Consider the following 57,671-nt stretch of genomic DNA (forward strand, 5'->3'; position numbering starts at 1 on the left):
CAAGACGAGCGCTGTACTGAATCGCATCCGTCAAAGGAACTAATTTTGGTAATACTGCTCTTGCTTGCTTGGTTTCCACCACCACATGAGGATGAATGAAAACAGACCATAAATCATTTGTCGGAAGCTTTATGACAGAAAGCGGTTCAATGGCATGAATACACACTAAACCACCTAGCAAACAAGGCACTACATTATCTGCATGGACACTACCGGTAGCCACTTTCTCACCGGCTAAAGCAAAAGGAATGAGATCCATCGCTGCCAGAGGCTTATTTAAAAATTGATTAAAGGCAACCACGGCTGCTACGCTACTGGCTGCAGAACCACCCAGACCGGAACCCAAAGGAATACCTTTTTTTATCGACACATCTAAACCCACCTGGCAATTGAGGGATCGTTGCATCGCCTCAATGGCTACGGTTGCCGTATTTTTTTCGATTTCCATTGGTAGGGGAAAATCACTGTCTATGTGTTGAATAACTAATTCAGTATCCTCTCGCCGTTGCAGGCTTACTTCATCCCCAATACTGTCCAAAGGGAAACCAAGAATATCAAACCCGACGGCTAAATTGGACGTAGTTGCTGGCGCAAAGGCGCAAGCCTGCTGTCTGTCATTTATCATAAATAGGATACCAACTTAAGAAAATCTGCAAATATTCCAGCCGCAGTCACATCTAACCCTGCGCCCGGTCCTTGAATAATCAGTGGTTGTTTATCATAGCGACGACTTTGGATTTGGAGGATATTATCGGTTCCATGGATATTGGCAAATGGGTGGTTCGCTGGATAAGCCTTTAAACTAACGCTCACTTGCTCATCTTCGATAATACCCACATAAGCAATGCTTGCCTGACCTTCCAATAAATTCTTTAAATATTGATTAATCTCGTCTTGATAATGGGGCAATTGTTGCAAAAATTCGTCCTTCGTCACTTCTCGAAGTGGTTTTGGTACTAAATTTAATAGCGAAACCTCATTTAACTCTGTCTCTAAGCCAATTTCACGCGCAAGACAAACAAATTTTCTCGCCACATCCAGCCCATTTAAGTCATCCCTGGGATCGGGTTCTGTATACCCTAAATCGTAAGCAGATAAGACGCTTTCAGCGAAACTTTTTCCTTGCGCGCATTGGTTAAATATATAAGACAATGTCCCTGAAACAACCCCTTCAATCCGTTTTATCTGATCCCCAGTGTCAAGTAAATCACGAATGGTTTTAATGACTGGCAAACCGGCACAAACGGTTGTTTCATACAAATGAAAGCGGCGACGTTCAGCAAGTTTCGATTTTAAGGTAATAAACTGAGCCATCGGTGCTGCGTTGGCTTGTTTATTAGGGGTAATAATGTGACAGCCCATGTCTATCATGTCGATATAAGCTTGGGCAACGATGGGCGAAGCACTGCAGTCGATAATAACCGCGTGAGGAATTTCTTCGCTGGCGATATGATGAATAAATGCTCTTAAATCAGCCTTACGTTTGGATTTGGCTTGTTCCCAGTCCTTCAGTGTGACTTGCTTATCCGATAGGACCATTTCTTGGCTGTTAATAATCCCTCTTAAGCGAAAGTCAATGCGAAACTGAGAGCGTAAATTCTCGATTTCGTCCTCTAACTGGCCTAGCAATACTTGTCCTACCCCGCCAGGGCCGATTAAGCCGACTGAGATAGCTCTATCGGATAAATAAAACCCACCGTGCAACGCACGAAGTGAGCGGGTTGTATCATTTTCATTGATAATCACGGAAATATTTCGCTCAGAAGCACTTTGAGCAATGGCTAAGATATTGACTTGGGCCTTGGCCAAATTTGAAAAAAATTGCGCTGCAACACCGGGATGGCCGCACATACCATCCCCCACAGCAGCAACAACACTGCAATCTTGTTTTAATATTATCCCAGCAATGATCCCTTCTTGACGTTCCACCACGAGTTCTTCTTCAATCAACGATTGAGCTAATTGGCCATGGACATCACTGACCACCAAGCTGATTGAGTATTCGGAGCTTGCTTGAGAGATAAAAATAACGGAAATCCCATGGTGAGATAAGAGCCCAAATATCCGGGCTGACATACCACAAACCCCTAGGATTCCAGTCCCCTCAATGGTAATGAGATTGACGTTTTCCATGCTTGTTAGCCCTTTTACGATGTACATCGAGGGGCGTTGCCTTTCATCAATCCGGGTCCCTGGCTCCGATAATTTGTGTATATTTTTAATAATAATTGGGATCTTGGCTGAAATCGCCGGTTGCACGGTTTGTGGGTGAAGGATTTCAGCGCCAAAATAGGCTAATTCAGCCACTTCTTGATAACTCACATAAGGCAATACAAATGCACTTTGTACCCGAGTTGGATCAGCGCTGTAGATCCCATCGACATGCGTAAGCTTTGTTAACGATTTTGCTTTTAACACTTTGGCATATATCGCTGCTGAAAAATCGCTGCCATTATCGCCTAATAACGTAAAAAGACCATCTTGTTCCTGAGCAATATAGCCGGGTGCAATGACTGTATCAAATGCTTCTTTTGGCATTTGCTTGGTCAGATTTGTTTCCGTTTGCGTCCAATTCACTTGGGTGACGCCATCGAGCCGATGAATGGTAATTATTTTCGCAGAATTTAGCCAGACCGACTTCTTGCCTAACATCTCAGCCACCAATCGGCTGGACCATAATTCCCCTTGCCCTAACACCCAATCTGCCTGAAGTTTCGCATACCGACCGAGTAACTCGATGCTAGTCAAAACTGCTTTCAAATCATTCATGGACTCATTAAATAGCGATGTATAGACACCCGTATTGATGCCTAAATCAGCTGCTAACTGTTTATGAAACATTTCCAGTTCTACCAAAATGGGCTCATACGCTTCACCGGATTTTGCCAACGCTAAGGCTTTTTTTAATGCGTTTGTCGTGCCGCCAGCTGCGGATACAACCAACAAAGATTGTTCTAAATTAATCTCTTTAATTCGGTCAAATCCCGCTTTATCCTGTAGGCAACGACCGCCAATTTTGTATACTTGATTTATCCGCATAAGAGTCACATTATGAAGTAGCTTGGATCTATCTTACCGTATACCTATAAAACTGCAAAACATACATAATCGAGCACAAAGCAAATTTACGGGTTTGAACTATACTTAAGAAAAGATAAAAAAATGAGCGACTTATGCATAAAACGCTTAAGCGAATGGCCTTATACCCTAAACGCTCAACTATCATCCTGTTTGGAACAAATAAATGAAAGGAAATAAGCAGCCAAAAGAGAAGTTGGACCAGTTACAACAGAAATTTGTTTCTACCATGAGTGAGAGCATTGGGGAGATGGAAAATCTTTGTCAGAAAATCAATCACAATGGCTCAGTTGACAGCGACAAAATGATCATCCGCCTCACAAAATTACTAAACAAATTCATTGGCTCCTCCGGATCGTATGGATTTTATAACCATAGTCGCCTCGCAAGCAAAGCCCAATCGTTTGCTGAACAATTCCGAGAATCCCCTAAAAATAAAGAACTCGTCAACCGCTTACAAAACTGTTTAACATCCCTAGCGTCACTACCCATTGATGTTGAGATGATGAATTTGGATTTTGCCATTGGACCAATCAAAAGTCCCGGCCTTGTTTTTATACTCGATAAACATGGTAAAGAGAGTTATGAATTGAAAGATCATCTGATGCTCACGATTGATGAAGTGACAATTTTTACTCATATCAAAAGCTTATTAGAGGCATTAAAAGAGCGAACCCCTGCTATCATTATTTTTAATATTGATACAGTCGAAGAAGCGGTGCAAATCTCTCGTTTTATTTCACGCAAAAGCAAAGCTTACTCGATTATTTTCCTCAGCCAAGACGGGTCGTTTGCCACGCGTTATGCAGCCATTCAATGTGGCGCTGATTTTTTTGAACTAAAACCGTTTGACCCCAAAATTATTGGCGAGAAAGTGTTTGCTATGATGGATGAGCAAAATGGCCATAAAACGAAAATCTTAGCGGTTATCGATAATGAAGAACAGCAAAAATACTTTGAATTATTGCTAACTGAGTTAAATTGTGACATACAAATATTAAATAATCCGCCAAACATATTCACTTCAATTCTGTCTTTTGAACCGGATGCCATTATATTAGACATGAAATTACCTCAAATAAGTGGACCCGATTTAACCCGACTCATCCGTCAATACAAAAACTACGCATCCATACCCATTATCTTTATTTCTTCCGATAATTCCGTTGACAGCATATCCGAAGCGTTCCAAGCAGGTGGTGATGAATATTTTGTCAAGCCTGTCGACATCGAAGTCTTATATAAAACGATTCGTTCGCGAGTAAGGCGTCATCGAGAAATCAATCGATTAATTCATGAAGATGGGTTAACTGGTTTATTAAATCATCGCAGTACCCATAATCAGTTGCACAGCGAAATTGTTGCGGCAAAGCGCTATGAGTTCCCATTAAGTATTGTTGAAATCGATGTCGATAAATTTAAGTTGGTCAACGATACCCATGGGCATCCTGCTGGCGATAAAGTTTTAAAAAATCTAGCCATGTTACTTAAATCCCACTTACGCGAATCGGATCATATTGGCCGAATAGGTGGCGAGGAATTTTTAGTGATTATGCCAAGTACCACCATGAAAGATGCCCATGACATCACTGAACGATTACGCGTTCTATTTTCTGAGATCGATCATGAAGACAAAGGATCACATATTTATTGTACATTTAGCGCAGGGATAGCTCAGCTTGATAAGGCTGACACGTTAAATACTTTTTTAAAAAGAGCAGACGAAGGATTATACGAAGCAAAAGCTTCTGGACGAAACCAATCTGTTGTCAAAAAGCCTTTGCGTCACGGATAGAAGAACGAATAAAAACAGCAAGGAATGACCGATGAAAAAGATTCTCATGCTGATATGGATTGTTTCAACAACGATCAATGCAGTGCCTTATCGTCAAGGTATTGATACGGATAGCTTTCTCTCGCGCGACTCAATTGCCCTGATTACCCCATCATTATCCTTTCTTAACCCTCAGTACTCTCGACTATTTGACATTAAGCAATTATTGCAAAGCCAATCCCCATCGCTAAGGCCCGCGGTAATCAATAAGGTACTTGCCTCACTGGCTTGTGCGCAAGCCCATCACCTCGATTTTAACCCCGTTCTTACCATTATTGACTATCACTTACCCGCCAATCACAAACGAATTTGGGTATTTGACTTGCTTAGTATGAAATTGTTGTACCATACTTATGTCTCTCATGGCATTAATTCAGGTACCTTAGATACAGTCTACTTTTCCAATCGATATAATTCGAAAGCCAGTAGTATTGGTATTTACTTAACGGGCGAAGCTTATTCGGGACGGGAAGGATTATCACTCAGGCTAACAGGGCTTGATAGAGGCTTTAATGATAATGCGATGAGGCGCTATATCGTTATGCATGGCGGTTGGTATATGGACGAGCAGTTTATTAAAAAATATGGACGTCCTGGTAGAAGCTGGGGTTGCCCATCCTTGCCGGCGCATGAAAACAGGGCCATTCTCAATACCATCAAAAATAATACCTTTTTAATAATTTATTATCCCACAGACGATTGGCTTATCCAATCCAAATTTCTCAATTGCCCTTTACCCTCAGGCTTACTTGAATCAGATGAGCGCGAAGTCGCCAAGCAAGCCCCCATTTTTCAAGGGGATGACCGCGCCCCCATCTTATTCGTGGATAGCAATAGTAATAATCAACGGGAAGAAAATGAACCCATCATTGTCATGCAAGCAGACACCTATATCGCCACATTCCAACAAAAAGCCCCCCTAAAAAGGATGCTAAGACGTCGCATTGACAATAAAGAATATATTGCGTTAAGTCCGGACGAAATCAATCAGTTTTTAGGCAAAGAATATGCAAAAGAGCCTGGATTATCGGATATTTACCTGATCATCCCTGAAGTCGTCAAGCGACGTGGGACGTGGCAAACCTTAATGAAAGTGGTTCACCATGGGAAAGTCATTGACATCAAACTCCTACCAGAATCACCTGACAACCGATATTTAATCCTATTTGATAAAAAGGAAGTGTTAACGTTTAAACCAACTTACCACTTTATCCGCTGGCTCGGATTATAAATGCCCAACTACCCCGTTGACTAAGCCAAAAAAATTGACAAGACATCACTTTGGAATTTATTAGCACTTTACAATCTTGTCACAAATTCCTCACTCATTTTGCCGGTAAAATTTTAATATGAGGTCTAATCTTTAAGATACCACCAATCAACATTGATAAGGACATCAACCATGAATAGCCCCATAGAACAATTGATTGACGGTATTGATTTAAACCCTCCCCACCCTGCCTCTTCTGCCGATAATAAATCGTTTACACAATTGCAATCTTCTAATAGCGCTTATTTTATTTTTGGAATAGCAGGTGTACTAAGCAACAAATCCCATTGCCAAGTTTTGCTGGAGAAAATCAATCATCAAGCCCAATATTACATCCAATCACTTAAAAAATTGCGCTCAGAAATAAATGCGACGATCCGTCACTTTGAAAATAATCTTACACAAGTTCAAGAACACCCGTTCTATCTTCTATTCCAACTGGAATCGACATCGCAGTTAACGCACGTATTAGCGGATAAAATTTTCATTGACTCGCTATCCGAGAAAATTAGTGAAGATCTCCCCGCCCAAGAGTTAGCTAAGTCAATAGCAATCGAAATTGAAAGCAAACCAATTCTTTCTGGCGAAGATATCAATGAAAAATTATCAAAAACCGCTTTACTAAAAGCCTTAGTTGGCATTATTAATCAAGGCGATACGCCAACCTATCGGGGCTTAGCAACCGCGGCCCAGATTGGCCAATTGAGTACTTTTATTAAAAAACTGTCTCGCAAAGAAAAACAACATATGCGGATACTAAAAACAGATGCTCAACGCTTGGAAAGTGATAATGCTGGACTTAAGCAGGCAAAAACCAACGTCAATCAACAGTTAAGACAACTTCGTAAACAATTCAAAACGATTCACCAACTTCATCCGAATGATACCCCCATCGATCTGATTCAAAAATCGAGTAAGCTATCGGAGGTCATACAACAGTCCCAACAAACGCTTTTTAACGCCTTGTCTGAGTTTCAGCTGCCGTTAAAGGGTAGTCTCAGTTTCCTAAAGCCCAAACGCACCACTGCTTAAGGACTCATCGATTGTTCATTCAACCTGTTAGTGCGACTCCTTGGGAGTCGCTCTTTATCCTCTTGCTGGAAAATATATTCTAAACTGTTTCACTAAGCTTCAGAAGTTTGACAAATCGATCACAGGTTCATCCAGTTCACTAAACTGTTCTTTTAGCGTGATAATATGTTCGGACCAATAATTTTCAGAGTTAAACCAAGGAAAGGCCATAGGGAAAGCGGGATCTTCCCAACGTTTGGCGAGCCAGCCAGCGTAGTGGATTATGCGCAACGTTCTTAATGGTTCGATTAAGTGCAACTCTCGCATATCAAAATCACAGAATTGCTTATACCCCTGCAAAATTCGATTGAGTTGCTTACGCTTTTGATCCAAGTCGCCAGAAATAAGCATCCATAAATCTTGTATCGCTGGGCCAGTGCGCGCATCGTCAAAATCGACAATGTATAAGGAATCGGGTCTCATTAATATATTGCCCCCATGGCAATCGCCATGTAGGCGAATACGCTTATAATCGATTGCTTGGAGTTGCTGTTTAACTTTTTCAATTAAGTTTTCGGTAATGCTTTCATAAGCTTTTTCAAGGGCCAAAGGCAGCATATTACTATTTAAAATAAAATTGCGGCTGTCAATGGCATAGCTCTTCAAACTAATTTCAGGGCGAAACTCAAATGGCTTTGTTTTGCCAATAGCATGGAGCCGTCCCAGGTGTTGGCCTAGATTATAAAGGCAATTTAAATCGTCAAGCTCTGGTGCATGCCCTCCTTGACGTCGGTAAAGGGAGAATCGATAGCCTTCATATTCAAACAAGCTCTTATTGTCAATCACAATGGGCGGAATCACCGGCACTTCCATCGCATGCAAGCTCAAAGAAAAATCATGTTCTTCATTGATTTGCTCATTGCTCCAACGGTTTGGCCGATAAAATTTTATAATAATCGGCTCAGCTTCCTCGATTCCCATTTGATAAACCCGATTTTCATAGCTGTTCAATGCAAGGACGCGCAAATCTGAGCGATAGCCTAGGCTTTCGAGTGCATCAATCATGGTATCCGTTTTGAGATTTGCGAAGTCATGTGTGTTCAAGGTTATCTCTGAAATTTTCTAGGATTGTTAATAGTTACAATGATATTAGGATTTTGACATTCTAACATCAATCAAATCAAAAGTATGTTTCTCATTGTGAGGCATCTTGGGTATACAATCAAAAATCAAAGCGACCGCCCCCTTTCAACAGGGGTCCTCCGCTTGCGCGGAGGAAGAAAGAAAAGATTAGCCCTTAGGTAAACTCATTATCACCCAATACAGACTTTTGAGTCATACTTTTGGCAATGATTGGTATAATACATATGCATATGGGAAGTGAAAATCGGTTTGCCCGAATTCATGACAAAAATTCGCTCTGGCATCAATTCCATTAAGTTCACTTTACTAAGCATAGAGGCATAGGTGCGTTCTAAACCATTGTAGAACCATTTCTGGATAAATGGCAAAATTCGATTTTGGTCTTGGCTATAAAACCGCTCCCGAACATCCACAATCAACTGCTTGTTCAGTTCATAGTTACTATCAAAGTACAAGCTATTGAAATCCCTACGGAAACGAATCACTTCCGGGCTCCCTTTTTTGTCCTCTCGGGAGGCATTGACTTCTAAGGAAACAACCACGCCTTTCGCTCGCTCAATATGCAGTGGGATACCATAAAGAAGGTACCCTTCATAATCTTGTTCCAGTTGTTCAAGAACCGCCTCATCATCATCGGTTAGCGGGTCAAAGTAGCTATCCATCATAAATCGGGTGGCAAATTCTGTCTCAGGGTCATATTGACACATTGACAAGGTATTATACATGAATCGACTTGGTTGAATTTTATTAAGAAAATCCTCACCTAGTTTGTTTTGAACTTCTTGACAAGATAATCCAGATTGGTTAATTTTTCCTTCCATGCGAATCACACGGGTGGGATGGTTTTCTCGGCTTTGATTGGGGTTTAGGTTTTTGAAAACGGTATCCTCATTACTGAAGCGTTGAACCAACGAATTGGGTGGCGCATCCTCTACCTTCACTGCAGCCTGAGAAGACATGACCATGGCGGCAAGAACAATTCCTGAAATAGCGTGATATTTTTTCATGACAGCTTCCTTTTCATCAATGAAACAATATACCCCGAAACTTCCTAATGCATAATTGGGTATAGCCCATCTTTGATTCTGTCAGAGTTAAGGTCAGATGACAATCATTATGACACCATTTCTGAAGTGCACTCTTTGCCTGTCACGGTGAGTCGAATCTTGCTATTAGTCGTCAATAGCAAAGAACCGCAACTGATATCTTCACCAAATAATGACCCACAACGCAGTCCGAAATGGTAAGTTGCATTTGCTGGACCTTTACCCCGCGTACGACTGCCTGCATCACCATGTTCTTTGTTATTAACGGTATAGCCAATTGCTGCAACATTTTTGCTATCTGAAAACACTTCAACCGTTATCTTCTCGGCTGCGAAGGAAAATTTTGTGAACGTCGCCAACAACACAAACACACTTGTTATAGAAATCCGTTTCATGTTCTCACCTTTGTTTCTTAGTTTATGCCAATATGCCCAAACACCGTATCCAACATTCCATTGCTGAAGCGTAACAGGCTTTTCCAATATAAACAGGGCTTACGAAAACTTTTTTAATGAAGAGATTGGGAGTTTTTCGTAATTCCTGATAAGTTTTATTATACGACGATTAGCCTAAGATTTCATTAATCGCATTAACTAGCAAATCAATATCCTCTTTCTCATTATAGAGATAAAAAGAAACGCGCATGGCATCTGTCGCATGATGGGTTAAATATAATGGCTGGCAACAATGTTGGCTATAATTGGTAATGATATTAAATCGCTCAGCTAATAGCATACTAAGTTGCGCTGTATTGATACTCGGATGAGTGACTGTGAGATTAAAAATAGGGGCATGCTCGGGCGTATATGCAAACGTTGGTTTAACACAATCAAGGGTTGAAAATTGCTGCGTTGCATAGGCTTCCAATTGGTTAAGGTGCTTAACTATCTGACCAATTCCTTGACGGTGTAAGTAATCCAACCCTGCTCCGAAACCAATAATACCTTCTAGGTTGGGTGTGCCTGCTTCAAATCGATAAGGAGGAACGCGTAATTGATAAGCTTCTTGGGTAACGGAAGACACTATTCCGCCACCCAATCGCATGGGTTGTAATTTTTCAATACAAGACACACGGGCGTAAAGAACACCCACCGCAGATGGACCTAATGCCTTATGAGCTGAAAATGCTAAAAAATCACAGCCCAAATCATCCACATCCACCGGCATGTGTCCAACGCTTTGAGCAGCATCCACCACGGTCATCACACCATATTCTTTAGCAATATCACACATTTGTTTGATTGGCAGTTGATTACCATTCGCATTACAAACCCAAGGAACAACCATCAATAAAGGGCTTTGTTGGCATAATTTTCGAAAATTGTCTAAATCGATTTGGCCTTGGTCATCTTTAACATAACGAACCGGCCCACTTTGCATAAAAGGCAGCAGTGCTGCGTGATGATTCATGGTTGAAACAATGCAGGGTTGCTGGTTAGTCATGATGCTCTTGGCTATCATATTCAAACTATCTGTGGCACTGAAAGTAAAAATGATCTCATGAGGATGGGCACCTATTAGCTGTGCAACCCCTTCCCTAGTCTGCTCAATGCGTTCCGTCACACGATATGTTAAAAGGTGTTCGCCTCTAGCCAAATTGGCCGTTTCTTCTTGATAAAAAGTCGACACCGTATCAATGACACATTGGGGCTTTAGGCTAGTTGCTGCACTATCCAGATAACAGTACGGGGTTAACTTGAAAAAGGGGAAATCCTCCCGCCATGCCCTATGTTTCATGTCTGCCTCCTTGAGAGTAGAAACTTACCGGATGGGGTTGGTGTAATACTGCGGGCAAATTGAATGAGGGCGGGCAGACCAAATAAGGCTTCAAACGTATTTTTGAGAGAGGCAATTTTCGCTTCTTCCATTGGTTTTTCGTCGGTTGTTGCATAGATAATTTCTATGTCATTTAGACGCTGGCTAATGCGGTACACATAAATAGCGGAAGAAAGCGCATACAACTTTGAATCTAATTCATCCACGCTGACAAATCGCCCCTTAGCCAGTAGGCATTGGTTTTTACGACCAGCCATGGCTTGGATTTGTACTAAGTTGGGATGGCTTTCTAAGGTATTAACGCTGTTTGCCTCAACGACAACCAGATCCCCAGTCCGGTAATGGATGAGGGGCATCAGTGCATTATTGGTGGCGGTAACAAATAGTTCATACAGTCGTTTATCCGCATCAACGGGCTCAAATTTAACGGCCACATTATTGGGAATTAACCGATGGGTTCCTGATGGCGTTTGCACATAGATAATACCCGTTTCACTCATCCCATAGGCTGAATAAATTGGTAATTGGAAGGCGCATTTTATTAAATCCAAGCAGGCTCTTGGCGCATATTCAAATGTATAAACGACTAATTTTAAACTCGGAAAACTCAATGATAGTCGATAGCGTTTTGCCAACAACACAAATACTGCCAAATAGATAGGATCGACGAGGAGATAATCGGGATGAAAGCGAAGAATTTCATCGCGCATCCGCTCAATGTCTTCTTTTTTCCAAAGATAAGGATTATTTAAGTGATTTAAAGACAACTTTCCAGGTCCTTGGACCCTTTTAGAATAAGATTCTAACGCATTGACACACCCCAATGCAGAACAAGTGGCTGTTGTTAACACAGCATGGCGCTTCCCCCCGGGATACCGTAACTGGGGAAAAGCATAGCACATGCGGTAAAATTCTTGGTAATGAAACGTATTTGAACCCAGCACATGAATTTTTTCGCCCGTCGTTCCTGAGGTAGAAAAATAGACAATTTGATTCTCGGATTCCGCTTTTAAAAATGCTGGTGTATACCATCCTTTTGGGTAAGCCTGAATGAGGTGTTTTTTTTCTAAAACAGGGTATTGAAATGACGATTGTAAGCAAAAGTGGTTAATCCTCTCGCCATATAACTGCTGATAGATGGGTAACGATTGGATATATTGTTCAATTGCTTTTGTCATAGGATGGGTTAGCCGCTGGTTTATTAGCTATCTCAGGATTTACTCTATACTTATAAGCGTAGGCTGACAAATATAAATTGTAAACAAGACTGACAGGTCAATCCATGCAGGAGGAACCATGCGATGATCATTATCACCGACTATTAGCCAGATTACCCTCGTTTGGTATTACTCGCCTGGCCAATATCACCGGCTTAGACCCATTGCCCCTGATGACTGTCATGGCAGTTCGTCCCAATGCTTGTTATCAAGCTATCACGCTGGGTACTAGCTCAAGCAAAAAACAAGCGATGACAGCTGCAATCTCCGAAGCAATTGAGCTATTTTCGTTAGAATACGATCTTTCTGCCGATCTCACAGGTTCTTATGATCAATTAGCCAGAAATTATCCCCTGCTATGGCCAAATACACCTTATCAACGCCAGCAGGATGAATTGAGAAAAAAACTAGTGCAACAATGGATCCAAGTTTCACCCTTGGGTGATGAGCATCCAGCCTACCTACCCAAACGTTATTTTATCCCCCATGCAACGATCAAAAATCGTCGCGACGAGATTGCAACATCGTCCATTGCCGGTATCGCGTGTCGAGAGAGCCAAGAAGAGGCGCTGTCGCATGGGTTGTTTGAGTTAATTGAGCAAGACTGCAAAATGCGTTTCGCTTATCAATTTAACCATGACGATTTTCGTATCCACTTAGACAGTGTGGCCTCAAAATCAAACCGCTTCTTGCTCCAAGAGTTCAAATCGGCCGGTATCAAGCTTACTATCACGGATTTGCAATCAGAATTATGTGTGCCTTGTTATCAAGTCCAAATGGAAGTACCTGTGTCCAAAACCAAATCAAATGTTAAAACATTTCGTGGCTATGGTTGTGATTTCGATCATGACCATGCCATTGAGAAAGCACTGAATGAAGCAATCCAAGGCAGCCGCAGTTATTTGAGCGGTTGCCGTGATGAAACAGACTTAAGTTGGTATCTCCTCGAAATAGCGCCTGTTATCAATGAAATAACGCTTACGCATAGGCCGGAATGGCGATATGTTGAAGACGATCCCAATCAATCGATTTTGCAGCGGTTAAAGAGTCGATTGCAACGATTTGGTTACCCCGCCATTTATTATCTTGATCGCGGCAAAATGGCTATTCCTTTCCACGTTACTCAAGTGATTGTGCCTGGATTGATTGGGTCGTCGTTATTATGCGTCTAGAAGCAATAGCTATACTAATACTGTAACGATAGGAATTAAGGATGCATGATGACTGACAGAGTATATAAAATCATTGAGCTAGTCGGCACTTCTGAAAAGAGTATTGAGAATGCCATTGACAACGGCGTGTCTGAAGCAAAAAATCACCATCTACACCTAGACTGGTTTGAGGTGATTGAGATTAGAGGGTTCATTGACAAACAACTTGTCAAATATTACCAAGTGCATATGAAGATTGGGTGTTATGAGCCGGTTTGAGAAAATGGTTGGGCAGGCCACCCAACCATTCAATCAATTATTCGATGTTAATTGTGTATGAGTGGGTTCGGAAACCATCATAGGTCATACCCTTGAAAACTAAGCCATGGCAGGCTGCGTGCATGGTTGGTTCCCACATATAGGGTCCATCTTTGATATCAAGCACACACCAATTAGTTTGATCTAAAACCAAGGTCACATGTGCAAACCCGTTCACACATTTTGGGGTGTCACGGATAATAAAGCTTCTTGGCCCTAATGATTGTAATAAAATATCACCATCCGCGGTTGCATTGGCAATATAGATGCCAGGATGCGACTGACTGCTGATATGGAAATAATCTTTATATCCACAGAAAAATTCCGATTTTGCCCAAGTATTAGCGGCAAACAAAAAAGAAAGGGTTAAAAAAAGCGAAATTTTTTTCATTATTATGATCCTTTTAAAACAGCGGGACTTGATTATAGCCATGTTGTTAGATAAATACAATTTAATGATCATGATTATTTCACAACCCTACCACCCGCTTTGTCAGACTATTCTTTTCCATGATTTATTCAACGAAAATTGGATAGCTAACACGCTTTTGATAAAACAGGTGGGCTCACGATCGTTTCTTTTCTATTTTTCTCCGAATCAAAAAATTCTTTGAGCACCGATTTTATTGTTTCTTGCGCTGGAATTTTTTGTCCGCTCGTTATACAGTTGTCAAAATCGACCGTCTGATAATCAATACCGAGGTTTAAATAAGCGATCGCAAGCATGGCTGCCATTGAAATGGCTGACGTATAACGAGCACAATAATCTTGTTTATTGGTTTCATCATCAACACCCGTATTAAAAATTGCCTTCAAGCCCATTAGTTCAAGTTCCTTCGTACTCAATAGGGCTGTATCTTCATCCTCACGTCGAGATAAGCCCCAGATACAATTAAACATATCCGGGATGTAGAGAGTTCGCTTTAATGCTAAACTATCTAAGTATCGTTTAGGTACTTTTTTAATATTTTTTTCATTTGGTAGCATAGGCGCCGTTCCACAAATGGCTTTGTTCGTATCATTGGGATTTGTTTCAGCATAGCCAAAATCAATTAAATGCGGGTCATTTTGTTCATCAATCACCACATTTTCGGGTTTAATATCCAAGTGGGCATAAGCTGTCTTGCTTTTTGAGGCAAGACCTTGATGAAGACTTGCTACGATGAGGCATAATTTTATCGAAATCCTTAATCGCTCCTGGAAATCCAATTCATTTTTTTTCAACAATTTATGGAGTGGCCGCCCTAAATAAGGCATAACAGTATAAATTCGACTATTAGCGATTGATATGAGCCGGCCATAGGCAAGATTTAAATCACCAAGAATCTCAAACTCTTTCGTGAGTGATAGTCGTGTAATATGCTCCACTTTAATCGCATATCGATTCCCCAGCTCATCGATACCAATTCGAACAATGCCATGGGATCCTTTGCCTATTCTTCCTTCTTTCTCAGGTGCCAAGGCAATTAATTTGCCATTTACCTTGAGAAAATCATGGTTGAGCACCGGCGCAGGATCAGAAAAAAGACTAAGATTGAATAATTGCGTACTAGGAAGAGATTTGAATTGAATTCCTTCATTCTGACTTGCCAATAATTCATGAGCAAGCTTCCACTCACTAGCATTAATATTGAACTGATAAAGCATTGTGTTTGACATCCTGTAAAACTCATCCCGTTTATTATGTGGTTTGGTTAATGTTATGTCAAAAGTTTTTACTCCCAACCCTTATGACGTGCAGTGTTGAGATAATATGTTTTGTCCGGCACATAGTATTTTTTCATGGGACAAAATTTGATTAATATTCTGTTAAGCTATTGATGATAAACTGATTAAATAACCCATGCATTTCCATCAAATTTAAGATATTAAAAAAGAGGAAATCAATTGAGTCCCTTTCACTACCTACAAGCTAAGATGGCTCGTTTTGTTTTAGAGTTTGCCATCATAAAAGATAAGCCTTATTACGAAATTCTGGCTGAGGATGCTGCGCATGTCAGCCCGGATATAAAAAGCAACAATGAGAGCTACTATTTATTTAATATCAGCAGTAAATTCAATCAAGAAGAAGAAAAAACACGCTGGTATATTAAAATATTTAGGTTACATAACTTTCTTGCAACCCGTGTTCGACATTGGATTGACCGAAAAAAAGGCATCCATATCCAAGACCCAGATCCAGTGCAAACCGCAGACGACATAGCACAATTTGTATACACAACTATTAAACAAGATAACATTGACCCCCAGAAAGTTATTTTAAAGCACCATAATCCCGAGCAATTTCAAATGATTTTGCAAACGATCAATGACAAACTCAGTCATGATGGTCTGGCACCTATTCAAATGAATCACCGGACATACCAATTTCAAACGATTGATGTCCAACAACTGGTAAATAAGCCAGAAAACAAGGATGTCGTGCTTGATAGTATTTATATCGCCCCCCCAAAACCATCCAGTAAGTACGTTATAAATTGTGCCGCCCGTGGGCGTTCCTATCTAGACTGGATTGGCGATATGGAACAAGACGCCATCGCCACTCAAGCCAACGTGGTTGGTTTTAATTATCGTGGCATTGGCCAAAGTTCGGGTCAATTGATTCGCCAGCAAGATATCATTGATGATATTGTTGCACAGGTGAAGTTTCTAATTAATGAGAAAAAAGTTGACCCAAACGATATTACTTTATATGGCCTTTGCTTGGGTGGGGCATTCGCTGCATTGGCTGCCGCTGAATTAAAAAAAGAAGGGATCGATGTTAAATTATATTTCAGCCGCTCGTTCAAACGCTTTGATCAAACCATCATCGACTTGGTGATGCCGAGGAAGTATGATAAGTGGCCCACCTATATAGGCAAAATTCTCTTCTTGCCCTTACTATTGCCACTGAGTTTCCTTTTTAAAGCCTATGTTTGGAGTTTAGGCTGGCAAGTCAATATCGAAAAGGCGCTTACGACGCTCTCCCCGAATCATGTAGACTATGACTTTGCTGAGCCCTCAAAAACGGATAACCAACATGGCTATTGCGGTGATAAAATCGTTCTCTCCGAGAATAATGCATATTCTGTCATTCAATATAAACTCAGCCAAAACGCATTCGAGCAAGCTCAGCGCGTAGTCGACCAAGAAAAAAATGAGCGCCTCAAAGAGTACATCAAACAAGGTGTGAAAATGGCATTCGGTGAAAGTGTCGCTCACTGGACGGGAGAAGAATCCCTCGCAACCCTTTTAGAAATAGAAAAAATCATCCAAACGATGGAAGAAAAAGTAGCTCATCCTGATACATCCTCCGACGAACTAGAGGGGTTGCAAGATGAGATTAACAACTATAAAGCGGTTCAAAAGGGGTTAAGCTTTGCAAGAATTTGTTGCCAATTAGCCCACCAAGTGGCCCGAAAAAATCCCGACGAGAAACGTTGGAATCCACATGCGACAATTGGCCATAAGCTAAAAGCCTATGGTTTCGAAGGCGATCAACGAAGCCGATTGTCCTGGTTTGTCAATGATTATTCTAATAAACCTGCTATCAATACCGATTCACAAATTCCGGTCGTAGTGTAATCAAACGACGATCTTTAATGGTGAAAAAATACTATTTAATGATTAAACGCGTTTCGTTTGTTTTTGGGGTATAAGGAAAGTGTGATTCTTCACACCTTTCCTTATACCCCTTAACCTGGATTATTTATTGTGAGATTAAGTTGCTATTGAATTGATTTGTTTCTTGCAAATCAACTTTAGAATGTGTCTTTGAACTTGTACTGAAAATGTTAAGCCCCCTCTGCAAACCTGAAAAGCCCATAGCAGATGCAATAGGATTAATGATTAGGCTCAGGGAGTATATGAAAAGGTCTAAGGCTACTTGAAGCCACTCCATCGTTAAATTTGCGAAACTCACAAACAAGCTCGCATCAGGATAATTTTGATTCGCCGCTTGTATATGCTCATGGATCTGTTTATCAAACGACGTCACATCATCTTCTTTCTTTAAAAATGAACCAAGTTTATCCAACACAGCCTTTTGATTGTAATTCCCCAAGCGCCGTAAGACCTCATGCTTTAATTGGCTACTGTTTGAATCAGCTATGAGTGCATACAGAATTAAGCCTTTTTCTTCTGCTGTTTGTGCCGCAATAAGTTTTGATTGATAGTATTTGGCACGTTCTTTACCTTTTGTGCCGCTAAAACCAGGATTAAATAGCCCATTATTAAATACTCGAACCTCAGCAATTTTAAACTGGGATAGATAATGTTTTATTGATTCGAGAACGTCTTCGAATAGATCACTCGATCTATCAGAATCAATTTTATCCAGTTTGTGCAAATGATACTTACTAAAAATTTGGTCAATTGTATTGCAAAGATTCTCTCCCTGACTGCCTTCTGGCATGGTAATTGGGTTATCTTCATAGCCAAAACAGTTAACTATTCGAGCTTTTTTCGAATTTCTCCCTTCAGCAAAAATTCTTTTGCGATGGGGAATAACCAGATCCTCTATCACCGCTTTTTTATGCGCTTCATCATCGATACAACCCATGATGGGTAAATAATTTGGATTAAAATCATCACGACAACGCATCACTTCTAAGGTATCAGCCATATTGATAAACTGTCTAATTAGATCAATGTCTTTATGATATTTGTTAAACGCATTCCTAAACTGTGCAGAATCGTCTTTATGCTCTATTGCTCCAGCCAGCACCGTGCTGATTGCCAAAGAAATTTGGTCTTGATCTTTCCTTGTTTGATTGATTTTATTAATCATATGATCAAAGTAATTTTTGGCTGCTATTGCACTGTCAGCATCCCATAAATCAACGCCATCCCCTTTGCGGCCTGTATCATGAAATAGCGCTGCAACTTGAATGAATTCTAATAACACTTCAGGAGATAAGTTGAATTTATTAGCAATTTCACCAAAATTACCATCAAAATTTGGAACGTATTTTTGATATTGCTCATTAATTGCTTCTATTAGTTCCATAGCAGCAATAGCATGGGGTAAACCATGAGAAATTCGTAATTGATAAACTTTCTCATCACCAATAGACAGAACCTTTGTCTTTCCTATTGGAATAATAGGCAATACCAATTTTTTAAGATTTAGCACACTCAATGGACGAGAATAATATCTATAATTGGCATAATCGACAGCATCTATGATTATTTTAGAAATTGGTTTCATGATAATTGGACCCTAAATATAAATAAAGCAAACTGGATATATTTTATCAAATAAATATTAACGAAAAATTAACTTCCTATCGTGTATAGTTAACTAACTTTGTACTGGACAATTCTTAAAAAAAGCCGTCTTTGCAAACATAGTGAAGCAATCTAGAACAGAATTCCGTTCAGAGATCGAACTGGATTGCTTCGCAAAGCTCGCAACGACAGGGCTTTTAAGAAATTGTCCGGTACAAAGGTTAACTAAAGCAGGCTATTGTTTTTCGCAGAAATAGCTTATTATCAGGTGCTTTTGCATTCACAAGGAATTAATATGAAGTGGCTAATCTGTGTACTGTTTAGTATTTTTTGTCAATTTTGCCAAGCGCTACCGTTAAATATTTATGTATCCTATGAAGACAATGTCCTCAAGGAATATATCCACCACTTCACTGATTATTTAAAATCAAACGGAATTTTTGAAAAATACCATATTGAGCCATTTATCGACCGTTTTCCTTTGCATACCACGTTATACCTTGCTGATTTTGAATCAAACCATATTGCCGATGTCACCAAAATCATGACACGGGTAACAGCAAATTGGCACCCTTTCACGATTGCGACGGCAAAGATTTATATCACCGAGGGTAACTACGTTATGCTGGATGTCGATTATCAAATCCAATCAAATGGGCTAAACCCAATCATTCAAAACTACAGTGATGAAATGGTTTTGGCAGTTCACGACTTACGAAACCAAAATGCACCTATTCCAGACTGGGCAAAGAACTATCCCTCCAAGCAACGCGCCTATCAACGCTATGGCAGCCCAAATGTGTTCTTTGAATTATCACCACACTTTACCTTAATGGCAAAAAAGTTTAAGGATAGCAAAACCGCCCAAGCGTTTCATGATGACGTCGCATTATTGATTCAACAATATGAACAAAACAACCTTGAAACGCCTATCCATTTAACAGCTGCCCACATTGGTTTAGGGTATGTCAATGAATACGGGCAGATAACCAAAGAAATTGAGCGTTTTGGTTTTGGAAAGTAAGGGTAGTTATTGCATCTCTTTGTTAGGGCTAAGCCTAACAAAGAGGGTTTTCAATTAGGATTTTAAGCGGCAAATGATATTACTCGGAATATGGGCGATTGCACGCCCTAAATCCAATGGCTTGATCAATAGCAAATCGCCTAATGCCCGAATCGGTCCATACACGATATTTCGATGATGGTTATCTCGATTCAGTGACTCAACATCCAATTCGGTGAATTTAGTGCTGCCTTTGTTAGCAAAGCTCAAGGCATGGCGAATCAGAAAGAGTTTACTTTGATATTCCTTTTTAGGCGTTAATAGATGCACCTTGAAGCGGGGATCAAAACTGCCTAACTCAGACGCAGGTTCCCCTGCATTACGTATGACATGGACCTCTGGTATTTGTTTATCACTGAGCTTTGCTAGATCTTGACCATAATAGCCGGGTGGATTATAGGCATGTACTTTTGTGACCTTTCCATTGGCAATGGCGGCAGTAATCGCCATAATAGCCCCTAAGCTAATCCCAACAAAATCCACTGGCCTATCGAGTTGATTGACCCAATTGTCAATCACCCTTTGTCCTGATTTAAGCAAATCATTCCCTGGTGTCTGAAAAGCTTTCATATCCGATTTTACCGCAATCCAAAACCCTTTTCCGGCAGGGTATGCGGACGCTTGAAATACTAATTTTGCCCGAACGGGCAAATCCTTATCGACCGGCTTTAATCCAAACGCATAAAATTGATCGCTTGGCTGAGTAAAAAAGCTGCCGCATTTGGGGGGAGAGGTTAATAACATTGGCTCAATGGTGTAAGTCACTGGTTGCCATTTGTTATCGATCCACTCCGGTAGAACGATGGTTTCATTGAGTTCAGGATTGGTATAGGGCAAAAAGCATAAACAGTTTTGGATATAAATTTGCGCTCTCAACAACAAGTCTGGCGTCATTTTCAAGCCTTGCAACTGGTTTAATAAATACATAAAACCATCTTTTAAGCCTTGGTTTAATAATGCGATAAATTTAGGGTCTTCTTTAATTAAGATAGCGCTGAGTGCGGGGATATCCAGAAAATCCAGCCATCCGCCATTCCAATCATCACACAATAAGCGAAGCATCGTATGAACAATTTTTTTCTTACTGTCTTTCGGCGGTTGTTCTGGTATAAAATGCAAATCTACCCCTCGGACCACTTTACTCTCATTCGACATAGTTCTTTCCTTATCCCTATTGTAAACGATTCATTTTGGTCGATTAGAATCACGTCCCTCTTGGGCATGACCTATTTAAGGATACGCCCTATTTATGATGCCGATTTTTTACCTAAAAATAAATGGTTTGATATTATCCAACATCGGAATAAACCTCTTTTTTCATTGTCCCCTAATTTTCTCTTTAAAAACAATGATTTTATTAAAATTACAGGTTACTATAAGGTAGGGTGTCGCTACATAAATGCGGTGAGTGGCCATCATGCCCTTTACATAAACGCTGTAAAAATGGATGAATCGACGAAAAAGGAGAATAGCGTGAATAAACAATTAGCCGGAATTATATCTGGTTTCTTAGCCACCGTTGTTATCAGTTTGTTAATGGTCCTGAAGGAAAAGTATGGCCTTATCCCTGATTTAAATATTATCGAAGACTTTAGCCAATATTTTAGCGACGAATCTCGAACAATTGGTTGGGTAATCCACTTTGTATTGGGTTCAATCATTTGGGGTGGCGTTTTTGCGATTGTAATGGGCATATTGCCCGGTGCTTACTGGTTTCGTGGTATCCTTTTTGCAATCGGTGTATGGGCTTTAATGATGGTTGGTTATATGCCCGTGATGGAGCATGGATTTTTCGCTAAAGAATTAGGTATCGAGGTGATCATAGCGACCTTTGTCATCCATATCATTTTTGGCTTAGTGCTTGGTCTTACCTTTGGTTTTTTATATAAAGAAAAATAAGCCGAAATCACCTGTTTCCAGCAAACGAGCCCGGCTAATAAATGTCACCTAAGTCGGGCTTGCTATTGAAAATTTAGCCATAAACGACTAGAGTACCCCGTTTACATTCTGATACGACCTGTTTTTGATACCAAATTAGAAGAGGCAATCATGGCAACTATATCTCCTTTGGTCAGTGTTATCATGGGATCACGAAGCGATTGGCAAACCATGGAGTCTGCTGCCAACATTCTAGAACAGCTTGCAATTCCGTTCGACGTGGCGGTCGTTTCCGCTCACCGAACACCGGATAAATTATTTACGTTTGCTGAGCAAGCCAAAAATCGAGGCATTGAAGTCATCATTGCCGGCGCCGGCGGTGCTGCCCATTTGCCAGGAATGATCGCTGCAAAAACGACACTCCCTGTTCTGGGCGTCCCTGTGAAATCGGACTCGCTGAATGGACTTGATTCTTTATTATCCATTGTACAGATGCCAAAAGGAGTACCCGTCGCCACCTTAGCAATCGGCCAGTCTGGTGCAGCAAATGCTGGGCTATTAGCCGCCTCCATATTAGCCAACAAATACGATGACATCGCCAAAGCGCTCGTCAATTATCGACAGCAACAAACACAGGCCGTTTTAGATGATAGTGATCCGAGAGAGGCACTCAAATGAAAGTCGGTATCCTCGGTGGAGGCCAATTAGCAAAAATGTTAGCAATTGCGGCAAAACCTTTAAATATTGAAGTGATCTGCGTCGATCCCACACCAAATTGCTGTGCCCAACAAGTCGCGGATGTGTTACATGTGGTGTATGAAGACACCGATGCCATTATCCAATATTTTCAAGGCGTCGATTGCATCACCATTGAAACAGAAAATTTGCCATTCGAAGCCGTTGAGGCCATTGCAAACCATTTCCCAATCTATCCAAGCCTAGAATCCATCCGCATTACTCAAGATAGAAAACTGGAAAAGAACTTACTGAAAAAGCTGGCCATTCCGACTGTCGTATTCCAAGCCATTCCGGATTGGGATCATTTATATGATTTCGTGACCCGTTCAACAACAGCGATTATTCTTAAGACCTGCCAAGGGGGGTATGATGGAAAAGGCCAATATGTCATTCAGGATATGGATGATGCTAAATCGGCCTGGGACCAATTAAAAAATTATCCTTTAATCGCAGAGCAGTATTGCCAATTTGATGCGGAAGTATCCATCATTGCGGTGCGCTCACGCTCCGGTAAAATCGCTTTTTACCCATTAACGGAAAATATACATCGTGGCGGCATTTTAAGACAATCGACCGCACCGATTAACAATAAACATCTGACATTACAAGCTCAAGAATACGCAGAATCGTTAATGACACATTTCGACTACGTTGGCGTGATGGCCATTGAGTTTTTTGTTAAAAATAATAATTTGCTCGTGAATGAAATTGCCCCGAGAGTTCATAACTCGGGCCATTGGACCATTGAAGGGGCCCAAACCAGCCAGTTTAAAAACCATTTATGCGCCATTTTAGATTTACCCCTTGGATCCACCGAAGCGCTTGGATATAGCACCATGCTAAATATCATTTCCGAGCAACCAGACTCACTTCCCTCTATGCCAGGCGTTTATCCCCATATTTATGGTAAAGAAGCAAGGCCTAATCGTAAACTTGGCCATATTACCATCCATGCGCACGACGAAAGCAAGATGAATGAGCTCGTAGCTCAAACACAAACGTATTTGTAGACTTATAACGATTCACTCTATACCGAAAACTAATCCGTGCTTTTTGTTTAGTAAGATGAACAATCCAACTAGACATTGCAATTATTTCTTTTGCAGAGCATTCAATTGGGTTTGCAACTGTTGGATTAATTTCTGTTGAGCATCGTTGGCAGCCTTTAATTGCGCTTGCATTTCTTGCTGAACCGTTTGAATTCTTTTCTCAGTGGTACTCCCTAATTGGGTAATTTGATCATTAAGCTGCTTTATCTGAGTTTGAAAGTTTTGTTGAATTTGGGCAATCTGCTTTTGATTATCAGACTGCACTTGTTGTATCTGCTGCTGCAGTTCAGTAAAGTTTTTAGCCCCTGCATCATCTGCCATCAACACTGGCGAAAATACCCCCAAGCTTGCCACTGCAAAAATATGAGCAAATTTTTTCATAGTAACTCCTTGTTTATTCAATTGACCGATCTTCTCGATAACTTCCTTCCTTTTTCCTAATCACCCAACATGGGTAAAGGCTCCCAAAAGACGGCAAGGGTTGTTAATTCGAAGCTATTTTTTGAAGTTTAGCACAATGTCATTGAAATGCTTTTGCCCCCCAAGTCGAAGCAAAAGATATTCTGAATGATGAAAATATTTGACTTGTCTATACTTATATCATCACCTTATTAAAAGGATGATGAAAATTGGATTTGGGTGCAGGTTGAAGGAATTTCAATCATCACGCTGAAATAAATAATGGAAACTGGTAATGAATGTATTGCTTGTCCACAATCAAATGGAAGCGCTCTTTGACTTAAACCTTCCCCTATGCCTGCAAACAATATCAATCACCAAGACACCCTATTGCTTCAATGCCTTACAGATTCTTTCTGATGGGAGCTTTGATGCCGTTATCATTATGGCACACGATGATGTTTACAAAACATTGGATAACATCTTGCAATTAAAAAAACAATTAAGGCGCACAGCCAGTGCGATTATCGTACTATCAAAAGATCAGAATGCTCATCTCTATGAAGACTACTTTTCGTCTGGTGCCCATGAAGTCTTAACCCTCAATGAATTAAAGCATGCCCATATACTCCGTGCTATTGCCAAAGCAAAATGCCAATATCATTTTGAAAACCAAATCAGGGAAGACTTAAGCCAATATGAAAAATCAGCAACACTTGATACATTAACCGGTTTACCAGATAGGGCCTGTTTCGATCAACTTTTTAACGAAACTCTCGCCAACCAACTTCTTACAAACAGCCAAACAGCTTTGTTGGTAATCGATATCGACCATTTTAAATTTATCAATGAACAATATGGGTATGGGTTTGGCGATAAGCTATTAGTCAATATGGTGCATCGAATCAAAAATTGTTTGCGTGGTCATGAGATATTTGCTCGCCTAGGAAGTGATGAGTTTGCCATTGCCCTCACCCACTTCCATTCAATCGAGCAGGTCCATGAAGTTGCAAAAAGGATTATGCAAAACATGAGACGGTGTTTTGCATTACAGAAAAGAAAAATAAACGCCCATGTTAGCATTGGCATCGCACTGAGTCCCATGGATAGTAGTAACGCGAATGATTTATTTAAATACGCACACATCGCGATGTACCGTGCGAAACACGCTGGCAGAAATCAGGTAAGATTATTTGATAAAGACATGGAGGAAGCGTTCCTCGGACGTTACCAAATTGCGCTTGAACTGCAGCAAGCGATCGATAAAAATGCCTTTGAGCTTCATTTTCAGCCAATATTTCGGATGAATAAGAGCCAGCCTATCCAATTCGAAGCATTGCTCCGTTGGCATCATAATCAAGCCATCCGCACGCCAGATTCTTTTATACCCATTGCAGAAGAAGATAACTCAATCATCTCCATTGGCCAATGGGTTATTGAAACGGCATTTGCTCAGCTGAAACAGTGGTCTGCAAAAATTCATGAATCGATTCAATTATCTATCAATTTATCAGCCGTGCAAACCAGTCATGAATCCCTCGTACCGTTTGTACGGTACTGCTTACATAAATATGATATTAACCCAAACCATATCCAATTTGAGTTAACAAAATCAGCGCTTATCAATAATATTGAATACCACGTGACCACCGTTAACCAACTGGCAGATTTGGGATTTAAAATTGCGTTAGATGATTTTGGAACCGATTATTCATCGTTGAATTATTTACAAAAATTACGGATTGATACCATTAAAATCGACCGGTCTTTATTACCGGACACAAACGTTGATAAGCAAAAAATCCTTTTATTAAAAGGCTTGGTCTCTTTGATAAATGTGCTGGGGTTAAACATCATTTGCGAAGGGGTTGAAACCAAAGAGCAAATGGCGCTGTGCCAGAAATTAAAAATCCCCATGCTACAAGGCTTTTACTTTGCCAAGCCGATGGATAGCCACTGCTTACAAAGAGCCTATCTCGATAATTGGAAAGTCGAATTGTAACGTTTCAATGATTCATTGTTAACCAGCGCTTAAGGTCAACGATCGAATTGACAAAGAAACGTATCGTCGAAACATGAGCCAACTAAGTTGATGCGAGAGCATTCTTAAGCATTTGCTGTCTCAACTGTTTCATTCTTTTCCGGTTCAGGAGGGTACATCTCTTCGGTTGGGTAATCCATAACGATGACTTTTGTACCAACGGTCATAAATTCTTCATTTAGCCATTTCGCAGCACTGGGCAAAACACGCACACAACCATGTGAGGTATTTTGATCGGGCACTTCATAGGCGGCATGGATGGTAAAACCCCGATAGAAAAACATGCAATAAGGCATTTTTGCCCCACCGCGGGTATCAACGGGGTATTCACCAGACCTGCAATTGTGCTTTCCTTTAAGATAAACATGGAAAGTGCCTACCGCTGTTAAACATTTTTCGCCAACGTCTTCACAAAAGGCTTTTCCTCCGGACGCTGAGCCAGTCATCAAACGTTGACCGGTTTCATCATAAGCGGCCCATGCGTGTGCACGTGGGTCGAAAATAAACAACTTTTGGCTCATGGGCTTAATCGTTTGGGGGAAATAATCTCGCCCACGCTTATCTCTAAGATAGTGCTGAGTATGATGGACGCGTCCATTATCATCAACCACTATCGTAGACTCATCAAATTCCATGCAACTGGTTAGTTGAATAGTCAAGCATAATAATAAACCTGCTTTGATGGCCTTAATCATAACTTCCTCATGCAGTAATACGTCGGTATTTTATTCGTTTTGGTTGATTTGCATCATCACCTAGGCGCCGCTTTCTATCCTCTTCATAATCGGAATAGTTGCCTTCTACAAACACTGCTCGTGAATCACCTTCAAAAGCAAGTAAATGCGTGCATATCCGATCCAAAAACCATCGGTCATGCGATACCACGATCACACAACCAGGAAAATTAAGCACGGCTTCTTCTAACGCTCTTAATGTCTCCACATCCAGATCGTTACTGGGCTCATCCAGCAATAATACATTCGCGCCACTTTTCAATAATTTTGCCAAATGAACTCTATTTCTTTCCCCACCCGATAATTGAGCCAGCGTTTTTTGTTGATCCGAGCCCTTAAAGTTAAATCGACTGACATAGGCTCGCGAAGGCATTTCAAATTGTCCAACCTGCAAGATGTCTTGACCATCCGAAATTTCTTCCCATACTGTTTTTTTACTATCGAGTTGATGACGCATTTGGTTGACGTAGGAGATATTAACCGTTTCACCAATGCGAATTTGTCCTTTGTCAGGCTGCTCATCCCCTACTAACATTTTTAAAAAGGTTGACTTACCCGCCCCATTCGGACCAATTATTCCTAATACGCCGGCTTTAGGTAAGCTAAAGTTCAAATTGTCGATTAAGACTTTATCCCCAAATGCTTTCGATAGCCCATCGCACTCTATCACCAAATCGCCTAACCTTTCACCGGGTGGGATATAGATTTCATTGGTTTCATTGCGTTTTTGAAACTCTTTCGAGTTTAACTCTTCAAAGCGGGCTAATCTTGCTTTGCTTTTGGCATGTCGCCCTTTCGGTGACGATCTAACCCACTCTAATTCGGCCTTGATAGCTCGTTGATGGGCCGCTTCTTGCCGTTTTTCATGCTCAAGACGAGCTTCTTTTTGCTCAAGCCATGCTGAATAATTTCCTTTATAAGGAATCCCTTCGCCCCTATCTAATTCTAAAATCCACTCTGCCGCATTATCTAAAAAGTAGCGATCATGCGTAATTGCCACCACCGTACCCGGAAAATCTTCCAAAAAGCGCTCTAACCAGGCCACGCTTTCCGCATCTAAGTGGTTTGTAGGCTCATCCAACAACAACATATCGGGGTTTGACAGTAACAGTCGGCACAATGCAACTCGACGCCTTTCTCCTCCCGACAAATGTTGAATCTTCGCATCCCAATCAGGCAAGCGCAGTGCATCGGCAGCCACTTCCAGCTTACGCTCTAACGACCAACCATCAGCGGCTTCAATTTTTTGCTGCAGCTCACCTTGCTTTTGAAGCAAGTCATTCATTTCATCATCCGACATTGGCTCAGCAAATCGCATACTGATTTCATCAAATTCTGTCAACAAAGCCTTAATGGGTGCTACCCCTTCTTCAACCACTTCCCGCACTGTTTTTGTTTCATCTAATTTTGGTTCTTGTTCTAAATAACCAATTTGAATGCCTGGTTGAGGTCTCGCTTCCCCTTGAAAATGGGTATCAACCCCTGCCATGATTCTTAGTAAGGTGGATTTCCCAGAACCATTCAACCCCAATACGCCGATCTTTGCGCCCGGAAAAAAGCTTAAGCTGATGTCTTTTAAAATATATCGATTATTATCAACAATTTTACTTAATCGATTCATCGTAAAAATATACTGCGACATAAACTTCCTCTATATATTGAAGGTTAAATGGATTAATTGAATTAAATCGTATTTTTGAAGGGTCACGTCCAATTTAATATGACTTTCCCTGTTTGACCAGATGCCATCATTGAAAACGCTTTCTGATAGTCATCAACATCAAACTCATGGGTAATAACCGGATCGATATTTAAACCGCTTTGTAACATAGAAATCATTTTATACCAAGTCTCATACATTTCTCGGCCGTAAATCCCTTTAATTTGCAACCCCTTGAATATCACTTGGTTCCAATCTAAGGGCGTTTTCTCGGGTGGGATTCCTAACATGGCAATGGATCCACCGTGGTTCATGCTTTCGACCATGCTATTTAAAGCTGTCGGATTACCTGACATTTCTAAACCAATATCAAACCCTTCCAACATACCCAGCTCGGTCATCACTGAGGAAATAGATTGATTCTTAACATTGATGGCTCGGGTGGCCCCCATTTTTTCAGCCAAAGAGAGTCGATAGTCATTGATATCCGTAATGACAATATACCGCGCCCCCACATGTTTTGCTATAGCAACTGCCATTATTCCTATTGGTCCGGCACCTGTGATTAACACATCTTCACCCACCATGGGAAAGGCTAAGGCGCAATGAGTCGCATTGCCAAAAGGATCTAAGATAGCAATTTGGTTACCTTTAATATTATCAGGCATTGGCACCACATTGGATGCTGGAATTGATAAATATTCAGCAAAACAGCCAGGACGATTAACGCCCACACCTTTTGTGTTGCGGCACAAATGGCGCTTTCCTGCTCGGCAATTACGACAATGGCCGCAGGTAATGTGCCCTTCGCCAGACACGCGCTGCCCCACTTTGAGCCCTTGTACTTCAGAGCCTAACTCGACAACCTCACCAAAAAACTCATGGCCGACTGTCATCGGAACAGGAATGGTCGCTTGCGCCCATTCATCCCAATGATAGATATGGATGTCGGTTCCACAAATCGCTGTTTTATGGATTTTAATTAAGACATCATTGACACCGTATGTCGGTACTGGCACATCCTGCATCCAAATACCCGGCTCGGATTTTGCTTTAACCAGGGATTTCATGATTCTACCTTTATTGAATGATATGTAATTGTTTACCAACTTTTGCAAAAGCTGAAACGGCTTTATCCAAATCGTCTTTTGTCAAAGCGGCAGACATCTGAGTACGAATTCGAGCAAGCCCTTTAGGCACAACTGGATACGAAAACCCTATGACATAGATGCCTTCTTTGAGCAATGCATCGGCCATTTGATTGGCGAGTGCTGCATCGCCTATCATAACAGGAATAATCGCATGCTCGCCAGGGATTAAATTAAATCCAAGCTCACCCATTTTTTGACGGAAATAGTGGCTATTTTGCTTCAGTTTTTTGGGCAACTGATTATCTGCCATTAATTTGTCTAACACGGTGATTGAGGTTTCTGCGATCACCGGCGCTAAGGTATTGGAAAACAAATAGGGGCGAGAACGCTGGCGTAACCATTCAACAATTGGCTTAGACGCTGAGGTATAACCACCTGAAGCGCCCCCCAGCGCTTTACCTAACGTTCCTGTGAGAATGTCTATTTTATCCATGACACCAAAATGCTCAGGGGTCCCACGGCCTCGCTCACCCATAAAACCAACCGCATGGGAATCATCAACCATCACCATGGCATCATATTTTTCAGCAAGGTCGCAAATCGCAGGTAAGTTGGCTAGCGTACCATCCATTGAAAAAACACCGTCCGTTGCAATTAAACGAAAACGTGCTGATTTCGCTTCTTGCAATTTTGCCTCGAGATCTGCCATATCATTATTCGCATAGCGCAGCCTTTGAGCTTTACAGAGGCGAACCCCATCAATAATACTTGCATGATTTAATGCATCACTGATAATGGCATCTTCGGCTGTTAACAACGTTTCAAACAAACCGGTATTCGCATCAAAACAGGAAGAATATAATATAGTGTCTTCCATACTTAAAAATTGAGAAATCTTTGCTTCTAACTGTTTGTGAGGTGTTTGCGTGCCACAAATAAAACGCACGGAAGCCATCCCATAACCATATTTCTCAACCGCTGTTTTCGCTGCATCGATGAGATCCGGATTATTGGCGAGCCCCAAATAATTATTCGCACATAAGTTGATGACATGCTGATGATTGACAACAATATCCGCTTGTTGTTGGCTCTCAATGACACGCTCCGATTTATAGAGTCCTTCCTGTTTGACCTGTTCGATTTCAGCTAACAAATGTTGATTAAATCGCTGGTGCACTTCAGTATCCTCAATTCATTAAAATTGCCCGATGATAGCAAATTATAGACAATTGCTCTAGTGAAATTAAGAAATGCCTTCTAAATAACTTCTATCATTTTCCCTTCTCCCCAGACATGGGGAGAAGGTGCCCAGAGGGCGGATGAGGGGTTGTTGATTCGAAGTGATTACTTGAATGTGCAACACTTTGTGCTTGAGATGCCTTCTATTTAACTTCCTTCTTTTTCCCTTCTCCCCAGACATGGGGAGAAGGTGCCCAGAGGGCGGATGAGGGGTTGTTGATTCGAAGTGATTACTTGAATGTGCAACACTTTGTGCTTGAGATGCTTTGTATGAAACAAAATTCCTGTTAAAATTTGCAAATCGTGTTAACAACCTTTTTGATGGGTAAAACAATGCAACCGATGCAAGCCAAAATTAATATGATTAAACAGCAGTTAAGAACAGCAGAAATCCTGGATCCCAAAGTCCTTGATTTGTATTTTAGCATCGACCGAGCCCATTTTGTCCCCAAAGACTATGCAGATTTCGCCTACTGCGATAAGCAGATACCTCTGCTGCATGAACAACGCATGCTCACTCCGACTGAAGAAGGAAAAATTTTACAAAACCTCAATTTATCCGGCCATGAAACGGTTTTGGAAATTGGCACAGGATCTGGGTTTTTAACAGCCATGCTTGCGAAACTCGCTAAAAAAGTCATTTCAATTGACTATTTTTCCGATCTAACCAAATTAGCCGAGTCAAATCTTGCTCTCTTGGCGCTCGATAATGTCGAACTAATCACCGGTGATGCGGCAAAGGGGTGGTTGGAAGGCGCACCCTACGATGTTGTCATCATGACAGCAGCTATCGAGCGAATTGAAGAAAGCCACCGTCTACAAGTTCTACCAGGCGGTAAACTCTTTGCGATTGTTGGGCGCGATCCCATCATGAGTGGCCAACTTCATCATTACTCCCATGAGCAAACATGGACCTCAGAAGAATTGTTTGAAACAAACATCCCCATGATGATTGATAAGAGTAAACCCAAAGAATTCGTATTTTAATGGGCTTGCTCTAAGGCGTGTCCTCACCCCATTAGTTGTAGCGAGGATGTGGACACGCCCTTGTATCCCCTGCCCATGCACGCTAATCTGAATAGGTTGGTTGCACCTATCGATAGCAGTTAATCTTCTATTTCAAGGCAGGCATCTACCGCAAGTGGCTCGTCTACCAGCCTTTCTTCACCTAATCCTTTCTCCAATCCTTTGAAATCCCACAAATGCTTATCCATTAATTGAGAAGGCTTAACAGATTGTAATGCATGCAATATATTACTCGGGATTTTAGGATTTTCTTCCGCCAGTGTATCGATTAAGCGAGCGACTTTTTTTCGTGCTAAATTTTCTTGCGATCCACATAAATTACACGGAATAATTGGAAATTGTTGCTCTTGCGCATAGGTGATAATGTCTTGTTCTTGCACATATGCCATTGGCCGAATAACAATATGCTTTTTATTATCACTGAGTAATTTCGGCGGCATGGAGCGAATATCACCGTTATATAAAATAGACATCATCAATGTACGGATTAAATCATCGCGGTGATGGCCCAATGCTATCTTAGTAAACCCATGTTCTTCAGCATAACGATAAATAATGCCACGACGCAAACGAGAGCAAAGCGAACAATAAGTTTTACCTTCTGGGATTTTCTCTTTGACAATACTGTATGTATCACGGGTTAAAATCTCATAGACAATATCTCTTTCATCTAACCACTGTCGCAAACGACTATCATCCCAACCAGGTTGGGATTGGTCCAACGTGAAAGACATGAGGGAGAACTTATTTCCAGAGCGAATTCGCAAATGGTTAAGCAAGGTCAGTAACGTAAAGGAATCCTTCCCGCCCGACAAGCAAACCATCACTTTATCCCCTTTTTGAATCATGTTGTAATCGGAAATGGCTTTGCCAGTATAATGGAGTAATTTTTTTTCGACAGAGGAAAACGACTGAGACATCAGAAATAGTACCTATAAAACACGTGAATTATGGGGGAAACGCCTAGGTATTTCATAAAACCCAGGTTATTTGCCGCTCTTTGATTGATCGCCAGAATAAAAGCCGCTCACTCGCGTGGTTTTTAACCAGGAGTTAACGAGCTCAATATCATCAACATTCAAAGTGCCAGCAAGGAATTTTAACTGAAGAATGGCAAGAATGAAAGCATATTGATCTTGTGCTAGCTGCCTTTGTGCTTCAAATAAGCGTTGTTGGGCAAGTGTTACATCCACCATGGTGCGGGTCCCAACTTGAAACTGAGCCTCCGTGCTTTCCACCGTGTTTTGCTGAGAAATCAGCGTTTGTCTATCCGCCTTAACTTTGCTGATGCCATTGATAATGGTGTTATAGGCAATCCGGGTATCCACCACCACCCCGCGATAAGATTGCTCTAATTGTTCAGAGGCCACTTGGAAATTATATTGCGCTTGCCTAACCTGTGACTCCACCAACCCCCCTTGAAATAAAGGGACACTTAACACTATGCCTATGCGAGCATCGCCATTATTGGCGGGTGCAAAAAAATTCGAGTTATTGATTTTGTTGCGAACCTGTAAGGCAGTGCCTTCAACCCCTAACGTCGGCATATGCCCAGCATTAGCGGCTTTTATATTATCTCTTGCTGCTTCTAAATTATACTTTCTTGCTAAATAACTATAATTTTGACTGATGCTAGTATTCACCCAGTCATCAATATCCGCTGGCTCAGGCTTTATCAGAGGGACATATTGGTTTCTAAGTGGTGCGATTGACTCATATTTGTGTGCGGTTAATTTACGTAAATTTTCCTTTTGATTTTCAAGATTATTCTCGCCAGCAATGACTTCTGCTGTTGACTGATCAAACGCTGCTTTTGCTTCATAGACAGAGGTGATGGCATCCAAACCCACCTTAAACCGTTGATTTGCTTGTTGATACTGCCGGTGGTTCGCACGCTTTTTAGCGATAGCAAAGACCAAGGTGTCGTTCGCTAACAAAACATCAAAATATGATCGAGCCGTTCTTAATATTAAGTCTTGGGCGGCACTGTTAAAAACAGCCTGTGCTGCTTTGACGGTTGCATGAGCCTGTCTTAACGATGCCCACACTTTAAAATTAAAAATTGTTTGAGAAGTAGTCAGCTGCCAAATAGTGGTGTCAAAGGTCCCTTGGAAACTGAATAACCCACCAATGGTATTTGTTGTTGTATCTTGGATAACTCGATAGGTGCTAGCCCTAACACTTGCTTGTGGGTATAACGGTGCTCTTGCTTGAGGGACAGCCTCACGAGAGGCCATGTAGGTGCTATAAGCTTCTTTGAATATGGGATCATTTTCTAATGCCTGTTTATAAACATCCATCAAATCGGCAGGCGCTGCATAGCTTAATGATGCTAGTATAAGCAAACTAGTCAATGTAATATTGCGTAGCCATGTCATCATCTAATGGTTAAACCCTGTTCTTATTATCTCTTTTAAAAATTGGTTTGAAAATTGCCAACATTCCGTAACGCTTTATCTGGATACGGTTTTAAGTATCTCTATGATAGCAATATCATCCCATAATCAATCTAAAGACGCAATCGCATACCGCGAATATCAACGTATTTTAAATTGGTTGTAACTTCGCCTTGTTTCAATATACCCGTGATCATTCAAAATGCGAGGATTTATGCGCCTTTATTTTTGGATCCTGCACAACGTTAAAAATCGCGCAATGACTCATTCCCTTGTGTGTTTTTTAACGTTGTGCAGGGCGAAAGAGAAAAAGCAGAAAACTCGCTTTTTGAATGATCACGGGTATATACTTAGGACTTGCGTAATAGGGCATAATAGAATCCATCGTAACCGTTAGGTGTTGGGAATAATTGCAACCCAAGTTTCGAGGCAGAGGGTAAATTGAGTTGAATAGGCTCAACATTTGCATCGCCCCATTGTTCGCAAAACGCTTCCATTTGCTGATCATTTTCTTCCGGTAATATTGAGCAAGTAGCATAGAGCAATAGTCCACCTGGTTTTAATAAAGGCCACAATGCATTCAATAATCGCTTTTGTGTTTCGATTAACTGGGTAATATCTTCCGGCTTTCGGTGGTATTTTATATCCGGATGGCGTCGAACCACCCCAAGTGCTGAGCATGGCGCATCCAAGAGTATTCTGTCAAATGGCTTCCCATCCCACCAAGCATCAACATCCCCCGCGTCAGCACACAAAAGGCTTGCCTGAAGATTAAGGCGCTTTAAATTTTCCCGAATTTTTTCAAGCCTTTTTTCGGAGACATCGATTGCGACAACTTCTGCTAACGTTGGTTCCAGTTCCAACATATGACAGGTTTTTCCACCCGGTGCCGCACAAGCATCCAAGACGCGTTGACCGGGAGATAAACGCAATAAAGGCCCAGCTAGCTGAGCAGCCTCATCTTGCACAGACAATAATCCCTGACTAAATCCTGGCATTTCCTCCACAGCCATTGGGGTTGATAACGTGATGGCTGTGGGAACATGTTGGGATAAACGGCTGAACACCCCGACTGCTTCTAATTGTTGAGAATAGGTAAGTGGCGTGGTTTTCGCTGAGTTTACCCGTATTGTCATTGGTGCCTGATGATCGTTTGCCTTGAGTAGTTGTTGATAGTGGTCAGGCCAGGCTTGACGAAGCTTATCGATTAGCCAGACCGGGTGGTTATATCGATATCGTTCATCCTGCTCACATTGCAGAAGGATATTAGCCTTATCACGAATAAATCGACGCAACACCCCATTAACCATTCCCGAAGCCCAGCCCAGGTTATTCACACGGGTCAAAGAAACCGTCTCTGTGACACATGCATAATCCGGTTTATCGGTGGACTGAAGTTGGAAAATGCCCATCAGCAACAATATTTCTAGGGCTTTCTTTTTTGGTTTTTTATCCACTAACTGGTTGATGATGACGGATAAACGTTGATAATCTCGAAGCGTACCAAAACAGATTGCTTTAGCGTAGGCGGGTATATCGGGGAACACACTCAATGCTTGGGTTAACGATTGACCTTCAATCATCACCGCTTTTAAGGCTTCAAAGGCCTTAAGACGTGCATTATTGTGGGTTGAGGGTGACTTCATCACAGCGCTTCAGACAACAATTGCTGACCCACTGCTAAATCTTTTTTTCCGGATGCTAGCCATTCTGCGACAGACAACACTTTACCGCCCGGGAATTGCAGCTGATTCACGCAATAGGCTTCATGACCACAGGCAACAACCATCCCTTGTTTATCAAGCTGAATGATTTCTCCCGGGTTTGCATTCGTCGTGATATCCACTCGATGCCCAGAAACAATTCGCAATCGCACCTGTTCCGATAGATCAGTATACGCAACTGGCCAAGGATAAAACGCTCTAACCTGGCAGTCAATTTGCCAGGCACTTTGTTGCCAGTTTACTCTTGCATCTTCTTTAGAAATCTTAGGCGCATAAGTAACTCCTTCTTCAGGTTGTGGAACACACTCAACCGGATGTGTCGGGAGCCTTTCAAGAATCTCAAGCAATGGGGAAGCCGCAAGAGCTGCCAATTTATCATGCAAAACGGCGGCCGTATCTTGATTGCCTATTGGACAAGGTATTTTTTTTAAGCTAGGCCCTGTGTCCATACCAACATCCATTTGCATGATGGTGATGCCTGTTTGTGCATCACCTGCCAGGATGGCCTGTTGGATAGGAGAAGCCCCACGCCATCGTGGCAGTAATGAGGCATGAATATTGATGCAGCCAAATCGAGGGATAGCTAAAATGGCTTTGGGTAAAATCAGTCCATATGCAATCACAATCATCACATCGGGCTTAAGGAGGCGTATCGCCTCTTGGGCCTCTATATCGCGTAAAGTGTCAGGTTGGTGGACTAAATAGCCCTTCTCTTGCGCCCATTGCTTGACGGGGGATGCTTGCAATTTTCTCCCTCGCCCAGCCGGCCTATCGGGTTGGGTCCATACGCCTAAAACTGAATGATGACTTTTAGCAATGGCTTCAAAACAAGGTAACGCAAAATCAGGTGTTCCAGCTAAGAGAATCTTTAGCGGTTTATTCATGCTTTTTTGCCTTGACTCGCAAATGCTTATCCATTTTTCTTCGCGCCACTTTACGCTTGAGTGGGGAAAGTAGATCAATGAATAATTTGCCATTCAAATGATCGATTTCATGCTGCAAACATTCACCCAATAATCCATCAGCGCTAATTTCAAACGGTTTTCCATGTCTATCCAAAGCAGAAACGGTCACTTTATCAGCGCGGATCACTTTTTCATAGGGGCCTGGAACGGATAAACAGCCTTCAACATACTCTTTCTCACCCTCTCTTTCAATTATTTTGGGATTGATGATCACCAGCTGATTTTTTTTATCTCCAATGACATCAATCACTGATAATTGCTTACTAATACCAATTTGGGGCGCTGCAAGACCAACACCGCGTGCCTCATATAAGGTATCAAACATGTCTTCAATCAACGTTTGCAGGGCATCATCAAATTGATTGATCGGTGCTGCAACTTTGCGAAGGCAAGGGTCAGGTAAATAGACGATTGGATAAATAGCCATACTAACTCTATATTTTTCATTAAAAAGCGTGTTATTATCCCTAATAGTCATTTATTTAGCAAGTAAAAAGGGACATGACCATGCGGCTACTGCTCATGATGGTGTTTTTAATTTCAACCACTGCTCAAGCCATCACTTTACGAGACGATTATCCAAAAACCTATACCGTTCAACCTGGCGATACGCTTTGGTCGATTGCTCATCAATACTTGCAAAAACCTTGGGAATGGAAAGCGCTATGGCATGCAAACCCAACTATCAAAAATCCCAATCGGCTTTATCCAGGCGATGTCTTAAAGCTTAGCTTTTACCAAAAACAACCCTTTTTAAAAGTGTTGCCTAATGGCACCATCAAACTATCCCCACACACCCGCATTGAGGGCGGTGCTAATGCCATTCCGCCAATTCATTTAACCGATATTGAGCCGTTTTTAAATAACTCATGGGTATTTGATGAAGATCGATTAAACGAAGCGCCCTATGTGCTTGATTATCTAGGTGAGCGTTTAAGAGCCGGCCAAGGCGATCGCGTTTATGTAAAATGCTTGCATCCAAGTACCAAACTGCCGGTGGGTGAAAGGCTATCCTATGCAGTCTTTCGACCAAGTGGCATTTATCGAGAACCGGAAACGAATCGGTGTTTGGGTTATAAATCTCGACTGATTGGCTATGGTGAATTAATTCAAGGTGGGGAGCCTGCTGTATTATTACTGACGGAGATCACCACAGGTGTCGAAGTCGCTGACAGGGTCATCCCCAATCAACACCCCTATTTTGACTTATATTTCGAGCCGCAAGAGCCGACCAAACAGTTTAAAGGCTCCATTATCGACCTATTGGGAGATGATGAGCAGGGGGCAACAGGGTATGTGGCTGTCTTAGATCGAGGAAAAGATTATAACCTTGAGCCGGGCGATGTCCTTGCCATTTACAGCCGACCGAAAGCCGTGCGCGATCCGATTAACACAGGCCAAACGGTCATGCTACCCCCTGAGCGAATTGGCGAAGTGATGGTGTTTAGAACCTTTACTCACACCAGTTTTGCGCTAATTGTGAATTCGACTCAAGTCATACATAAGCTTGATAATGTCTGCAATCCCTAAATGCGATATAACGGATAGTCAAATTTAGTCATTGCAATTTTATATTGACAGGACTTCTAAATAACTTCCCTCAATTTCCCCTCTCCCCGGAAACGGGGAGAAGGTGCCCGAAGGGCGGGAGAGGGGTTTTTGTAATAAAGTTATATCCTGATGTGTGGCACAAAGTGCCTGAAATGCTTACGAAAAACCCAAGATCGAGGCAAAAAAAGTTTTTACTGAGGGAGTTTAGATTAACTAAATGACCGAATTAATAACTTTTTTAACGAAGAGATTGGGGGGGGGCGTAAGTCCTAATAGAGACAACCTCAAAGGAAAAGTTCAATCGCTATGGATATGAAAACAACGTTGCTTGCGTTAAATCGCATTGAAGGAATGGGTCCCAAACGCATCCAAATTTTACAAGCCAATTTGGATCATTTGGCATCCGTGTTTCGTTATAAGCCCCACCAATTGGAAGCTTGGGGGCTTCCAAGTCGGATTGCCCATGCTATTTCCCAATTTGACTTCAACTTAGTTGAGGAAGACTATACCTGGGCAACACACCCGAATAACCACCTTCTGACGTGGGATGATGACGCCTACCCTCCCTTGTTAAAAGAAATTGACTCACCACCTCCTGTCATTTATGCCAAAGGCGATCTCAATTCCCTTAACCATCCGTGCATTGCTATTGTTGGCAGCCGTAAACCATCCATCCATGGTGAAGAGTATGCTTGGAAGTTTGCTTATGAACTAGCTGGATTAAATATCGTCATCGCCAGTGGACTGGCATTAGGTATAGATGGTCAAGCACATAGTGGATGCATGGCAAATCAAGGCAAAACAATCGCCGTGATGGCAACGGGAATAGATAGGATTTATCCTGCTCGTCATCGACAGCTTGCCAAAGAAATTGAAAAAATTGGCTTGATTATTAGTGAATTTCCTTTAAAAAAACCGCCACAGGCTAGACATTTCCCCCAAAGAAATCGTATAATAAGTGGTTTAGCAATTTCCACTTTGGTTGTTGAGGCAGCATTAAAAAGTGGCTCGCTGATAACAGCAAGATATGCTTTGGAGCAAAATAGGGATGTTTTAGCAATACCTGGCTCGCTTAAAAATCCAACATCCAAAGGATGCCATTATTTACTACAGCAAGGTGCAAGATTGGTTACAACTGTGCAAGATATTATCGAAGAACTCAATTTACCAACTAAGCCTTATCAAAAAAATGTAAAGGAACCCTTTATTAAGCTTGCCAAAACCCAAGAAAACCTTGTAAAGTGCCTAGGTTTTGATGTTGCTGACGTGGATACGTTATGTCAGAGAAGCGGTCTGTCCCTTGACCTTGTCACGTGTGGATTAGCCAGTTTAGAAGTGATGGGTCTAGTCAAGTCAGTCCCTGGGGGCTATATAAGGTGTTAATACGATAATGAAAACTCAATTATTTAACGACTTAATGTTGTTGTTTAAACAACAGTTTAAAGATTTCGCGGAATTCGTTGATATTCAACCGCCTACTTTGTCGCAAGATAATGTGGAACCGGCCAAAGAAGATGAAAATCCCGTTGTCGTCATTAAGGAAGCTAACCCCACCTCTACTCGAGTATACACGCCCGAAGAGCTCATGCGTTTTACCAAAGCAAGTCATCAATTCCTCGTTCGACTCCACAAGATGGGTATTTTTTCTCCCGACTATGTTGAAATGGTTATTAATCATCTATTAATATCCGGGTCGAAAGTAATTTCTCTGGGCGAAACGAAGTGGTTTGTGCGCGATTTTATTCGCGAAGAATTATCCGATCATCAACTCGCCTTTCTTGATCTTGTGCTATATCAAAAAGAAGACCAAGTTTCAATTCAATAAAATTTAAGGTTTGTTGGTATGACTAAACATTTGGTAGTTGTCGAATCACCTGCTAAAGCAAAAACCATTCAAAAATATTTAGGCAAAGACTATCAGGTTCTAGCCTCCTATGGCCATGTCCGTGATTTACCCGCGAAAAAAGGGTCGGTTGACCCCGAGCATGATTTTGCCATGACTTACATCCCCATTGATCGAAATGTGCGGCATATCGATAGCATTGCCAAAGCGTTAAAACAATCGGACAGTCTTTTACTCGCAACTGACCCGGACCGCGAAGGGGAAGCGATTTCTTGGCATATATTTAAGTTGATGGAAAATAAAAAATTGCTGCAAAATAAAACCGTCCAGCGGATTTTCTTTAACGAAATCACGAAATCTGCTATCCAAGAGGCGATTGATCATCCTCGTGCTATTTCCATGGATTTGGTCAATGCACAACAAGCGAGAAGAGCCCTGGATTATCTAGTCGGCTTTAATTTATCGCCCTTACTGTGGAAAAAAATTCGCCGAGGATTATCCGCCGGCCGCGTGCAAAGCCCCGCCTTGCGTTTAATTGTTGAGCGTGAAGAAGAAATTGAAAAATTTAAGGCCGAAGAATACTGGAAAGTCATCGCTCGTTGTCACGAAAGCAATATCGATTTTGAAGCGCGCCTGACTCAATATAAAGGTGAAAAATTAAAGCAATTTTCTATCTGCCAGCAAGATGAAGCTGAAAACGTGCGCGATCTCCTGCTAAAAGCCGCCAACGGCCAATTAGTTGTCGATACCATTGAAAAGAAACAAAGAAAGCGCCGACCATCTCCTCCTTTCATTACCTCTACCCTCCAACAAGAAGCAGCGAGAAAGCTTGGATTCACCGCTCGAAAAACCATGATGGTCGCTCAACAACTCTATGAGGGAATTGACATTGGCAGTGGTACGGTTGGTTTGATCTCTTACATGAGGACAGACTCTGTTAGTTTATCCAAAGAAGCCATTGATGATATTCGCCAGCACATCAGCAAGCGCTATAGCAAAGCACACTTGCCTGATGAGCCGAGATTGTATAAAACGAAATCCAAAAATGCGCAAGAAGCCCATGAAGCAATTCGCCCAACATCCATCCAACAAACACCAACGATTCTAAAACAATCGCTCAATGTGGATCAACTGAAGCTCTATACGCTTATTTGGCAGCGAACCCTAGCAAGTCAGATGGAGGATGCCATATTAGATACAGTGGCAGTGGACATGCTTTGTGGTGACCTAGGCATTTTTAGGGCCAATGGTTCTTCCATTGTGTTTCCCGGATTTTTGGATGTGTATGAAGAAGGCCGGGATGACAGCAAAGAGGAATCGGAGACTGGACTATTACCCACGTTAACTGAAAAGCAGCCAGTCAAACTCTTGGGAATCGATGCAAGTCAACATTTCACAGAGCCGCCTCCCCGATACTCTGAAGCAACGCTGGTTAAAGCCCTTGAAGAGTGTGATATTGGCAGACCATCGACTTATGCCACTATCATTCATACGCTGCAACAAAGAGAGTATGTTATTGTTGATAAAAAGCGGTTTATTCCGACTGATGTGGGTCGCATTGTCAATCGATTTTTAACCAATTATTTTACACAATATGTTGACTATCAATTCACCGCGCAACTCGAAGATAAACTCGATGCCATTTCAAGAGGAGAGCGTGACTGGATACCTGTTTTAGAAGAGTTTTGGTCTCCTTTTATCCAAAAAATTGAGCAAACCGATGAACAAGTCCAGCGCAAAGATGTCACGACCGAAAACCTGGATGAGCCCTGTCCAAAATGCGGTAAAATATTAGCGATTCGCTTAGGAAAACGTGGACGATTTATTGGCTGCACCGGGTATCCTGACTGCGATTTCACCAAAAACTTAAGCCCAGAAGGTGAGAGTGAACAACAAACTGAAATTTTGCCCGATCGCCAATGTCCTCAGTGTCAACACCCATTGCAAATCAAAACCGGAAAATATGGCAAATTTGTTGGATGCAGCAACTATCCGAATTGTACCTATATTGAGCCATTAGAAAAACCCAATGACACCGGTGTTACTTGCCCATCTTGTTACAAAAACACGATTCTGCAACGAAAATCAAGACGTGGTAAGCTGTTCTATTCTTGTGGAGGCTACCCCAATTGCAAATACGCCTTATGGAATGAACCAGTCGATAAACCTTGTCCACAATGCGCATGGCCTATTTTAACCATCAAAGAAACGAAACGCTCCGGGAAGCAGTTGATATGCCCCAAAGAAGGGTGCAACTATAAAGAATCAATCAGTGAAGATAATGAAGATTAAGTAGGGAACATCATCGTGAAATTTGATTTACTCGTCCTGGGTGGTGGCAGTGGCGGAATGGCCGCTGCCACAAGGGCCGCACAGTATGGTGCGACTGTGGGGTTAATTGAACCCTCTTTCCTTGGCGGAACATGTGTTAATTTAGGCTGTGTTCCCAAAAAAGTCATGTATAACGCAGCCATCATAGCCGAGTATGCACACAAAGCCCCCGATTACGGCTTCTCCCCAATGCCAGTTTCTCTCAATTGGTCAAATTTAGTCGAAAATCGGGAAGCTTACATCCAGCGACTACGGAGTATTTATGCAAAGCGCTTTGACCATGACAAATTGACTTTAATCCAAGGCTATGGTCAATTTCTCTCTGCCAACGACATCCAAGTCGAAAACCACACTTATACTGCCGATCATATTCTAATTGCCACCGGTGGTCATCCTACCATGCCAGCAGACATGAAAGGAATTGAACATGCCATCAGCTCAGATGGCTTTTTCGCACTCAGCAAACAACCGAAGAAAGTAGCCATCGTTGGTAGCGGATATATCGGCATTGAGATCGCCGGCGTACTTAACACGTTGGGAACGGAAGTGCACATCATCATGCGTGGCAGTTGCCCGTTAAGCCGCTTTGATTTAAGCATCGGCCAACAACTTCAAGCGATTATGACAGAACAAGGCGTTAACTTTCATGCCAATCACCAAGTCACCGCTGTTGAGTTAACCCCTGAAGGCCTTAAGGGTGTCATATGTCATGATAAAACGGTTGTTACGGATTGCGATGAAGTGATATTCGCAATTGGCAGAACCCCTAATAGCAAAAGTATCCATGCTGAATCTGTTGGCATCGCTCTGGATGAGCATCATTTAGTGATTGTTGACGAGAAACAAAATACCAATATCAAGGGTATTTATGCCATTGGCGATGTAACCAATGCGCCAGCGTTAACCCCTGTCGCTATAGCAGCTGGCCGTCGACTCATGGATAGGCTGTTTGGGCAGCAGGCCCATGCTCAATTAGATTATCACAACATTTGTTCCGTTGTCTTTTCTCATCCCCCCATTGGAACTGTGGGATTAACAGAAAAACAGGCCATTGAGCAATATGGGCAAGATGCGGTAACCATTTATCAAACCCGATTCAATCCTTTATTTGATGCACTAAGTGAGCACAAAACTCCCACTTTAATGAAGATGATAACCGTTGGCCAAACTGAGAAAGTAGTCGGATTACACATGATTGGCTACCAAGTGGACGAAATTCTGCAAGGGTTTGGTGTCGCTATCAAAATGGGGGCAACAAAAGCAGATTTCGACAACACCGTTGCTATTCACCCAACCAGCGCCGAAGAGCTAGTTACCATGACCTAGTCCCCTTTCCGCTGGACAGGTTTGATCAATATCTTGAAATGTGCTTTACTAGGGCGTTTCTCATTCCATTCCGTCTTAAGGAGCCCTTCTTGACGAAATTATTTGTGATTATTGTCATGTTTGTGATTTTATTCGCCCTAGGTAGCGGGTTATATTACCTTGTGCATGACGCTGGGCAAAGCAAACGCACCGTTAAAGCATTAAGTTGGCGAATTGGCTTATCACTCGCATTATTTTTATTTCTGTTTATCGCTTATATTTTAGGATGGATTCATCCGCATAATCTAACCTAATCGCTGTCGTAACCCAAGGGCGTGTCCTCATTTCATTAATTGAAGCGAAAATGTGAATAATTGAGCGCCAAAATGACTTTGAATGAGGCGAATAGATCATTCTATTTAACGAATTCAAAGTTATTTTGATGCCAATTAGGCAGATTTGCAGCCTATTAATGGAATGAGGACACGCCTAACTAGTAATTGATAAGTTAATCGTATTTTGCGCCATTTTTGCTTGAATTTCAGCGATAATCATGTCTGCATCAAGCATGTTGCTTAAGATTTCTTTTGAGGTAAAACTGCTGAGTGTAAAATTGAGCGTCCCTTTCTGATGGTTAACTTCATTTTTGGAAATAAATTTCTTTACCCGCTTTATCGTATTTTCTAAGCCTTGCTCATCTGCCATGGGTAGTAAGAAGAAGAAATTATTATCGTCTCTTGCTGACAAGTCACTTTTGCGAATCACTTCGCGAAGATGGGTAAATAACAGTCCCATCGATTTGTCATGCTTAGTAAAGCTCTCAGAATCCATCAAATCAAAATCATTCAGAAGCTTAATTTGCAGTAGTGCAAAATAGATGGTTTCATAGCGTTGACACAACTTGCTGAACCAACTGACCATTGACATAAAGGATTGATAGTCAACTACCCTAAATTGCTGCTCAAAGGAACGATACAAATCCCTATCTAAACCACAGACCACTTGTTGTCCACGCGTGGTTATCATGTAATCGTATAAATGACGCGTCATGAGATCATTGGCATGCGCACTTCGATGACAAACTAGACAAGTTAAAATTAACTCGGACTGAGAAAAGAAATGGCCACATGCATGACACATTTTATCTTGCTTAGGTTTATCGTAGTCAATCCCAATGTTTATTAGACGGGCGTGGCATCGGGTACAAATTAATCGCTCCTCACGTAAAAACTCCGGGACAGGCGCAATGTTTCCACATAAATAGCAGTGCACAAATTGTTGATCTTTGATGTCAATCGACTGGCAGCTTGGACAGCAATGTTTAATATTTAAAAACCCTGAATTACAAGAAGAACAGGTTTGAATTTCATCGATCAGTTGTCCTGTCACCAGTAAATCTCTCACCACTAAATCCTGAAGAAATTGCCAAATATCGACTATTTTTTCCTTACTCAGTAACATTTCAACTAACGGATAATAGAATATTTGCGGGGTAATATGTTCTATCAAACCGTGGATTCGTTTATTCGGTCGGGTAAATAGATAACTTAATAATAGGCACTCCGCGGATAGGCTTCCAGAATAACTATAATGCAATCGGTCTATCCTCTCGTATATCTGTTCTATCATGCGGTACATTGATTCATCCGCGGGACCATCGTAAAGAGATTCTTGCCAATCTAGTTCAATATCGCCTAAATAAAATACGGGAATTAATTGAAAAGCCGTTTGTGCACGAATGGATTGTAGCGGCTCTAACCAATTATTATCCTTAGGTTGGCTAACAATGATTGCCTTAGACTCTAATGGAATAGCAGAAAGTTTGGCATACGATTTAATATTAGGCGTTAATTTAAATAATTTAGGTTTATCCCCAAAAATTGATAGGATTTCCATATAATAATCCAGGATTTTAGCCGGTTTATTATATAAATATAGCTCATTTCTGAACCTTCTGACTACACGAATATCATTTTAAGCACCCTTCCAATTCCAGGAATTTAGATTAACTAAATGACCGAATTAAAAACGCTTTTTAACAAAAAGATTGAGCGTTTTTCATTAGTCCTCTAAGACATCGATCTTGACAAGCTAGTGCCACCACCGTAGCATGGCATCATTATGCTTACCTGTACCAAAGAGGCTTGCAAATGACCATTGATAGCATCCGTGCTTTAGTCAGTGAAGATTTTGACGCTGTGAATACACTAATTATCAATAATCTTCAATCACAAATTGGGCTGATTGATGATCTATCCAATCACATCATTAGCAGTGGCGGAAAACGATTACGTCCATTAATCGTGCTCCTATCTGCCCATGCCTGCAATTATAAAGGCGGGTATCATATTCCCCTTGCCGCCATGGTTGAATTTTTTCATACTGCCACCCTGCTCCATGATGATGTTGTCGATGAGTCGACTTTAAGACGTGGTCAAGAAACCGCAAATGAAATATGGGGGAGTAAAGCTAGCATTTTAGTCGGGGACTATCTATTCACTCAGTCCGTCAAACTCATGGTAGATACCGGTGTGCAATCCGTTCTTAAATTGATGGCCTCATCGTCCCATGAAATTACCCGTGGTGAAGTGAAACAACTAGTCTATCGGAACAACCCAAATCTAGAGCTTGATACCTATTTTGACATCATCAAGTCAAAGACCTCCGTTTTATTTGCCGCATCGGCTTGCATCGGTGCATTGATTAGCCAACAACCCCCTGCGATTGAACGGGCGATGTATGAATACGGATTGCATCTTGGTAATGCGTTTCAAATGGTCGATGATGCCTTAGATTATTGCGCGGACTCACAACAACTTGGTAAAAATATTGGGGACGATTTAGCAGATGGAAAGGCCACCATGCCTTTAATCCATGCCTACCGTACGGGCACCCCTGCCCATCGTGAATTAATCGAGGAAAGCCTAAAACTCGGGCAAGTTGAAAACTTGTCAGCAATTCAAGAAGCCTTGGAAGCAACAAACGCTATCCAATATACGCTTGATTATGCGCGAAGCGAAATTGATACAGCTATCAATACACTGTTAGTTTTGCCGGATAGTCATCATAAAAGGGCACTGATTGATCTTGCGATGTTTGCTGTCAATCGAACCCATTAACTTTTCATGCCTGGGCCTTCTTTCATTTTCCCTTCTCCCCAGACATGGGGAGAAGGCACCCAACGGGGGGATGAGGGGTTGCTGAATCGAAATGAGTATTTTGATGTGTTGCATTTTGAATGAACACGGGTATATTCATTCTTCAAAGTGAATAGTGGCATTTTTAGAAAATTTGGCTATGATCTTAAGTATATCATCTATAAGGAAATATCATGCCTAAAATGATTGCAAACCACGGCCACGTCATTCTTCGAGACCCCTTGCTCAATAAAGGTACTGCATTCACCCAAGAAGAACGCAATTTACTAGAACTCAATGGGTTACTTCCACCGCACATTGAATCGCTGGATGAACAAGTGCAGCGAAGCTATGAAGCGTTTGGCGAGAAAGTGTCGGATCTGCAAAAACACATCTATTTAAGAGCCCTTCAGGACACAAATGAGACGTTATTTTATCGATTAATTCAAGATCATCTAGAAGAGATGATGCCCATTATTTACACCCCAACCGTGGGTGATGCGTGTGAATTGTTTCACCATATTTACCGTAAACCCCGTGGCTTATTTCTTGCCTATCCAGATAGAGCACATTTAGACTCGATTTTAGCGGCCACAGCGGCGCGCATGGATGTCAGAGTCATCGTTGTGACGGACGGTGAGCGAATTTTAGGCCTTGGTGATCAAGGTGCCGGCGGGATGGGCATTCCCATTGGCAAATTATCCCTTTATATTGCGTGTGGAGGCATTAATCCCTCGTTAACCTTGCCAATCATTTTAGACGTCGGTACCAATAATCAAGCACGGTTAGATTGTCCTGAATATTTGGGATGGCGGCATAAACGGGTAACTGGCGAAGAATATGATAAATTTGTTGATCAATTTGTACAAGGTGTTAAAACACATTTCCCCCATGCCCTTTTACAGTTTGAGGATTTTGCCCAACAGCACGCCTATCCCTTGTTAAAAAAATACCAAGATAAGCTCTGCACATTCAACGATGACATACAAGGTACTGCAGCAGTTAGTGTTGCAGCGATTGTTGCAGCGACTCGCGTTGCAAATGTCCCGTTAAAAGAGATGAATGTCTGCGTGGTAGGCGCGGGTTCAGCTGGTTGTGGAATCGCAGAACAGTTAGTCCAAGTGATGGTAAATCAAGGCCTAAGCCCCGAAGAAGCTCGCCAACATTTCTTTATGGTTGATAGACATGGCTTAGTCCATAATAAGATGTCTGACCTAATGCCCTTCCAACAGCTGCTGGCTCAGGATGTTGAGCATCTTAAACAACTGGATTTCGATCCCAGTCAAGAAATGAGCTTACTTGATGTCGTTGATAAAGCGAAGCCTGGCGTTTTGCTGGGCGTTTCAGGCGTGCCAGGCTTGTTCACTGAAGATGTGATAAAGACCATGGCAAAACATCAACCCCATCCCATTGTGTTTCCATTATCCAATCCTACCTCAAGAGCTGAAGCAGTTCCGAAGGATATTTTAACCTGGACAAATGGCAAAGCACTCGTCGCAACGGGCAGCCCGTTTGATCCCGTCACCATTGGCTCGCAGACAATACCTATCGCACAATGCAATAATGCCTATATTTTTCCAGGCATGGGTCTAGCCGTTGTTGCAAGCCAAGCAAAACGCGTGACAAACACGATGATGATGGCCGCTGCCTTAGCCTTAAGTGATTTAGCACCGGCGGTGATGACTGGGAAAGGACGGCTTTTGCCCGAGCTTCATACTATTCGAGAAGTCTCTCGTCATATCGCTGAAGCGGTAATTAAACAAGGTATAAAAGAGGGTCATATCCATTCAATGGATGAAGCACAAATACAACATGCCATCAATGAAACGATGTGGGTGCCAGAATATAAAGAATACTAGAGACTGACCTTATGGCTTTTACGGACTATTATCAAATAATGGGCGTCTCAAAAGACGCCACACAGGATGACATTAAACGGGCTTATCGTAAATTAGCTCGAAAATATCACCCTGACGTTAGTCAAGAATCGGATGCTGAAGCAAAATTCAAAGCGGTTGGTGAAGCCTATGAAGTTCTTAAGGATCCTGAAAAAAGAGCGCAATACGATCAATTTGGTCGAGAGTGGAAAAATGCTGCCCAAGCAGAACAAGCCAGGCAGCGAGGTCAAAGCCAACAGTCAACCTACCAACATAGCCATAGTGAAGCTGATTTTGCTGAATTCTTAAACCAAATGTTTGGTCAAGGGCGACAACGTCAGCGTGGATTTGGCTTTGAAGCCGATTTGAACCAAGGCCAAGATATTCATACCCGCTTAGACATTAGTCTAGAAGATAGCTACCTGGGCGCGGAGAAGATGTTGCAATTACACATCCCCACCCTGGATGCCCGAGGCGGCGTAAGCTCGAAAACCAAAACCGTGAAAGTGAACATCCCCAAAGGGATTTTAGATGGCCAACAGATTCGCTTGAAAGGGCAAGGCCACGAATCTGCAAACGGCCATGCCGGTGATTTATACATTGAAGTACACCTGCTTCCCCATCGCTTATACCATGTCGAAGGAAAAAACATTTTATTGGATGTTCCCATCGCCCCTTGGGAAGCCGCGTTAGGCAGCAAGATTGAAATACAAACCCTGGGAGGTAAGGTCGCCATGAAGTGCCCTGAAAACACTCAAAACGGGCAACAGATGAGACTAAAAGGTCGCGGACTGCCCGGCAATCCTGCAGGCGATCAAATTGTTCGTTTCCAAATTGCCATGCCCAAGAAAGTATCCTCGGAAGCGAAAAAGGCATATGAACAACTACGAGATGCGCAGGCTTATAACCCTCGCGCTGGAATGGAGTAATCGATGCAAGATGAATGGGTATACATTAGCACCACAGCACTGAGCCAGTCATTGGGAGTACCAACTCAGTTAATCGATGAAATGATCGAATTAGGTATTGTCCAGGGCGAACAAAGAAGCCAACGTGAATTGGTATTTACCAGCATCGAAATCTATCGAATCCGCAAAGTGATTCGACTCAATCGTGACCTAGGCGTTAATACCGCAGGGGCTGCGCTTATCCTGGACTTACTGGATCAAATCGAAAATCTCAAGCGTCAATTGCCCAAATAAATCCTCAGGACTTATTCAGGGGCATTGGCAGGCGGAGGCTCGTATTTAATATGAACATCCCTTTGTGGGAAGGCGATGACAATGTTGTGGGCACGGAAAGCTTTATCAATCGCAAAATTCAGATCGCTGGTGACAACGAATTTTTTATTGACATTATTAATCATGCACCAAAGCTCAAACACGAGTGCGCTATCACCAAATGATTGGAATAATACCATGGGCTTATTCCCCCTTGAATCCAACACATCTTTATGATTTTTTGCGACATCTAATAAGACATTTTTCACCAGTTCTGTGTCGCTACCATAAGCAACGCCCACAGTGCATTTGACACGCCATGTGTGATTGGTAAACATAAAGTTGGTCACTTGTTGGGTGATAAGATCCGAGTTAGGCACAATAATATCTTCTTTTGAAGGGGTTTCAATTTGCGTTGATCGGACTCGGACCTTTTTGACAAATCCTTCCACATCCCCTATGGCAATTCGATCACCCACTTTAATTGGCTTTTCAATCAACAAAATTAACCCAGAGAAAAAATTGTTCACAATCGATTGCAACCCTAAACCAATACCAACTGAGAGCGCCCCTGCGATGATAGCAAGACTTGTAAAACTGAAACCAGAAACGAGTAATCCCATGATGACCGCCATGGTAAAACCGATATATAAAATCAGTGACGCAAGAGCAACCTGAGTATCTTCTTCTTCCCCATGGATTGTTTTTAAACTATAGTGACGCGAAATATAGCGCGAAATAATGACGATCATGCAAAATACTAGAATGCCAATCAGCCAATGGAGCGGTTTAAATGTGTAACTTGCGACGACAAATCCTTGGAAAATATAATCCAGGAAATAATCAATGAAATAACTTGCTTCCCCGATCAAATAGGCAAACAAATACAGTAACGAAATAGCAATGCTAATTTGAATAATGACCTTTAGTAAAGCAAGCTCAAAATACGGCGGCGTTGACGAATAGCCAAAGTAACGCTTTAAATAGGCTTGGGATCGCGGGGAATAATTTAGGAAATGATAGGCTTGTCCAAATCCTTTTAACACCACCAAACTCAATCCACCAACCAGTAAAAGCGAAAAGAAAATATCGGATGCATCCACTGCTAGGATATAAAACCCAAATAAATCGAAGGCTATTAGCGTAAACACAATCAACCATATTAAGCGGTAAATATAGGTAAATTGGGTACCATTCGCAAAGAACCGTTGGTGATTGAGGTAAAATTGATAAGTGAAATAAGTCGTCGCCAATAACGAGAGCATCATCATAATGCTATCAAAAAATTGTTTCAGGTATTGGCCTGATTCAAAAAGCGTCAAAACGCTATTGCCAACCAAATGAATACCCGAAATTAAAATAATGACTTGCGTGAGGGTGCTTGAATACCCCGGATCAAACCCATACCATTTCAAGCCAATATCAAAGCGCCGGATAGCGAATAAAAACTGCGTCAAAAGTAATGCCAACACGACAAATAACACATGGGTCAAAAGACTCTGGAAAAACATATTATCTGTGCCGTCCATAAATGGCTTATAATTCATTAGCCACAAAGTAAAAAGCGACAAAGCTATCGAGCCAAGAACTACTTGGGTCAACCCGATTGAACGACGTTTAACATAGGTTTTAAGACTTTCTCGCAATCCATAAACAATGCCAAAAACAATCATCACAATGGCTAAGACAAATATCGCCATATTCACCCATCCCCATGGTATAATGGGTTTCCGATACTTAGGCGTCGATAAATTTTGAATATCTCGGTGGACCATCTCCACCCGTTTAAATATTGGAAGACCCCGCGTGAAGGTGATTTTTTGTTGCATTGACAACTCCGTATTACGGTAAGCGGTTAATGCTTCCCCCGCACGGATTTGAAACAGCCGACATTTCGCCTCAATATCGATTAATTTTTTTTTCTGCTGATTTAGATATTGTGAATCCACCCGCGAGTGACTTTCATCCGGTTTGATGAGAGGTGTGTTTTCTTTGTCACGCCCATCCCCTTCACTTCCTAAAATGGCTTTAAGATGCTCATCGATTTCTTTGATTTTAGTCGATGAATCGTCCACACAGTCTTGTGCTTCTTCCGATAATATTTCCAATTGCTCAATGGCTTGGCTTAATTTTCTAATACTGAGCTTCGGTGAGGTTAAAGATAAGGATATCGTGTCAAATTGTTTATTTGCTTTGACGGGGTCAAAGGCAACCGACTCAAAATCAGCGGGCGATGCCATAGTTTTGGCATGAATTGGAATTGTCGTTACCAGTGTCAGCAAACATCCTGTTAATAACTTTCTAATTTTATCCATATTATTTTTGCCATTGCCCTTAAACGAACTGAGCTGGTTTTATACATTTGTCGCGGTATTGCGCTACTCAGGACTTATGAAAAACCCCAAGGTCGAGGCAAAAAAAGTTTTTAATGAGGAAGTTTAGATTAACTAAATGACCGAATTAAAACTTTTTTTAACGAAGAGATTGGGAGTTTTTCATAAGTCCTGCTACTAAAACTATAGTACAAGTCACTTAATGGAACAAATCCGTGCCACGATAAAAAAACTACCGATTTAAATAAAAATACGCTAGAATTAAGCTACTGTAAAAAAAGATAAACAATTAAACATGGTGTATGTTGCACTCGGTCTGAATCATAAAACCGCTCCCATAGAAATTCGTGAACAAGTTGCTACCCTTCCGGCGAATGAAGATCGATTTTTAGTGGATCTCATGTCTTGTGAGGGAGTACATGAAGCAGCCGTCCTTTCTACCTGCAACAGAACCGAAATCTATTGTGAAATTGAAAAGCCAGGTCTCCTATCACAATGGTTAGCAAGACAACATGACCTTCCTGCGCCTACTTTAAAACCCTACTTATACCTCCATCAACAGGATAATGCGATTCGGCATACGCTGCGGGTTGCTAGCGGACTTGACTCCATGATGCTTGGTGAGCCACAAATTTTAGGACAAATGAAGCAAGCCTACCAACACGCCTGTCAAATGGGCACTGTGAAACACCAATTACGCAATAAATTTGAATATATCTTTTCAGCAAGTAAACGGATTCGCAATCAAAGCGGTATTGGCACCAATCCAATATCTGTCGCTTATGCGGCAGTCCAGCTCATTAACCAAACTTTTTCCGACTTACAAACGATTAATGTGTTGTTAATCGGCTCCGGAGAAACGTCGCGGCTGGTTGCTAAATATCTACAAGAGTCAGGTGTTGCCAAATTTATGATCGCCAGTCGCACCCCTGAAAATGCACATAAGTTAGCACTTGCTGTCGATGCCCAAGCTATCAACATTGGTGACATTCCTACCGTCATGCATCAAGCCGATGTTGTTGTGACCGCTACCGCCTGCCCGATGCCCTTTATCAATCCTTCTCTCATTAAAAATGCGTTAACCCTAAGAAACAATCGGCCAATGTTTTTACTTGATTTAGCGGTTCCTCGCGATATTGAGCCGGAAGTAGGTCTTCTTAACAATGCGCATTTGTATAACATCGACGATTTAGAAAAAATTATTGAAGATGGCATGGAAGCAAGGCGTACATGCGCTGTTGCTGCAGAACAGCTCATCGAATTAGAAGTTGAACAATATATTCGTTGGCATCGTTCGTTACGCGCAAGTGACATGATTATTGACTACCGCCAACACATGGATTCCCTGGCAGAACTTGAGTTACAACGCGCCTTAAAGCTCATAGCCTCAGGTGAAGACACGGCGTCTGTGATGAACAGCTTCAAACATCGACTTGTCAATAAACTCGTACACCAACCCACCGTCGGAATGCGCCAAGCCGCTTGGGAAGGTAAAACAGAATTACTTGATTTAGCAAACTATTTATTTAAACCTTCAACCAAATCAAACTCCCATGAAGAAATCTCTTGAGCATCGACTCGAGCAACTTTTTGAACGTTATTCCGAAGTTGGCCAGTTATTATCGCAACCTGACGTTATCTCGGATCAGCAGAAATTTAAACAATTATCGAAAGAATATGCCCAGCTTGAGCCGATAGCTCAAAGCTACCAAGCTTATAGTGAAGAAAAAAAATCCATCGAAGAATTGAACACGTTAATGGAAAGCGACGATGCGGAGATAGCTTTATTAGCCAAGGAAGAATTATTCAGTGCTGAAAAGAAACTGGTCGACTTATCAGAGAGCTTAGAGTTTCTCTTAATTCCGAAAGACCCCGATGATGAACGAGACATCTATTTAGAAGTTCGAGCAGGCACTGGCGGGGACGAAGCAGCTATTTTTGCCGGCGATTTGTTCCGGATGTATTGCCGCTATGCTGAGCAACAAGGCTGGCAAGTAGAAATGGTTTCAGCAAATTATGGTGAACATGGGGGCTTTAAAGAAGTCATTGCCCGTATCAGTGGTCGCGATGTGTATGGTCAGTTAAAATTTGAATCCGGCGCGCACCGCGTACAACGTGTGCCAGAAACCGAATCTCAAGGGCGTGTCCATACGTCTGCATGTACCGTTGCTGTTTTACCTGAAGTCGAAGCGATTGATGAAATTACCCTAAACCCAGACGATCTTCGCATTGATACCTATCGTGCATCAGGCGCGGGTGGCCAGCATGTGAATAAAACGGATTCCGCCATTCGTATCACCCATATCCCGACTGGCACTGTGGTTGAATGCCAAGATGAGCGCTCTCAGCACAAAAACAAAGCAAAAGCACTGTCTCTTTTGCAAACAAGGCTTCTGGATGCCGAACGAAGTAAACAAGAAGCTGAACAAGCACAAACACGAAAATTACAGGTGGGAAGAGGCGATCGATCGGAACGAATTCGTACCTATAATTTCCCTCAAGGCCGGTTAACGGATCACCGCATCAATCTAACCCTATATCAACTCGAAGATATCATTGCTGGCGAGCTGCATCCTGTCATTAATGCCTTGCAAAAAGAGCACCATGCCGAACTATTAGCCGAATTAGGCAAACATGACGAGCATTAAGCAGCTTTTACGTTGGGGGAAAACGACCTTATCTGAGCACAGCGACTCGGCCAATATCGATGCAGAGGTATTGCTTTGCCATGTTTTGAAACATTCTCGCGTGTATTTATATGCCCATTCAGAAGCGTTGATTGAAGAAGCCCCGATTGTATTATACACACAGCTGATTGAGAAAAGAAAAACAGGCTATCCTGTTGCCTATTTAACCGGTAAGCAAGCCTTCTGGAACTTAGACATTGCTGTGAATGAGCACACGCTTATCCCAAGACCAGAAACAGAAATGTTAGTGACAATGGGGCTTGAGAAAATTCACTCAATCGATAATCCGGTGATTGCTGATCTGGGAACAGGCAGTGGCGCTATTGCATTAGCATTGGCAAGTGAGCGGCCGGATGCTGTTATATTCGCCGTTGACTTAAGTAAAAATGCTTTAAATGTTGCCCAACAAAACCAACATCATTATCAATTCAAACAGGTGCATCTTGTTAATGCCAATTGGCTTGATGCCTTCGAACCAAAACCATGCTTTGATCTCATTGTCACTAACCCACCCTATATCCCCGAGGCCGATCCGCACTTGCAATCGTCCATTCGCTATGAACCGAGCTTAGCCTTGATAAGCGGTCCAGGCGGCCTGGATGCGGTGATGGAAATTATTGCAAAGGCCAAACCATTCCTTAAGCCCGATGGATGGCTCTTGATTGAACATGGATACGACCAAAAAATGCCAATAAATCAGCAGCTTATCGATAACGGCTATCGCCAAGTCAATTGCTGGGAAGATCACGCTGGCCACGATAGAATTTCAATCGGCCAGAAATAAATGTTAATCTAGGGCGTGTCCTCTTTCCATTTGCTAGAGCCAGAATATGGACTCGCCTTAAGCAACTGGGTCAGCCTTCTCAACATCCTTGCTTAGATTTGCTCTAGGAAATTTCACCATAATAATTATCAATAAGTGCAATATAATGGTGACTAGCAGTGCGATAGATACATTAGTAGTGGTCATGACTCCTTCTGCAGCAAGTACCCAGAGCGTATAAATCCCTGTCGGATAATTAACGAATGCGCTGACGATAAGTCCTGGATTATATCGTTTTTTTACGACAAACATGATGATATGGAGTGTTGCATTAAATAAGCCAAAAACAGGTAATAATATGCCAAAGGATAGCGATATGTTTTGTGCTAGAACAGCGCATAAGGGAAATAAGCACCAAATAACGATTGTATTTATCCAAAACACAGCACTCGGGGTTAAGGGAGAATCGGGATAAGGGCTGTTAAAAATTTCTTTATTAATAAACTCTCTAAAATGACCTGGATAGAAATGTTCTTCAAACTGATGAACCAGATATACGGGGAATTGAAACCAAATCAGGAATAAGACGAGCGGTGTTATTGGTAAATAGGAAAGTAGCATCACGGTCAGGGCAAGCGCCATAAATAGACAGCTGTCTGCCCAATGTGAATATAAATAAGCCTTCATCAATTCCTCCTTGAAAGATGCTGTATATACCCAATTTACGTCAAAACTCTCGTTGCTAGGCTACTCAATTATTTTCCTTAAATCATTTAAAAGCACGTAATTGAAAAGCCCTATGGCGACCTTTTAAACGATTTATAGGCAGAAAAATGGATAGCATCAACTCGTATTTTGAAGTAACTAGGGAATATCTTAGATCATTTTGCATACACGCGCTATCACTATTCTATTTTTTAGGATATCCTGTGGGTTGTGTGTTTTAGAGTTGCTAGATTTTAGTAATTTTGCTATATCTATTAATTGATAATTGTCAACTGGGTAATTTGCAGGTAGAATCTTGCGCCTTGGGAGGCAGTAATGCCCAAACCAACTTTTATCCATAAATTGAGAGTGATATCACCGTGAAAAATGACACTACCAAAGAAATAGACATTCCTGAATATAAGCCTGGTGCCAATGAAGAATACATGAGTGAACAGCAAAAAGCTCATATTGAAAAAATACTCCTTGCCTGGCGGCAGTCCCTTATGGAAGAAGTTGATCGCACCGTTACCCATATGAAAGATGAAGCAGCAAATTTTCCTGATCCTTCTGACAGAGCCACTCAAGAAGAGGAGTTTAGCTTAGAACTGCGTACTCGAGACCGTGAAAGGAAACTCATTAAGAAAATTGAAGATGCATTAGAGCGACTTTATGAGGATGATTTCGGCTATTGTGAAGCCTGTGGAATCGAAATTGGTCTGCGGCGACTTGAAGCCCGCCCAACAGCAACCCTATGCATTGATTGTAAAACATTAGCTGAAATTCGTGAAAAGCAAAGCCACGGTGGGTAAGCAAAACATCGTTGGGATAGAATCTGTTTTTTAAACCAGGATGGTTAGGAAA

The 57,671-nt window shown here is 41.8% G+C and carries 50 protein-coding genes (1 of these 50 only partly in view); 26 read left to right on the top strand and 24 right to left on the bottom strand.

The annotated features are described in order from the left end of the window. Together AB3348_RS03865 and thrA are read right to left on the bottom strand one after the other, a co-directional pair. Window positions 1–625, bottom strand: partial view of a homoserine kinase gene (locus AB3348_RS03865; RefSeq protein ID WP_367606244.1) — the 5' portion only. The gene continues 308 nt to the left of window position 1, outside the view; only the first 625 of its 933 coding nucleotides appear in the window; the start codon lies at window positions 623–625; its stop codon lies off the left edge, out of view. Next, the gene (gene thrA / locus AB3348_RS03870) at window positions 622–3,039 is read right to left on the bottom strand and encodes a bifunctional aspartate kinase/homoserine dehydrogenase I (RefSeq protein ID WP_367606245.1); all 2,418 of its coding nucleotides are present in this window, start codon (window positions 3,037–3,039) and stop codon (window positions 622–624) included. The genes AB3348_RS03865 and thrA overlap by 4 nt, the downstream gene beginning before the upstream one ends. A 205-nt stretch (window positions 3,040–3,244) precedes the next feature. Between thrA and AB3348_RS03875 the strand changes: the two genes are divergently transcribed. The 3 genes from AB3348_RS03875 to AB3348_RS03885 all read left to right on the top strand — a co-directional run bounded on the left by AB3348_RS03875 (window position 3,245) and on the right by AB3348_RS03885 (window position 7,214). Continuing rightward, window positions 3,245–4,873 (top strand): diguanylate cyclase, encoded by a 1,629-nt coding sequence (locus tag AB3348_RS03875; protein ID WP_367606246.1) that lies wholly within the window; start codon window positions 3,245–3,247, stop codon window positions 4,871–4,873. A 31-nt stretch (window positions 4,874–4,904) separates the two neighbouring features. After that, entirely contained in the window at window positions 4,905–6,143 is a 1,239-nt protein-coding gene (locus tag AB3348_RS03880; RefSeq protein ID WP_367606247.1) for a murein L,D-transpeptidase catalytic domain family protein, read from the top strand. A 171-nt stretch (window positions 6,144–6,314) separates the two neighbouring features. Continuing rightward, window positions 6,315–7,214 carry a hypothetical protein gene (locus AB3348_RS03885; RefSeq protein WP_367606248.1) on the top strand — a complete coding sequence of 300 codons (900 nt, stop codon included), beginning with the start codon at window positions 6,315–6,317 and terminating at the stop codon, window positions 7,212–7,214. Window positions 7,215–7,313: 99 nt separating this feature from the next. Here AB3348_RS03885 and AB3348_RS03890 read toward each other — a convergent pair whose 3' ends face one another. The 5 genes from AB3348_RS03890 to AB3348_RS03910 form a co-directional block, all read right to left on the bottom strand. Beyond that, the gene (locus tag AB3348_RS03890) at window positions 7,314–8,297 is read right to left on the bottom strand and encodes a serine/threonine protein kinase (protein ID WP_367606249.1); all 984 of its coding nucleotides are present in this window, start codon (window positions 8,295–8,297) and stop codon (window positions 7,314–7,316) included. A 209-nt stretch (window positions 8,298–8,506) separates the two neighbouring features. After that, window positions 8,507–9,343, bottom strand: a complete 837-nt coding sequence (locus AB3348_RS03895) for an Lpg0189 family type II secretion system effector (RefSeq protein ID WP_367606250.1) — start codon at window positions 9,341–9,343, stop codon at window positions 8,507–8,509. A gap of 107 nt (window positions 9,344–9,450) precedes the next feature. Further along, complete coding sequence (locus AB3348_RS03900) at window positions 9,451–9,777, bottom strand: hypothetical protein (RefSeq protein ID WP_367606251.1); 327 nt, start codon at window positions 9,775–9,777, stop codon at window positions 9,451–9,453. Window positions 9,778–9,946: 169 nt separating this feature from the next. Then, window positions 9,947–11,119, bottom strand: coding sequence for an aminotransferase class V-fold PLP-dependent enzyme (locus tag AB3348_RS03905; protein WP_367606252.1), 1,173 nt, complete (start codon window positions 11,117–11,119; stop codon window positions 9,947–9,949). Further along, window positions 11,116–12,336, bottom strand: a complete 1,221-nt coding sequence (locus AB3348_RS03910) for a hypothetical protein (protein ID WP_367606253.1) — start codon at window positions 12,334–12,336, stop codon at window positions 11,116–11,118. Before AB3348_RS03910 ends, AB3348_RS03905 begins: the two co-directional genes overlap by 4 nt. 104 nt (window positions 12,337–12,440) lie before the next feature. On the opposite strand from AB3348_RS03910, the gene AB3348_RS03915 reads away from it, so the two are divergent. Together AB3348_RS03915 and AB3348_RS03920 are read left to right on the top strand one after the other, a co-directional pair. Continuing rightward, window positions 12,441–13,547, top strand: a complete 1,107-nt coding sequence (locus tag AB3348_RS03915) for a YcaO-like family protein (RefSeq protein ID WP_367606254.1) — start codon at window positions 12,441–12,443, stop codon at window positions 13,545–13,547. A 48-nt stretch (window positions 13,548–13,595) separates the two neighbouring features. Beyond that, window positions 13,596–13,805: a dodecin gene (locus AB3348_RS03920; RefSeq protein ID WP_367606528.1), complete on the top strand. Its 210-nt coding sequence runs from the start codon at window positions 13,596–13,598 to the stop codon at window positions 13,803–13,805. 37 nt (window positions 13,806–13,842) lie between these two features. On the opposite strand, the gene AB3348_RS03925 is transcribed toward AB3348_RS03920, so the two are convergent. Next, a complete protein-coding gene (locus AB3348_RS03925) occupies window positions 13,843–14,235 on the bottom strand; it encodes a hypothetical protein (RefSeq protein WP_367606255.1) in 393 nt (130 codons plus the stop codon). Between the two features lie 146 nt (window positions 14,236–14,381). After that, the gene (locus AB3348_RS03930) at window positions 14,382–15,503 is read right to left on the bottom strand and encodes a hypothetical protein (protein WP_367606256.1); all 1,122 of its coding nucleotides are present in this window, start codon (window positions 15,501–15,503) and stop codon (window positions 14,382–14,384) included. A gap of 228 nt (window positions 15,504–15,731) precedes the next feature. Here AB3348_RS03930 and AB3348_RS03935 point away from each other — a divergent pair, with 228 nt between their 5' ends. Beyond that, window positions 15,732–17,408 (top strand): alpha/beta hydrolase family protein, encoded by a 1,677-nt coding sequence (locus tag AB3348_RS03935; protein ID WP_367606257.1) that lies wholly within the window; start codon window positions 15,732–15,734, stop codon window positions 17,406–17,408. Window positions 17,409–17,532: 124 nt separating this feature from the next. Here AB3348_RS03935 and AB3348_RS03940 read toward each other — a convergent pair whose 3' ends face one another. Next, window positions 17,533–19,032 carry a SidE phosphodiesterase domain-containing protein gene (locus AB3348_RS03940; RefSeq protein ID WP_367606258.1) on the bottom strand — a complete coding sequence of 500 codons (1,500 nt, stop codon included), beginning with the start codon at window positions 19,030–19,032 and terminating at the stop codon, window positions 17,533–17,535. A gap of 315 nt (window positions 19,033–19,347) precedes the next feature. Between AB3348_RS03940 and AB3348_RS03945 the strand changes: the two genes are divergently transcribed. Beyond that, entirely contained in the window at window positions 19,348–20,076 is a 729-nt protein-coding gene (locus AB3348_RS03945) for a 2'-5' RNA ligase family protein (RefSeq protein WP_367606259.1), read from the top strand. A gap of 54 nt (window positions 20,077–20,130) precedes the next feature. Here the strand turns inward: AB3348_RS03945 and AB3348_RS03950 are convergent, their stop codons facing one another. Further along, window positions 20,131–21,270, bottom strand: a complete 1,140-nt coding sequence (locus tag AB3348_RS03950) for a hypothetical protein (RefSeq protein WP_367606260.1) — start codon at window positions 21,268–21,270, stop codon at window positions 20,131–20,133. Between the two features lie 318 nt (window positions 21,271–21,588). Between AB3348_RS03950 and AB3348_RS03955 the strand changes: the two genes are divergently transcribed. The 3 genes from AB3348_RS03955 (at window position 21,589) to AB3348_RS03965 (ending at window position 23,741) form a co-directional block, all read left to right on the top strand. Continuing rightward, complete coding sequence (locus AB3348_RS03955) at window positions 21,589–22,014, top strand: DUF6789 family protein (RefSeq protein WP_367606261.1); 426 nt, start codon at window positions 21,589–21,591, stop codon at window positions 22,012–22,014. Window positions 22,015–22,173: 159 nt separating this feature from the next. Continuing rightward, complete coding sequence (gene purE / locus AB3348_RS03960) at window positions 22,174–22,671, top strand: 5-(carboxyamino)imidazole ribonucleotide mutase (protein WP_367606529.1); 498 nt, start codon at window positions 22,174–22,176, stop codon at window positions 22,669–22,671. Beyond that, window positions 22,668–23,741, top strand: a complete 1,074-nt coding sequence (locus AB3348_RS03965) for a 5-(carboxyamino)imidazole ribonucleotide synthase (RefSeq protein ID WP_367606262.1) — start codon at window positions 22,668–22,670, stop codon at window positions 23,739–23,741. The genes purE and AB3348_RS03965 overlap by 4 nt, the downstream gene beginning before the upstream one ends. A gap of 81 nt (window positions 23,742–23,822) precedes the next feature. On the opposite strand, the gene AB3348_RS03970 is transcribed toward AB3348_RS03965, so the two are convergent. Further along, complete coding sequence (locus AB3348_RS03970) at window positions 23,823–24,161, bottom strand: hypothetical protein (protein WP_367606263.1); 339 nt, start codon at window positions 24,159–24,161, stop codon at window positions 23,823–23,825. A 313-nt stretch (window positions 24,162–24,474) separates the two neighbouring features. Between AB3348_RS03970 and AB3348_RS03975 the strand changes: the two genes are divergently transcribed. Continuing rightward, window positions 24,475–26,181 (top strand): putative bifunctional diguanylate cyclase/phosphodiesterase, encoded by a 1,707-nt coding sequence (locus AB3348_RS03975; protein WP_367606264.1) that lies wholly within the window; start codon window positions 24,475–24,477, stop codon window positions 26,179–26,181. Window positions 26,182–26,285: 104 nt separating this feature from the next. On the opposite strand, the gene AB3348_RS03980 is transcribed toward AB3348_RS03975, so the two are convergent. The 4 genes from AB3348_RS03980 to AB3348_RS03995 form a co-directional block, all read right to left on the bottom strand. Further along, a complete protein-coding gene (locus AB3348_RS03980; RefSeq protein ID WP_367606265.1) occupies window positions 26,286–26,915 on the bottom strand; it encodes a L,D-transpeptidase in 630 nt (209 codons plus the stop codon). Window positions 26,916–26,922: 7 nt separating this feature from the next. Continuing rightward, window positions 26,923–28,596, bottom strand: coding sequence for an energy-dependent translational throttle protein EttA (gene ettA / locus AB3348_RS03985; RefSeq protein ID WP_367606266.1), 1,674 nt, complete (start codon window positions 28,594–28,596; stop codon window positions 26,923–26,925). A gap of 62 nt (window positions 28,597–28,658) precedes the next feature. Continuing rightward, window positions 28,659–29,684: an L-threonine 3-dehydrogenase gene (tdh, locus tag AB3348_RS03990; protein WP_367606267.1), complete on the bottom strand. Its 1,026-nt coding sequence runs from the start codon at window positions 29,682–29,684 to the stop codon at window positions 28,659–28,661. Window positions 29,685–29,694: 10 nt separating this feature from the next. Further along, window positions 29,695–30,882: a glycine C-acetyltransferase gene (locus AB3348_RS03995; RefSeq protein WP_367606268.1), complete on the bottom strand. Its 1,188-nt coding sequence runs from the start codon at window positions 30,880–30,882 to the stop codon at window positions 29,695–29,697. 422 nt (window positions 30,883–31,304) lie between these two features. Here AB3348_RS03995 and AB3348_RS04000 point away from each other — a divergent pair, with 422 nt between their 5' ends. Next, window positions 31,305–31,931: a protein-L-isoaspartate O-methyltransferase gene (locus AB3348_RS04000; RefSeq protein WP_367606530.1), complete on the top strand. Its 627-nt coding sequence runs from the start codon at window positions 31,305–31,307 to the stop codon at window positions 31,929–31,931. A gap of 119 nt (window positions 31,932–32,050) precedes the next feature. Here the strand turns inward: AB3348_RS04000 and ttcA are convergent, their stop codons facing one another. The 5 genes from ttcA to def form a co-directional block, all read right to left on the bottom strand. Further along, complete coding sequence (gene ttcA / locus AB3348_RS04005) at window positions 32,051–32,890, bottom strand: tRNA 2-thiocytidine(32) synthetase TtcA (RefSeq protein WP_367606269.1); 840 nt, start codon at window positions 32,888–32,890, stop codon at window positions 32,051–32,053. A 66-nt stretch (window positions 32,891–32,956) separates the two neighbouring features. Continuing rightward, window positions 32,957–34,351, bottom strand: coding sequence for a TolC family outer membrane protein (locus tag AB3348_RS04010; RefSeq protein WP_367606270.1), 1,395 nt, complete (start codon window positions 34,349–34,351; stop codon window positions 32,957–32,959). A gap of 365 nt (window positions 34,352–34,716) precedes the next feature. Then, window positions 34,717–36,012, bottom strand: coding sequence for a 16S rRNA (cytosine(967)-C(5))-methyltransferase RsmB (gene rsmB, locus AB3348_RS04015; RefSeq protein ID WP_367606271.1), 1,296 nt, complete (start codon window positions 36,010–36,012; stop codon window positions 34,717–34,719). Beyond that, a complete protein-coding gene (gene fmt, locus AB3348_RS04020; RefSeq protein WP_367606272.1) occupies window positions 36,012–36,974 on the bottom strand; it encodes a methionyl-tRNA formyltransferase in 963 nt (320 codons plus the stop codon). Before fmt ends, rsmB begins: the two co-directional genes overlap by 1 nt. Then, window positions 36,967–37,482 (bottom strand): peptide deformylase, encoded by a 516-nt coding sequence (gene def / locus AB3348_RS04025; RefSeq protein WP_367606273.1) that lies wholly within the window; start codon window positions 37,480–37,482, stop codon window positions 36,967–36,969. Before def ends, fmt begins: the two co-directional genes overlap by 8 nt. A 74-nt stretch (window positions 37,483–37,556) precedes the next feature. On the opposite strand from def, the gene AB3348_RS04030 reads away from it, so the two are divergent. The 6 genes from AB3348_RS04030 (at window position 37,557) to AB3348_RS04055 (ending at window position 44,399) form a co-directional block, all read left to right on the top strand. Continuing rightward, window positions 37,557–38,585, top strand: a complete 1,029-nt coding sequence (locus AB3348_RS04030) for a LysM peptidoglycan-binding domain-containing protein (RefSeq protein WP_367606274.1) — start codon at window positions 37,557–37,559, stop codon at window positions 38,583–38,585. Between the two features lie 327 nt (window positions 38,586–38,912). Next, window positions 38,913–39,989 (top strand): DNA-processing protein DprA, encoded by a 1,077-nt coding sequence (gene dprA, locus AB3348_RS04035; RefSeq protein ID WP_367606275.1) that lies wholly within the window; start codon window positions 38,913–38,915, stop codon window positions 39,987–39,989. 7 nt (window positions 39,990–39,996) lie between these two features. Then, the gene (locus AB3348_RS04040) at window positions 39,997–40,431 is read left to right on the top strand and encodes a DUF494 family protein (protein ID WP_367606277.1); all 435 of its coding nucleotides are present in this window, start codon (window positions 39,997–39,999) and stop codon (window positions 40,429–40,431) included. An 18-nt stretch (window positions 40,432–40,449) separates the two neighbouring features. Continuing rightward, window positions 40,450–42,741 (top strand): type I DNA topoisomerase, encoded by a 2,292-nt coding sequence (topA, locus tag AB3348_RS04045; RefSeq protein ID WP_367606278.1) that lies wholly within the window; start codon window positions 40,450–40,452, stop codon window positions 42,739–42,741. Between the two features lie 9 nt (window positions 42,742–42,750). Further along, complete coding sequence (gorA, locus tag AB3348_RS04050; RefSeq protein WP_367606531.1) at window positions 42,751–44,106, top strand: glutathione-disulfide reductase; 1,356 nt, start codon at window positions 42,751–42,753, stop codon at window positions 44,104–44,106. An 89-nt stretch (window positions 44,107–44,195) separates the two neighbouring features. Continuing rightward, window positions 44,196–44,399, top strand: a complete 204-nt coding sequence (locus tag AB3348_RS04055) for a twin transmembrane helix small protein (RefSeq protein WP_367606279.1) — start codon at window positions 44,196–44,198, stop codon at window positions 44,397–44,399. 175 nt (window positions 44,400–44,574) lie between these two features. On the opposite strand, the gene AB3348_RS04060 is transcribed toward AB3348_RS04055, so the two are convergent. Continuing rightward, the gene (locus tag AB3348_RS04060; RefSeq protein WP_367606280.1) at window positions 44,575–45,981 is read right to left on the bottom strand and encodes a hypothetical protein; all 1,407 of its coding nucleotides are present in this window, start codon (window positions 45,979–45,981) and stop codon (window positions 44,575–44,577) included. A 254-nt stretch (window positions 45,982–46,235) separates the two neighbouring features. Here AB3348_RS04060 and AB3348_RS04065 point away from each other — a divergent pair, with 254 nt between their 5' ends. The 4 genes from AB3348_RS04065 (at window position 46,236) to AB3348_RS04080 (ending at window position 50,301) form a co-directional block, all read left to right on the top strand. Further along, window positions 46,236–47,204 (top strand): polyprenyl synthetase family protein, encoded by a 969-nt coding sequence (locus AB3348_RS04065; RefSeq protein ID WP_367606281.1) that lies wholly within the window; start codon window positions 46,236–46,238, stop codon window positions 47,202–47,204. Between the two features lie 212 nt (window positions 47,205–47,416). After that, window positions 47,417–49,081 carry an NAD-dependent malic enzyme gene (locus AB3348_RS04070; protein ID WP_367606283.1) on the top strand — a complete coding sequence of 555 codons (1,665 nt, stop codon included), beginning with the start codon at window positions 47,417–47,419 and terminating at the stop codon, window positions 49,079–49,081. An 11-nt stretch (window positions 49,082–49,092) separates the two neighbouring features. Further along, window positions 49,093–50,028 (top strand): DnaJ C-terminal domain-containing protein, encoded by a 936-nt coding sequence (locus tag AB3348_RS04075; protein WP_367606284.1) that lies wholly within the window; start codon window positions 49,093–49,095, stop codon window positions 50,026–50,028. A gap of 3 nt (window positions 50,029–50,031) precedes the next feature. Then, complete coding sequence (locus AB3348_RS04080) at window positions 50,032–50,301, top strand: chaperone modulator CbpM (RefSeq protein ID WP_367606285.1); 270 nt, start codon at window positions 50,032–50,034, stop codon at window positions 50,299–50,301. 11 nt (window positions 50,302–50,312) lie between these two features. Here AB3348_RS04080 and AB3348_RS04085 read toward each other — a convergent pair whose 3' ends face one another. Beyond that, window positions 50,313–52,634: a mechanosensitive ion channel family protein gene (locus AB3348_RS04085; RefSeq protein ID WP_367606286.1), complete on the bottom strand. Its 2,322-nt coding sequence runs from the start codon at window positions 52,632–52,634 to the stop codon at window positions 50,313–50,315. Between the two features lie 313 nt (window positions 52,635–52,947). On the opposite strand from AB3348_RS04085, the gene hemA reads away from it, so the two are divergent. The 3 genes from hemA to prmC are packed head-to-tail and all read left to right on the top strand — an operon-like array spanning window position 52,948 to window position 56,123. Then, window positions 52,948–54,222, top strand: a complete 1,275-nt coding sequence (gene hemA / locus AB3348_RS04090) for a glutamyl-tRNA reductase (protein ID WP_367606287.1) — start codon at window positions 52,948–52,950, stop codon at window positions 54,220–54,222. Beyond that, the gene (gene prfA, locus AB3348_RS04095) at window positions 54,206–55,300 is read left to right on the top strand and encodes a peptide chain release factor 1 (RefSeq protein ID WP_367606288.1); all 1,095 of its coding nucleotides are present in this window, start codon (window positions 54,206–54,208) and stop codon (window positions 55,298–55,300) included. The genes hemA and prfA overlap by 17 nt, the downstream gene beginning before the upstream one ends. Next, complete coding sequence (gene prmC / locus AB3348_RS04100; RefSeq protein ID WP_367606289.1) at window positions 55,287–56,123, top strand: peptide chain release factor N(5)-glutamine methyltransferase; 837 nt, start codon at window positions 55,287–55,289, stop codon at window positions 56,121–56,123. The genes prfA and prmC overlap by 14 nt, the downstream gene beginning before the upstream one ends. Window positions 56,124–56,180: 57 nt before the next feature. Here the strand turns inward: prmC and AB3348_RS04105 are convergent, their stop codons facing one another. Next, the gene (locus AB3348_RS04105; protein ID WP_367606290.1) at window positions 56,181–56,789 is read right to left on the bottom strand and encodes an HXXEE domain-containing protein; all 609 of its coding nucleotides are present in this window, start codon (window positions 56,787–56,789) and stop codon (window positions 56,181–56,183) included. A gap of 398 nt (window positions 56,790–57,187) precedes the next feature. Between AB3348_RS04105 and dksA the strand changes: the two genes are divergently transcribed. Continuing rightward, window positions 57,188–57,619: an RNA polymerase-binding protein DksA gene (gene dksA / locus AB3348_RS04110; protein ID WP_367606291.1), complete on the top strand. Its 432-nt coding sequence runs from the start codon at window positions 57,188–57,190 to the stop codon at window positions 57,617–57,619. Window positions 57,620–57,671: the final 52 nt, after the last annotated feature.

Source organism: Legionella sp. W05-934-2, assembly GCF_964199965.1.
In the GTDB taxonomy this organism is placed as follows: domain Bacteria; phylum Pseudomonadota; class Gammaproteobacteria; order Legionellales; family Legionellaceae; genus JAFIFT01.

Coding starts and splice junctions, on each gene's coding strand:
- AB3348_RS03900 (WP_367606251.1), bottom strand. CDS start 9,777: ATGAAACGGATTTCTATAACAAGTGTGTTTGTGTTGTTGGCGACGTTC.
- fmt (WP_367606272.1), bottom strand. CDS start 36,974: ATGAATAAACCGCTAAAGATTCTCTTAGCTGGAACACCTGATTTTGCG.
- AB3348_RS03970 (WP_367606263.1), bottom strand. CDS start 24,161: ATGAAAAAATTTGCTCATATTTTTGCAGTGGCAAGCTTGGGGGTATTT.
- AB3348_RS03885 (WP_367606248.1), top strand. CDS start 6,315: ATGAATAGCCCCATAGAACAATTGATTGACGGTATTGATTTAAACCCT.
- topA (WP_367606278.1), top strand. CDS start 40,450: ATGACTAAACATTTGGTAGTTGTCGAATCACCTGCTAAAGCAAAAACC.
- AB3348_RS04040 (WP_367606277.1), top strand. CDS start 39,997: ATGAAAACTCAATTATTTAACGACTTAATGTTGTTGTTTAAACAACAG.
- dprA (WP_367606275.1), top strand. CDS start 38,913: ATGGATATGAAAACAACGTTGCTTGCGTTAAATCGCATTGAAGGAATG.
- AB3348_RS03965 (WP_367606262.1), top strand. CDS start 22,668: ATGAAAGTCGGTATCCTCGGTGGAGGCCAATTAGCAAAAATGTTAGCA.
- AB3348_RS04105 (WP_367606290.1), bottom strand. CDS start 56,789: ATGAAGGCTTATTTATATTCACATTGGGCAGACAGCTGTCTATTTATG.
- AB3348_RS03915 (WP_367606254.1), top strand. CDS start 12,441: ATGCAGGAGGAACCATGCGATGATCATTATCACCGACTATTAGCCAGA.
- AB3348_RS03920 (WP_367606528.1), top strand. CDS start 13,596: ATGACTGACAGAGTATATAAAATCATTGAGCTAGTCGGCACTTCTGAA.
- thrA (WP_367606245.1), bottom strand. CDS start 3,039: ATGCGGATAAATCAAGTATACAAAATTGGCGGTCGTTGCCTACAGGAT.
- ttcA (WP_367606269.1), bottom strand. CDS start 32,890: ATGTCTCAGTCGTTTTCCTCTGTCGAAAAAAAATTACTCCATTATACT.
- AB3348_RS03980 (WP_367606265.1), bottom strand. CDS start 26,915: ATGATTAAGGCCATCAAAGCAGGTTTATTATTATGCTTGACTATTCAA.
- AB3348_RS03975 (WP_367606264.1), top strand. CDS start 24,475: ATGAATGTATTGCTTGTCCACAATCAAATGGAAGCGCTCTTTGACTTA.
- AB3348_RS03945 (WP_367606259.1), top strand. CDS start 19,348: ATGAAGTGGCTAATCTGTGTACTGTTTAGTATTTTTTGTCAATTTTGC.
- prmC (WP_367606289.1), top strand. CDS start 55,287: ATGACGAGCATTAAGCAGCTTTTACGTTGGGGGAAAACGACCTTATCT.
- AB3348_RS04060 (WP_367606280.1), bottom strand. CDS start 45,981: ATGGAAATCCTATCAATTTTTGGGGATAAACCTAAATTATTTAAATTA.
- AB3348_RS03950 (WP_367606260.1), bottom strand. CDS start 21,270: ATGTCGAATGAGAGTAAAGTGGTCCGAGGGGTAGATTTGCATTTTATA.
- AB3348_RS04065 (WP_367606281.1), top strand. CDS start 46,236: ATGACCATTGATAGCATCCGTGCTTTAGTCAGTGAAGATTTTGACGCT.
- AB3348_RS03910 (WP_367606253.1), bottom strand. CDS start 12,336: ATGACAAAAGCAATTGAACAATATATCCAATCGTTACCCATCTATCAG.
- rsmB (WP_367606271.1), bottom strand. CDS start 36,012: ATGAAGTCACCCTCAACCCACAATAATGCACGTCTTAAGGCCTTTGAA.
- AB3348_RS04010 (WP_367606270.1), bottom strand. CDS start 34,351: ATGATGACATGGCTACGCAATATTACATTGACTAGTTTGCTTATACTA.
- ettA (WP_367606266.1), bottom strand. CDS start 28,596: ATGTCGCAGTATATTTTTACGATGAATCGATTAAGTAAAATTGTTGAT.
- AB3348_RS04080 (WP_367606285.1), top strand. CDS start 50,032: ATGCAAGATGAATGGGTATACATTAGCACCACAGCACTGAGCCAGTCA.
- AB3348_RS04085 (WP_367606286.1), bottom strand. CDS start 52,634: ATGGATAAAATTAGAAAGTTATTAACAGGATGTTTGCTGACACTGGTA.
- AB3348_RS04075 (WP_367606284.1), top strand. CDS start 49,093: ATGGCTTTTACGGACTATTATCAAATAATGGGCGTCTCAAAAGACGCC.
- hemA (WP_367606287.1), top strand. CDS start 52,948: ATGGTGTATGTTGCACTCGGTCTGAATCATAAAACCGCTCCCATAGAA.
- AB3348_RS03940 (WP_367606258.1), bottom strand. CDS start 19,032: ATGAAACCAATTTCTAAAATAATCATAGATGCTGTCGATTATGCCAAT.
- AB3348_RS03880 (WP_367606247.1), top strand. CDS start 4,905: ATGAAAAAGATTCTCATGCTGATATGGATTGTTTCAACAACGATCAAT.
- tdh (WP_367606267.1), bottom strand. CDS start 29,684: ATGAAATCCCTGGTTAAAGCAAAATCCGAGCCGGGTATTTGGATGCAG.
- AB3348_RS03905 (WP_367606252.1), bottom strand. CDS start 11,119: ATGAAACATAGGGCATGGCGGGAGGATTTCCCCTTTTTCAAGTTAACC.
- AB3348_RS03895 (WP_367606250.1), bottom strand. CDS start 9,343: ATGAAAAAATATCACGCTATTTCAGGAATTGTTCTTGCCGCCATGGTC.
- AB3348_RS04000 (WP_367606530.1), top strand. CDS start 31,305: ATGATTAAACAGCAGTTAAGAACAGCAGAAATCCTGGATCCCAAAGTC.
- AB3348_RS03875 (WP_367606246.1), top strand. CDS start 3,245: ATGAAAGGAAATAAGCAGCCAAAAGAGAAGTTGGACCAGTTACAACAG.
- AB3348_RS03925 (WP_367606255.1), bottom strand. CDS start 14,235: ATGAAAAAAATTTCGCTTTTTTTAACCCTTTCTTTTTTGTTTGCCGCT.
- AB3348_RS03930 (WP_367606256.1), bottom strand. CDS start 15,503: ATGTCAAACACAATGCTTTATCAGTTCAATATTAATGCTAGTGAGTGG.
- prfA (WP_367606288.1), top strand. CDS start 54,206: ATGAAGAAATCTCTTGAGCATCGACTCGAGCAACTTTTTGAACGTTAT.
- def (WP_367606273.1), bottom strand. CDS start 37,482: ATGGCTATTTATCCAATCGTCTATTTACCTGACCCTTGCCTTCGCAAA.
- AB3348_RS04070 (WP_367606283.1), top strand. CDS start 47,417: ATGCCTAAAATGATTGCAAACCACGGCCACGTCATTCTTCGAGACCCC.
- AB3348_RS04030 (WP_367606274.1), top strand. CDS start 37,557: ATGACCATGCGGCTACTGCTCATGATGGTGTTTTTAATTTCAACCACT.